Below are 57,671 nucleotides of genomic sequence, written 5' to 3' on the forward strand. Positions count from 1 at the left end.
GTACCGACCTTGCGACGTGGATGGAGCCGACGGCACTGCTCATCCAGGAAGCCGTCGGCAAGATCGGGATCAAGACGGAAATCGAGAAAATCCCCGGCGCGAGCTGGCGAACGGCCGCGCTTGTCGAAAAGAAGCTGCCGTTCCACCTTGAAAACTTCGGCGGCTGGCTCGATACGCCGGACTATTACTACTACTGGGCCTATCTGAAGGGGAATCTCTTCAATTCCTCGAACTATCATAATGACGAGGTGGCGAAGCTGACGGAGGAAACCCTGCCGATGGCGCAGGATGATCCGCAGTATCTCCCCAAGATCAAACGCATGTTCGAGATCGCCTTCGAGGATCTGCCCCGCATTCCGCTTTACCAGCCGGCGCTCAATGTCGCCATCAACGGTGCGGACGGCTATGAATTCTGGTTCCACCGCCAGCTCGATATCCGCAGCCTGGGCGGATCGGAGAGCTGATATGAGCGGGCGAGTCGCGGCCATATCTTTGCGCATTGCGCAGGCCATCCCTGTCATCATCGGCGTGATCGTGATCAGCTTTCTGCTGACCCGCGCCCTGCCGGGGGATCCTGCCGTCCAGTTTGCCGGGGCGGCCGCGACGCCCGAATCCATTGAACAGGTCCGCCGATCCCTCGGGCTCGACAAGCCGCTTCCCGAGCAGTTCATTATCTATGTCGGAAATTTGCTGCAAGGGGATCTCGGTCAGTCGGTGGCGACCGGCAGGCCTGTGATCGAGGAGCTCACCGCCCGTCTGCCGGCGTCGCTTGAACTCACGCTGACCGCGTTGCTGCTTTCCTGCCTTGTTGCCATTCCGCTCGGCATCCTTGCCGCGACGCGGCCGGGAAGCTGGGTGGATCAGCTGTGCCGCCTGCTGGTGACGGCCGGCGTCTCGCTGCCGACCTTCTTCACCGGACTTGTGCTGATCTATGTCTTCTATTACCTGCTCGGCATCGCCCCCTCGCCCCTCGGACGGCTCGATTTCATCTATCTGGAGCCACCCCATGTCACAGGGTTTTTCCTGATCGATTCGCTGCTGGCCGGCGATCTCGCAACCTTCATGGGGGCGCTCCGTCAACTGATCCTGCCCGCCGTCACCCTCGCGCTCTTTACCCTTGCGCCCATCGCCCGCATGACCCGCGCCGCCATGCTCTCGGCACTTGGTGCCGATTATATCCGCACGGCGCGCGCTGCCGGTCTCGATCGGCGCAAGATCCTCTATGGCTATGCCTTTCGCAACGCCCTTCTGCCGGTCGTCACGACGCTTGGCATGGTATTCTCCTTCGTGCTCGGCGCCAATGTGCTGGTCGAGAAGGTGTTCGCCTGGCCGGGGATCGGCTCCTACGCGGTGGAAGCGCTGGTCACCTCTGACTATGCCGCCGTGCAGGGCTTCGTCCTTGCCATGGCGCTGCTGTTCGTCGTCCTCAACCTTCTCATCGATCTCGCATATTCGATCATCGATCCCCGCTTCGGAGCAGATGCCAGATGACAGAGCTTACCTCAGTGACGCCCGCCGCCGCACCCGTTCCCCGTTCCGCGCTGCCGGCGCATATGCTCTATGTGTGCCGGGAAAATCCGGTGACCGCGATGGCCTTCGTGATGTTCGCCTTCTTTCTGCTCTCCGCGCTGATCGGCCCCTATGTGGTGCCGTATGATCCGCTTGCGACCAGCTCGGCGAAGGCCCTGCATCCGCCAAGCCTTGCGCATCCGTTCGGCACCGACAACCTCGGGCGTGACGTGTTCAGCCGGGTGATTGTCGCAACGCGGCTCGACCTGGTGATTTCGATTGTCGCTGTTGCCATTTCCTTCGTGATCGGCTCCGTCCTCGGCGCGATCTCCGGCTACCGCGGCGGATGGGTTGACGGCGCGTTGAACCGTATTCTCGACACCATCATGGCGTTTCCCCTCTTTGTGCTCGCCATGGGGATCGTTGCGGCGCTCGGCAATTCGGTCGCCAATATTATTCTTGCAACGGCCGTTATCAATATCCCCTTCTACGCGCGGCTGGTCCGCGCCGAGGTGAGTATCCGGCGCGACGCCGGCTTCACCCTCGCCGCCCGGCTCGCAGGCAACTCCGACTTTCGCGTCCTGGCCTTTCATATCTTCCCCAACTCCCTGCCGCCGATGATGGTTCAGGTTTCCCTCAATCTCGGCTGGGCCATCCTCAATGCGGCGGGCCTCAGCTTCATCGGGCTCGGCGTCAGGCCGCCGACGCCGGAGTGGGGCATCATGGTCGCCGAAGGCGCGAACTACATTATTTCCGGTGAATGGTGGATGGCTCTCTTTCCCGGCCTCTGGCTGCTGCTCGCGGTCTTTACGTTCAACCTTCTCGGCGATGGCCTGCGCGATATCGTCGATCCGCGGCGGAGGACATAGACATGCTCTCGATCAGCGACCTCAATGTCTCCTTCCGAACGCGGCGGGGCGATGTCAACGCCGTCAATGGCATCAGCTTCCAGCTTGCCAAGGGTGAACGGCTCGGCATCGTCGGCGAAAGCGGATCGGGAAAATCCGTCACCTCCTATGCGCTGATGCGTATCCTCGATGCGGGAGGGCGGATCGTCGCCGGCGAAGCAACCTACAGCGGGATCGATCTCCGCCGCGCCAGCGAAGCCGCCATGAAAGATATCCGCGGCCGGGAAATCTCGATGATTTTCCAGAACCCGCGCGCCGCTCTCAACCCGATCCGCAAGATCGGCCACCAGATCGAGGACGTCCTGCGCCAGCACAGCCAGGCGGTCGCATCGGACGCAAAGGAGAAGGCCATTGCCGCGCTTGAGGCGGTCCGCATCAATGACGCCGCGCGGCGCTATGAGGCGTATCCCTTCGAGCTATCCGGCGGCATGTGCCAGCGCGTTGTCATTGCAATCGCGCTTGCCTGCAACCCGCAGCTGCTGATCGCCGACGAGCCGACGACGGGCCTTGACATCACGACGCAGAAGGCGGTCATGGATCTTGTCGATGAGCTGGTCCGCGCGCGCGGAATGTCGTCCATCCTGATCACACACGACCTCGGACTTGCCGCCGGCTACTGCGACCGCATCGTGGTGATGAAGGACGGCCTGATTGTCGAAGAGGGTGATCCGGCGACGCTTTTTGCCGATCCGCAGCGTCCCTATACCCGCCGCCTTGTCGATGCGACCCCGCGCCGGGGAGTCAGCATCCGCTCTCTGCTTCCCAAGACGCATCGAACCCCCGAACCGCCGCGCGACATCGGCGAGGAAATATTGCTCGATGTCATCAATCTGAAGAAAAGCTACATGGGAAAATCCGGGCCGGTGCATGCCGTCAAAGGCATCAATTTCACCATTCGCCGGGGGGAGAGCGTTGGGCTCGTCGGGGAATCGGGCTGCGGCAAATCGACAACCTCCTCCATGATCGTACGGCTGCTCGATGCCAGCGCCGGCCAGATCCTATACCGGGGAGAGGATCTGGCAGCCGTTCCGGCGCGGCAGTTTGCCCGCAACCCGCTGCGGTCGAAAATCCAGATGGTTTTTCAGGACGCGACCGACAGCCTCAACCCGCGCCATACGGCCCGCCAGTCCATTGCCGAGCCGCTGCTGCGTCTCTCAAATCTTCGCGGCGAGAAATTAGGCGCGCGCGTTGAGGAGCTGGCTGCCCTCACCGGCCTCCCCGTTCATTTGCTGGACCGGTTTCCCCATCAGCTGTCGGGCGGGCAAAAGGCCCGCGTCGGCATCGCCCGCGCCATCGCCCCCGATCCCGACTTGCTGATCCTCGATGAACCAACGGCCGCCCTCGATGTGTCGATCCAGGCGCTCGTCCTCAATCTGCTCTCTGATCTCCGCGCCAGGCTCGGCATGAGTTATCTCTTCGTCAGCCATGATCTCAACGTCGTCCGCCTCCTGTGCGATCGGGTTGTCGTTATGAAAGACGGCGCGATTGTGGAGGCCGGACCGGCCGGCGAGGTGATGGATACGCCCTCGCATCCCTATACCCGTGAACTTCTCGCCGCGGCCCCAGAGGCGCCGTGCCGCCTCAACCCCTGATTTCGAGTAACGACAATAAAGATGGACGCCATGATTACCACCATGCCCTTTCAGATCGAAAAGCTGCGCCATGCCTATCGCAAGGGGCTGCGGCCGGAAACCGTCATCGGGGAAGCCTTCCGACGGCTTGAGGAAACCGGGGATGGGGGCATCTTCATCCACACCGACCGCGACGCCGCGCTCGCCGCCGCGGCTGCGCTTGGCGCTTATGACGGGCGGCCGCTCTGGGGCATTCCCTTCGCGGTAAAGGACAATATCGACGTTGCCGGCATGCCGACGACCGCGGCCTGCCCCGACTTTTCCTATCTCCCCGATCAGGATGCGCTGACGGTCGCGCGTCTCAAGGCGGCCGGCGCCATTTGCCTTGGCAAAACCAATCTCGACCAGTTTGCGACCGGGCTCGTGGGCTTGCGCACGCCTTATCCCGCGCCGAAAAATGCGCTCGATCCGTTGATTGTTCCGGGCGGATCCTCGTCCGGCTCGGCGGTTGCCGTGGCCCGCGATATCGTCGCCTTCTCGCTCGGCACCGATACCGCAGGATCGGGCAGGGTTCCCGCCGCCCTCAACAACATCGTCGGTCTCAAACCCACCCTTGGCGCGCTCTCCTGCAGCGGCGTCATTCCGGCCTGCCGCTCACTTGACACCGTTTCCGTCTTCGCCCGCTCCGTTGACGATGCGTGGATTGTCTATAGCGAGGCGGCAGCGTTCGATCCGGAGGATGTCTATTCCCGCCCGTTGCCCACCCCGCGCCTCTGGGGCGTTCCGCCCGTTCTGCGGATTGGCGTTCCCGATGCGGCCAGTCTCGAGACTTTCGGCGATGCGCTTCAGAAGGAAAGCTTCCGCAAAACGCTCGCAATGCTGAAATTGAACGGCGCCGTTATTGCCGAGATCGATTTTACGCCCTTCTTCGACGTCGCCGGGCTTCTCTATGGCGGCGCATGGGTGGCGGAACGCATCGCGGCGGTTGGCGATCGCTTGGCAACAGCTCCGCAGACCATGCATCCGACGGTGCGGGCCGTTTTGGAGCCGGGCTTCGCCGTGACGGCCGCTGACGCCTTTCGCGATACCTACCGCCTTCGCGCGCTCGATCGGCGCTGCCGGGAGGTGATGGCCGATCTCGACCTTCTCTGCGTTCCCAGCATCCCGACCTTTATAAGCGTTGCGGAAGTCGAAGCCGAGCCCGTTGCCGCCAATTCAAAACTCGGCACCTATACAAATTTCGTCAACCTGCTGGATTTATGCGCCATCGCCGTACCGACCGACCGCCGCGCGGATGCGCGCCCCGGCAGCGTAACGCTGATCGCGGAAAGAGGGCGCGATGCCCTCTGTGCGGCGGTCGCGGGACGGATCGAACGCGACGCCGGGAAAGCCCCGCGCCTTCTGCCCGCTCCCGATGTGCAGGAGGATGAAATCGCCCTTGCCGTCTGCGGCGCGCATATGTCCGGACTGCCGCTCAACGGTGAACTGACGCGGCGCGATGCCCGATTTCTCCGCCGGTGCCGAACCGCGCCGCGCTACAGCTTTCACGCCCTTGCCGGCAGCGCGCCGAAGCGACCGGGTCTCGTGCTTGAAAAAGAGGGCGGTACGGCCGTTGCCGTGGAAGTATGGGCGCTGCCCCGGAAATATGTTGGCGACTTTCTGGACGGGATTCCCGCCCCCCTCGCGATCGGCACGGTGCTGCTCGATGACGGTACTGTGGTCAAGGGCTTCGTCTGCGAGGCCGGCGCGCTTGACGGCGCGGAGGATATCAGTGAGTTGGGCGACTGGCGCAACTATCTCGGCCGGCATATGTCCCGCGGCGCCTGAAGGCCGGGACTGTCCCTGCCATAAAGCTGCCTGCGCCTTCTGGCTGCCGTCTTCTGATATAGAGGGAAATGGTGCCGCTGGCCTGACTCGAACAGGCGACCTACGCATTACGAATGCGGTGCTCTACCAACTGAGCTACAGCGGCGGATCCTGAATTGCGGCACACATATAATCTGCCCGGAAAAGAGAAGCAAGTGTTTCCTCGCCTCCCGCTGTATTATTCCGGCAGACGGCAGGATGGAGCGGAGCGCGAGGCCGTCACGGCGCCGCCGTGATTTCCCGGACAACCTCCACCTCGAGCGCATCGGGATGGTGCATGCCGCGATCGACGGTACGCCACTCAAAACTGTTGAAGCTGCCGCAGGCCGGGCAGTGGCTCTGCCATTCATCCTCCTGACGGCCGCAGGAATTGCAGATCCAGAGCGGATCGGGCGGCGCGACGGAACTTTTCAGGATCCATTCGCGCGCGGCAAGCGCATCGGCGTTTGCCTCCTCCTCGAGTTCTGCAAGGAGACGCAGAATGCCCGCGGTCGGATGGTCGCCGCCTGCTTTCAGCAGATGCTCCCGCGCGACGCTCCAGTCATGCGAGGCCAGCGCCGCCCGTGCCAGCATCAGATGCGTCTCAATGTGATCGGGGTTATTGGGCGCCACCATTTCCTCCGCGCGGCGCCGCCAGTCATCGGCCTGCTCGCCGCTCCCCGTCGCCCGGATCGCCTCCGCGAGATCCTGATGCGGCGCATTTTTCCAGGCCTCTCCGATAAGTTTGCGGAGTTTGCGCGAATTGCCCTGCTCGGCGAACGTCAAGGTGACCGCGAGCACCGCTGCCGGCACAAAGGCCGGATCCAGCGCATGTGCCTGCTCGGCAAGCGGAAGCGCTGCCGCGTCGCCCTTTTCCCGCTGCACGGCGCGCGCGCGCTCATAGGTGATGACCGCTTTTGCGCGCCGCACCGCATCGCTTTTCGCCGCCTTGCCACGTGACATGCGGTTGAGGATCTGATCGGCCGCGTCCCAGTCCCGCTCTTTCAGCGCGAGCTCATAGAGATGCTTCTGCACCCATTCAGTGCCGGGGCGGAGTTCCTCCGCCCGCTCGGCGAGGCTGCGCGCTTTGGCGATGTCGCCGTCGCGGATAGCGCGGTTGATCAGGCCGCGAAGGCCGAGAAATTCGGTATCGCGGCGCTGCATCATGCGATCGTAATAGATGTTCGCGGCCCGGTCATCGGCATTCAGCTCCGCAGCTTGCGCGGCGAGCAGAAGTGTCATCGGCTCGCCCTTGAGATGCTTCTCGGCGGCAACCGCCTGACGGCGCGCTTCATCGGCATCCCCTGCGGCGATCGCCACCATGCCGCTTGAGATTGCCTCCAACCCCTTGTTGCGGCGGCGCTCGGAGAAGACATTGCCGATCCGGCCCGGGCTGTGCTTGAGCCAGACCCAGAAGCGGTAAAGCAGCGCGACCAGCACCGCAAAGACAAGCGCCAGCACGGCCACCACGATGACAGACGTCTCCACCACCCAGCCGCCCCAGGCGAGCCGGACATCCCCCGGATGATCGGACAGCCAGACGGCGCCGAGCGCAATCAGGACGATCAGGGCGAAGATGAAAAGAATGCGGGTCATGTCGCCCCCTCTACTCTGCCGCAGGCGCTGCGGCCGGGGCCGCGGGCGGAGCAGGTGCAGGGGTCGCCGCTGCGCTCGCGGTCACCGTATGAAGAAGGCCGGTAATCGCGTTTTCCACGGCGAGGCGTGATTTTGCTTTATCAAGCCACGGACCAGCGATCTCCGCCGCGGGGCCTTCAAGGCTCTCCACCTCGGCAACCGCACCGGCGAGATCATTATCGGCGAGCTTCTGCTCGGCGCGGGCGACCACGGCATCAATATCGCCGCTGTCCTTGTCATCGACACGGCGGAATTTCACTGCCGAGGCAAGCCGGTGCAGCGCCTTGCCGTACCATGTCTCGCCGGAGGGGAGGCGCGCCGTCTGGGTGACATCGGTGGCGATGCGGCCGAAATCTTCGCGAAGCGTCGCAACTGTCGGCGCACCGGTCGCCGCGATCGGTTGCAGCGGCCCGATCAGATCGGCGAAGCGGTCTTCGGCGACGGCCGACAGCTGCTGCAGGGAGGTCTCAAACGGATCGCTGCCGCGCGTCTCCCGCTGCAACTGCCCAACCGCGAGCAGCATCAGCGTGCGGCGGCTTTCCTCGGCCCGGTTCGCCTTGGCATCAATTTCGGATTTGAGCGCGGCTTCCAGCGTCGCGATCTGGCTGGCCTGCGCCGCAACCGTGTCGCGCTCCCGGGCAAGGCTGTTCTGCAAATCGCCAAGCTCGGTCTTCACATCGAGAAAGCTCGTTTTCAGATCAACGATCTCACTCTGCACTTCGGGGCTTGGGACGGGCGGGGCGATCTCGGCAGCCTCAAGTTTCGCCAGGCTTTCCTGCTGGGCGGAAAGCTGCTCGCTCGCAGCCGCAAGCGTCTGCTGCTGCTCTTCAAGCCGCGCCGCAAGAGCGGCAAGCTCACCCTTCATCGTTTCACCCAGAGCGGCGACATTTTCAGCCGGCGCGCCGCCGTCCGGCGTCACGCGCGCAGGAAGCGCCTTCACCTCTTCCTCAAGCGCTGTCAGCCGCTCGGCAAGGGCGGTGTAATCGCCCTTCATTTCATCGCGAAGCGCCGAAAGCGCACCGCTCATGTCACTGGCCGCACCCGTATCGCCAGCCGGCGCGCGGGCGAAGCGACCATCGATAATCGCCGCCGCCCGCTCCGGCAGATAGGGCGCCGCAATTGGATAAAGGATTGGCCAGAAGGCGAGGCCAAGGCAGAAAACAATGAGGAGCGCGGCCGCGATGAGCCATCCGCGCGATGAGCGCGATTTCAAATGCCGCTCCGTCGAGGTGCGGCTCGCGCTCCGGTCCGGTCGCTCATCGGGCGTTGCTTTCAACATCTCCCCGGGTGTAACCCCCGGCGTCTTGTCCGCTGCGCGCTCCGGCGACGCGCCTGTCGCCTTTTCAGTTTTATCCGTACCGGCAGCAGGAACTGCGGTCCCGCCCTCCTCCGTCTTGCCAGATTTCTTGTCGGACATGCTACGCTCCCTTGACGTGTCGGGGTTGTCATCCTTCTGCTCAGCTTGGCCGAGAGGCGGCAGCAACGCAAGCAGCTTTTCCTGATCGGGTTCCGCGGCGATTTTCACCTCGCGGAACGGTAATGTGGCGATTTTCTCGGCGATAGCGGCGCTGAGGCAATAGGCCGTCATCGGCTTCATATGCAGCGCGAGGCCGGCCGCGGTGACGATACCGGTGAAGATGGCAGCGGTGCGCGGGGAATAGAGAAGAACGGCGTCGATCTTGCCCGCCCTGATCTCGCGGGTAATTTTCGCGTCCATAGAGGTGACCGGCAGCGCCTCATAGAGCACGGCGCGCTCGACGGTAAAGCCATTTTCGCTCAGCATCCCGACGAGATCGCCGGCAACATCCGCGCCCGAGATATGGATGAGTTTTCCGGCGCCCGGAGCCGCATCCCGCACCACCACATCGTGAAGCGAATGCACATCGCCGCCCGCCGCCGTGACCGATTTGAAGCCCTCGCCCTGAAGCGCTTCCGCCGTGCCGCGCCCGACAGCGAAACATTTGAGATCGCGATCCACCGCCGTCCGGCCGATCGCGCGGGCACCATTCGCGCTGGTCACGAGAAGCGCCTGCACGCCGCCCGTCTCAATCTCGCGCGGCGGCAGATGTTCGATATACATCATCGGCGCAAGGCGAGGCTCATGCCCCATCGCGGACAGAATGCCCGCGAGACGGGTCGCGTCAGGCTCGGGTCTCGTGATCAGTATTTTCATCAGCGCCCAGTTTACAGGCCAAATGACAAATTGGCACCCCTTGCGCGCGCCTTTAATTCTTCACCGAGGCTGTTGCCAAGTCGGACCGCGTCCTCGGCATCGGCGCGCCCGCTCGTATCGAGGCGGATCGAGCCGTCTTCGGCGAGCAGGCTGGCGCGGCAATAGAGGCGACCATCCGCCTCCAGTTCCGCATAGCCCGCAATCGGCGTGCGGCAGGAACCGTCGAGCGTCGCGAGCATCGCCCGCTCGCAGGTGATGCGGGCAAGGCTCGGCGAATCATTGATGGGCGCCAGCAGGGCGGCAATCTCCTCATCATCGAGGCGCCGCTCAATCCCGATGGCGCCTTGCGCGACGGCAGGCAGCATGTCGTCGACCGAGAGCAGCTGGCTGATCACCGCCTCCTTGCCAAGACGGCGGAGCCCCGCGAGCGCGAGCAGCGTCGCATCGGCCTGCCCCTCATTGAGTTTGCGAAGCCGCGTATCAACGCTGCCGCGGAAGATATCGACGCGAAGATCGGGCCGGCGGTTCAGGATCTGCGCCTGACGGCGGAGGCTGGAGGTGCCGACAAGCGCGCCCGCCGGCAGATCCGCAAGGCCGCGCCCATCGGCGGTGATAAAGGCATCGCGCGCATCTTCGCGCGGCAGGATGCAGTCGATAATAAGGCCGGGCGGCAGCGTCGTCTCCATATCCTTCATCGAATGCACGGCGAAGTCGATGGCGCCGGCCATCAGCGCCTCTTCCAGCTCCTTTACGAACAGCCCCTTGCCGCCGGCTTCGCGGAGCGCGCGGTCCTGGATGGAATCCCCCGTTGTCTTGATGACGACGACTTCAAGCTGCGCCGGATCAAGTACGCCCGGATGAGCCGCGAGCAGCCGCCGCCGCGTCTCATCGGCCTGCGCGAGCGCGAGCGGACTGCCCCGGGTGCCAATTTTGTATGTTTTGACAAAGGTCATGTTGCGGGATATTTCCTGAGATGTTAGTGCCTTGTACGATCTGCCGTGCCTTGTACATAGAAAACAAATGCCAAACAAACAAGTCATAGTCCTCGGGCTGGAAAGCAGCTGCGATGAAACTGCCGCCGCCGTGGTGACGGGGGAGAAGCAGATTCTTGCCAATGTCGTCCGCTCGCAAATTAAGGAACATACGCCCTTTGGCGGTGTGGTTCCGGAGATTGCGGCGCGCGCCCATGTCACGGAAATGGACCGGCTGATCGATCGGGCAATGCGCGAGGCGGGGATCGGCTATGGCGATCTATCCGCTGTGGCGGCAACGGCGGGTCCCGGCCTGATCGGCGGGGTGCTGGTCGGGCTGATGACGGCGAAGGCGATTGCCTCGGTGGCGGGCGTGCCGCTGATCGGCGTCAATCATCTGGAAGGCCATGCGCTGACGGCGCGCCTGACGGGCGATGTTGAGTTTCCCTATCTCCTCCTCCTCGTCTCTGGCGGGCATTCGCAGCTCCTTATCGTCGAGGGCGTCGGGCGCTATCGCCGGCTTGGCACGACCATCGACGATGCGGTGGGCGAGGCGTTCGACAAGACGGCTAAGATGCTCGGTCTCGGCTTTCCGGGCGGCCCGGCGGTTGAGAAAGCGGCAAAGTCCGGCGATCCGACGCGCTTTTCCTTCCCGCGGCCGATGAAGGGGCGGGCGGGCTGCGATTTCTCCTTCTCCGGCCTGAAGACCGCGGTGCGGCAGGCGCGCGAGAAGCTCGGCGATGGCGCGACGGATCAGGATATCGCCGATCTCGCCGCCGGATTTCAGGCCGCGGCTATTGAGAGCCTGATGGACCGGGTGACGCAGGCGCTCGATATTTTTCAAAACGAATATGGGGCGGGCGGCACGCTCGTCGTCGCGGGCGGCGTTGCCGCCAATCAGCAGCTGAAAGCATCATTGGAGGAACTCGCGGCCGGGGCGGGCATCCGTCTTGTCGTGCCGCCACCGAAGCTTTGCACAGATAACGGCGCGATGATCGCCTGGGCGGGGGTTGAGCGGCTGCGGGCCGGATTTACCGACCCCCTCGATCTCGCCGCGCGGGCGCGCTGGCCGCTCGATCCTGACGCCGAACCCGCCCCCTTCGCCGGATATAAAGCATGAGAAACGGAACAAACTAATGACCGAAGACGAACAGAAGCAGGCTGCCGCCGCAAAGGCCGTTGAATATATCGAAGAGGGCATGGTGCTCGGCCTCGGCACCGGCTCCTGCGCCGCCAAGATGGTCGACCTGCTCGGCAAGCGCGTGGCGGAAGGCCTTCGCGTCACCGGCGTTCCGACATCGGAGGCAACCGCCGCGCAGGCCCGCTCCCTCAATATCCCGATCGTCGGCCTTGATGAGGTAAGCGTCATCGATCTCACCATCGATGGGACCGATGAGGTCGACCCCGAAGGGCGGCTGATCAAAGGCGGCGGCGGGGCGCATCTTCGGGAAAAAATCGTCGCCTCCCTCTCGGACCGGATGATCGTCATTGCCGAAGCAAAAAAGAAAGTTCGCCAGCTCGGTGCCTTCAAGCTGCCGGTCGAGGTGGTCCGCTTTGCGGCAGGCGCGCTTAAGCCGAAGCTGGAAGCGCTCGGCTCCGTCCCGACGCTCCGCCTCGCGAAAGACGGCACGCCCTTCCTCACTGATGAAGGCAACTACATCTACGACTGCGCCTTCGGAAAGATCGACGATCCCGAAGAACTCGCCCTAACGTTAAGCACCATGCCGGGCGTGGTCGAACACGGGCTTTTTATCGGCTATGCCGATCTTATCCTGATCGGCACCGATGACGGCGTCGAGGTGATCGAGATCTGACGCGGATCGGCATCCCTGCCCGCGCGCCATTTCTGATCTTCTGATTGACGGCGGAACATGTTAAGCAAATTCTTGACGGGGCAGGAAGGGGGCAGGGCAGAGGGATGACAAAGGTAAGTGTAATTGGCGCCGGCGCCTGGGGGACGGCGCTTGCGATCGTCGCAGAGAAAGGCGGCAATGAAGTGCGCCTCTGGACACGGCAGCCCGCCCACGCCGAGGCGATCACGCGCGAGCGCTCTAATTCAAAATACCTTCCCGGCATTTCCCTGTCGCCCGCAATCCGCGCCACCAGCGATCTTGCCGAGGCGGCGGAGGCGGACGTCCTCCTCCTCGTCGCGCCCGCGCAGCATGTGCGCACCACCCTCACCGCGCTTCACCCTTATCTCGACCGGCGCGTCCCGCTCGTCATGTGCGCCAAGGGGGTCGAGCAGGGAAGCGGCCGCCTGATGAGTGAGGTGATGACCGAGGTCGCCCCGAATAACCCCATCGCCATTCTGTCGGGCCCGAATTTCGCGCGCGAGATCGCCATGGGGCTGCCCGCCGCGGCAACGCTTGCCGCCGCAGAGCGCGAGGTCGGCGCGGCGCTTGTCAGCACCCTCGGCCTCCCCGCCTTCCGCCCCTATTACACCGACGATATCATCGGCGCGCAGATCGGCGGCGCGGTCAAAAATGTGCTCGCCATCGCCTGCGGCATCGTCTCGGGCGGCAAGCTCGGCGAGAATGCCCGCGCCGCGCTGATCACCCGCGGCATGGCGGAGATCCTCAGGCTCGGCGAGAAACTCGGTGCCCGCGCCGAGACATTGATGGGGCTTTCCGGCCTTGGTGATCTCGTCCTCACCTGCTCCTCGCCTGCGTCACGAAATTTTTCGCTCGGCGCGGCTTTGGGGCAGGGAGACATCCTTGGCGAGATTTTACAGCAGCGGAGCACGGTCTCGGAAGGCGTCTATACCGCCTCCGCGCTCTGCCGCCTTGCCGACAAGTTCAATATCGAAATGCCGATTTGCGTCGCCGTCAACGAAATCCTGAACGGCGGCGTTGCGGTCTCGAGCGCGGTTGAGGAACTGCTCGCCCGCCCGTTCCGCGATGAACGCCTCGCCGGCTTCTAACAGACTGAAACAAGGAGAGAAAATATGCTGTTCATTGCCTACTGCGCCGATAAGGCCGGACATCTTCATGTGCGTCAGGAGACGCGCCCCGCGCATCTCGCCTTTCTCGCCGAGAAGGGTGATGATCTGAAGCTCGCCGGACCCACGCTGGATGAGAGCGGGGACGCGCCGAACGGCAGCCTGCTGATCTTTGAAGCAAGCGATATCGATGCCGCAAAATCATGGGTTGCAAAGGACCCGTATGCCGCCGTCGGCCTCTTCGAGAGCGTCGTTGTGAAGCCCTGGCGGCATGCCATTGGAAAGGGCCTATAGCTGCGCGAGGCATGTTGCCTTTCGCCAATGACTATGATGTATTGGCGGCACCGGATCATAATAATAACAACAGAGGTTATCCAACATGCTGTTTACCGAAGAGCATAATGCCCTGAAAAATACCGTTCTGAAAATCATGGATGAACATATCAATCCATATGTTCAGGAATGGGAGAAAGCGGAAATTTTCCCGGCGCACAAGATCATGAAAATCATGGGCGACGCCGGCCTGCTCGGCATCTCCAAGCCGGAGAAATATGGCGGTCAGGGCCTCGATTTCACCTATGAAATGGTGCTCGCGGAAACGCTGGGCGGCTGTCGCGCCAATGGCGTCTCGACATCGATCGGCGTGCAGACCTCGATGTGCACCCCGGCGCTGACCAAGCACGGCAGCGAAGAGCTGAAGCAGGAGTTTCTCGTGCCCACCATCGCCGGTGATCTCGTCGGCTGCATCGGCGTCAGCGAGGAGGCCGCAGGCTCAGACGTCGCCAGCACCCGTACGCACGCCCGCCGCGACGGCGATGACTATATCATCAACGGCGAGAAGATGTGGATCACCAACGGCGTTCAGGGCGACTGGATCTGCCTGCTTTGTAATACCTCGCAGGACGGCGGGCCGCACCGCAACAAGTCGCTGATCATCGTGCCGCTGAAATCGAAGGGCGTCTCGGTCGCCCGCAAGCTCGACAAGATGGCCCTCAAATGCTCTGACACGGCGCAGCTCTTCTTTGACGACGTGCGGGTTCCCGCCCGCAATCTGATCGGCGAGGAGAACAAGGGCTTCATCTATCAGATGGAGCAGTTCCAGATCGAGCGTCTCTATATCTCCGCCCGCGCGCTTCGCGGCTGTGAGCTCGCGATCGAGGAGACCATCAACTACACCAGCATGCGCAAAGTCTTCGGCGAGACCCTGCTCGACAAGCAGGTCGTCTATCACAAGATGGCCGAGCTGCAGAGCCTTGTTGAAGCGGCAAGGTCGCTGCTTTACCGCGCCGCGGCGGAATATGCGGCGGGCAATGACGTGACCAAGCTCGCCTCGATGACGAAATATGTTGTCGGCGCGCTTTGCAACAAAATCCCCAATGAATGTTTGCAATACTGGGGCGGACAGGGTTTTATGAACGAGAACTGGATTTCACGCGGCTACCGCGATCTGCGCCTGACCTCGGTCGGCGGCGGGGCCAACGAAATCATGCTCGAAATCATCGCCAAGCAGATGGGCATTTTCCCGGGCCGGCGGAAGAACTAGAAGCGACTGATGAAATACTGGCTTATCAAATCGGAACCGGGCACCTGGTCCTGGCAGGATCAGGTCGATGCGGGAGAGAAGGGCACCCATTGGGACGGGGTGCGCAACTATCAGGCATCGAACAATATGAAAGAGATGAAGATCGGCGATCTTTGCTTTTTCTATCACTCGGTTTCCGAAAAGCAGATTGTCGGTATTGTCGAAGTCATCAAGGAATATTACCCCGATCCCAGCGATGCGAAGGGCCGCTTTGGCATGGTTGATGTCAAAGCGGTCAAAGCCCTGCCGAAGCCGGTGACGCTGGCCGATATCAAGGCCGATCCGCGCCTCGAGAACTTTGCGCTCGTCCGCCAGAGCCGCCTTTCGGTGGTGCCGGTGGACGAGGCGACATGGCATCTGATCAGCCGGATGGGCGGCCTATAAGCCTCCCCGCCGGCTATGGGGTCGCGCATCCACCAACGGCATTTCTTTATCAAAGCGGTTGTTGAGGCCTTTCAGATGACGTAAGGTTTGCCGACAATCCCGTCTCGATCTGAATAGCCTCATGCCCCCACTCAACATTTTGCCGAGCAAGACATCCAATCTGCGGGCCTATCTGCTACTCGTCCTGACGATGGCGTGCTGGGGCATGAATGCGGTCCTTGGCCGCGTCGCGGTGGGCGAGGTCTCACCAATGACGCTGGTCTTCCTCCGCTGGGCGGTCGCCGTTCTGATCCTGCTCTTTTTCACCTGGCGGCATCTCATCCGCGACTGGCCGGTAATCCGCAGGCATCTGCTTTATTTCCTGATCATGGGTGGCCTCGGCTATTCGGCCTTCAATCTTCTGTTCTATGTTGCTGCCCATTCGACGTCGGCAATCAATATCGGCATCATCCAGGGCGGCATTCCGGTATTTGTTCTCATCGGCGCCTTCGTCATGTTTCGAACGCGGGTAACGCCGCTGCAGATGGTCGGCGTCGTCATTACCATCATCGGCGTCGCGATCGTTGCGGGCGGCGGATCGTTTGAGCGGCTCGCCAGCCTCGAGATCAACAAGGGCGATGCGCTGCTGCTGCTCGCCGCGGCTTTTTACGCAGGATATACGGTCGGGCTGCGCTTTCGTCCCGAGCTCTCGCCGATCACTTTCTTCATGGTGGTCTCCATCGCGGCCATGCTGACCTCGGCGCCCTTTGCACTGCTCGAGATCGCTATGGGTGACTTCCTTGCGCCGACGCTGACGGGCTGGACCGTTATTCTGCTCGCGGCGCTGCTCGCCTCGATCCTGTCGCAGATCACCTATATCATCGGTGTCAGCATCATCGGGCCGGGCCGGGCGGGCGTCTTCGTCAATCTGGTGCCGATCTTTGCCGCGATTTTCGCGGTCACCTATCTCGGCGAGCCCTTTGAGATGTTCCACGCCATTGCGCTTGTCTGCGTCCTCACCGGCATCTGGATTTCCGAGCGCGGCAAACCGCCGGCTTGAGCCTAGAAGTCGCTGACGATCCCCTTGCGCTCCCAATCACCGTAGCGTGTGGGTTCAAGCCCGCTCGGACCGCCGATTTCCTTCAGCTTTGCTTTTTTGTCCGCTGCGGCTTTTTCGGCCTCCTCTTTCGGGCTTAATTGCTCGGGTTTCTTGTCGGTCATCTGAACAGTTCCTTAAAAGGGGAGATAAGAGACGCCGCCAGTATTTCCGATATCCCTATGGACCGCAAGGCGATTATCCGCTAGAAGCCGAACATGCAGGCAAGCCCCCCCAATTCACGCGCCGCGGCCGTTCATCTCCTCACCCGGGTGTTGCAGAAACATCAGGCGCTTGAAGATGTGCTCGATAGCGCGCTGCGCGGGCTGGAGGGGCGCGACCGGGCGCTGGCGCGCGCCATCGTCTCCACGACGCTCCGCCAGCTCGGCGTGATCGATGCGCTGATCGACAAGATGCTGGAACGGCCCCTGCCCGAAAAAATCACCGATATCCGCAATATCCTGCGGATCGGCCTCGCGCAGCTTCTGTTTCTCGAAATTCCGCCCCACGCCGCGGTCCACGACACCGTCGCGCTCGTCCCGCCGCGGAGCAAATACAAGGGGCTGGTGAATGCCCTCCTCCGCCGTGCCGACCGGCAGGGGAAGAAGCTTCTGGCCGCGCTCGACAGCGAGATGCTCAACACGCCGGCTTGGCTCTGGCAGGCCTGGACGGAAGCTTTTGGCGCGGAGACCACACGGCAGATCGCGGCGGCACACCAGAGCGAAGCGGCGCTCGATATCTCGGTTCATGGTGAGCCGGACAAATGGGCTGTGCAACTCGACGCCCGACTTCTGCCGACCGGAACGCTTCGCCGCAAAAGCAGCGGCAATATCACGGAGCTGCCGGGTTTCGCAGACGGCGCGTGGTGGGTGCAGGACGCCGCAGCCGCGCTGCCGGCAAAGCTGCTCGGTGACGTCAAGGGTAAACGCGTCCTCGATATGTGCGCGGCGCCCGGCGGCAAGACGGCGCAGCTCGCAAGCAGGGGCGCGCAGGTTATCGCAATCGACCGCTCGAAAGCGCGGCTGAAACGCCTTTCCGAGAATATGGCGCGGCTGAAGCTCGATGTGGAGACAGTGACCGCCGAGGCGGAAACATACAGCCCGCCCGATGCGCCGGACGCCATCCTTCTTGACGCTCCCTGCTCCAGCACCGGCACGCTGCGTCGCCACCCCGATGTCGCCTATCTCAAATCGCCGGCGGATGTCGAGAAGCTCTCCGCGCTGCAGGCGCGGCTTCTCGATCATGCGACGATGATATTGAAACCCGGCGGCCTGCTGGTCTATAGCGTCTGCTCCCTGCAGCCCGAAGAGGGGGAAGCGCAGGTCGCCGCCTTTCTCCGCCGTCATACGAATTTCGCGCGCCTTGCCGTGACGCCCGCCGATATCGGCGGCGCCGCAGAGCTTATCAATGCGGACGGCGACCTCCGCTGCCTGCCCTGTCATATGGATGGAATGGACGGCTTTTTTGCCGCGCGTCTTCGCAAATTATCTTAAGGGTTGCTTGAGCCCCTCCGGCTGGCATGTTAAAGAAATGCGGGACCCACGCGTTCTCTCCATTATTGTTGCGATTTAGGAAATTTCATGCAGAAGCCGGTCAGAATATCCCCCTCTATCCTTGCCGCCGATTTTGCGAAGCTGGGCGAGGAGGTCAGCGAGGTGACCCGCGCCGGCGCCGATTTCATCCATATCGACGTGATGGACGGGCACTTCGTGCCGAATATCAGCTTTGGCCCGGCCGTCATGAAATCCGTGCGCGGCTATTCCGACCGGCCCTTCGACGTTCACCTGATGATCGCGCCCGTCGATCCCTATATCGCTGAGTTCGTCGAGGCGGGGGCCGATATCATTACCGTGCATCAGGAGGCGGGCCCGCATCTGCATCGCACGCTGCAACTTATCAAATCCTTTGGCGTAAAGGCGGGAGTTTCGCTGAACCCGTCAACACCCGCCTCGACCCTCGAGCATGTGATGGACGAGGTCGATCTCATTCTGGTGATGAGCGTCAATCCGGGCTTTGGCGGGCAGAAATTTATCCCCTCGCAGCTCGAAAAAATACGCCGGCTTCGCGAGATGATCGACGCGTCCGGCCGCGATATCGACCTTGAGGTGGACGGCGGCATCAACGCCGAGACGGCGCCGCTCGTCATCGAGGCGGGGGCGGATATGCTGGTCGCGGGAAGCGCCGTCTTTAACGGCGGCGCGGATCGCTATGCCGCCAACATCAGCGCGATACTGGGGCGGAAATGAATAAAGCCGCGATAGCCCCTGCAAAAGACGGCTTCCCATCGCGGCGACTGCTCTCCGATCTCCTCTATGCGAGCCGGCCCTATCAGGCGCTTTTGAAAAGCCGCGTGCCGAAGCGGCTCAACCTCGCGCCCGGCGACGTGTTTCCCGGCAATGCCGAGCGCGCCGATCATATCTTTCAGGGTCACTTCGATTTCGCCGGCGTCCCGCATGAGCAGGACGACCAGAATCCGTGGCGAATTGAAGGCATGCCGCTTGCGTGGTATCGCGAGTTGCATGAGTTTTCCTGGTTGCGCCATTTCGTCGCCAACGGCTCGGACGCCGCGAAGAACCACTGCCGCGCCCTGATCCTTGCCTGGATTGAGGAATTTGACGGCTACCACCCCTATTTCTGGGATGAAGACGTTCTGGCCCGTCGCGTCATCGCCTGGCTTTGCCACAGCCGTTTCGTGCTGGAGCAGGAGGAAACGGAGCGTTTCAACTTCCCGTTCCTGAGGTCGCTTCGCCGCCAGTATATCCACCTCATCCGGCTCGCGCGCGGCAAGGCGAAAGCCCCGGATCGCATCGCCACCTGGCAGGCGCTTCTCTATGGCGCGCTCGCTTTTCCCGATATGACGAAGGGCGTCGCGAGATATCTCGGCCAGTTGGAGGCGGAACTCAACCGTATCGTGCTCGCCGACGGTTGCCATATCAACGGCAACCCGGAGCGGCACCTGACACTGCTCGGCGATCTTCTCGGCATCCGCAACACGCTGATGGCGGCGAACGAGATGGTGCCTGTCGCCATCAATAACACCATCGACCGGCTGGCACCCGCGATCCGCTTCTTTCAGCATGGCGACGGGCAGCTCGCGCTGTTCAACGGCGGTCAGACGTTGCCCGAGGGATATTGCGACCATATCCTCAGCCTGTCGGACGCGACCGGGCGCGCACCGCAACGCTTTCCGCAGGGCGGGTTCGAGCGGCTGAAGGCGGGACGGGCACTGCTGATACTGGAAAGCGGCGAAGGCGCGCGGCATCACGGCGCGCATCGGCATGCGGGGCTGCTGAGTTTTGAGTTCAGCTACGGGCGGGAGCGGCTGATCGTCAATTGCGGCAGCGTCCGTGACCCCGACTCGGCTTGGGCGCGGGCTCTCAGCGCCACCGCCGCCCATTCGACGCTCGGCTTCGATAATATCAACGCTGTCTTCCCAGATGACGGCGCGGGCACGCGCGTCGTGCGCAACGAGGATGACGGCAATATCTGGCTCGATCTGGAAAGCCACGGCTATCGCGACAGCGTCGGCATCCTGCACCGGCGGCGGATCTATCTCGATGCGAGCGGGCTCGCCCTTCGCGGGGAGGATCAGATTATTCCCGAGCGAATGCCTGAACCGGTGCGCTCGCATTTCTCCTTGCGCTTTCACCTGCACCCGGATCTCAGCATTTCAAAAAGCGCGAGCGGGCGGAACATCCTGATCCGCACGGCGAGCGGCACGGGCTGGAAGTTCCTGACCAGCGCACCGCGCCTTGCGCTTGAGGAAAGCGTTTACTGCAGCGTGCCCGGAGAGCGGCGCCATAACCAGCAGATCGTCATCAGCGGTCAGTTGATCGATCAGGAGCCGATCCTGATCAAATGGGCGCTGAGCCGCCTGTCCGATTAACGACGCCCAGCGGCTCTAGAGCTGCCAGCGCCGGATACGCGGTGAAAATTCGGTGTTCCGCCAGATGCCCTTGACGTCGGCAAGCAGCCCCTCCCCGCCCATGATCTCCTCGATCGCCGCCGGCGACAGGTCACGATAGACGGAATGGGCGACCGCGCCGACAATGGCGTCATAGCCGCTGAGATCGGAGAGATTTTCGATCAGGTCGATATCGAGGAACTGCTGCGCCTCCTCCTTGTCGGCGAGCGGGTCATGCACATCCACCTGATGGCCAAGCTCGCGCAGGACACGGATGATATCGACCACCTTGGTGTTGCGTAGATCGGGGACATTCTCCTTGAACGTCACGCCGAGGACGAGGATCCGGCTGTTTCCCTTGATGTTGGAATGGACGCTCTCGGCAATGAAGCGCCCCATATTCTCGTTGATCCGCCGCCCCGTCAGGATGAGATCGGCGAAATGCCCGACTTCGTTGGCGCGATGGGCGAGATAGAAGGGATCAACGCCGATGCAATGGCCTCCGACGAGCCCCGGCGTGAAGTTGAGGAAGTTCCATTTCGTGCCCGCCGTCTCGAGAACGTCATAAGCGGAAATGCCAAGCTTCTGGAAAATCATTGTCGCCTCATTGACGAAGGCGATGTTGATGTCGCGCTGCGCATTCTCGATGACCTTCGCGGCCTCGGCCGTCTTGATGTTGCGGGCGCGGAAGGTGCCGCCCGTGGTCGCAGCGCCATACATGTCAGCGAGGATATCCGTCACCTCCTCCGTCTGGCCGGAGACGACCTTGATGATCTTGTCGACCGTATGCACCTTGTCGCCGGGATTGATGCGCTCCGGCGAGTAGCCGAGATAAAAATCCTGCCCCGCCGTCATGCCGGACGTCGCCTCGAGGATCGGGCCGCAGACGTCTTCGGTGACACCGGGATAAACCGTGCTTTCGACAACGACGATCGCGCCTTTTTTGAGGGCCGGGCCGATCATCTCGCAGGCGCCTTTCAGCGGGCCGAGGTCGGGCTTGTGATCTTCATCGACCGGGGTCGGCACCGTGACGATGTGAATATCCGCGTGGCTCGTCTCTTCGACATCCGTGGTGAACCGCACGCTGCTCGCCCGCAGGGTCGGCGCGTCGATCTCCATGGTGCGGTCATGCCCCTGACGCAGCTCTTTCACCCGGTTCTCGTTCACGTCGAGGCCGATCACATCGAAACTTCTCGCGAGCGCGACCGCCAGCGGCAGGCCAACATAACCGAGGCCGACGATGGAGATCTTTGTCTTGCTGCTGATCTTGTCACCGCCTTTAAGCGCTGCAGGAGCCGTGTTCACCATAAGATAAAATGTCCTGTAAAAATAATGCCTGTTGTTTGGTAGCGTCGGGATATTAGTTTGTCCAAGTTTTTTTTTCGTTAAAAGGTTCCCCGAACCGGCCCTGCATGTTATAGGGCCACTACTCCCATAAATCACCTGTTCAGAGGATGGTCCGCCCATGTCCCGCACAGATTTGCAATCCGTCTCCCGCGCTCTCATTTCCGTTTCCGACAAGGCCGGCCTCGTCGATTTCGGCAAGGCGCTCGCCGCGCTCGGTATCGAGATTCTCTCCACCGGCGGCAGCGCAAAGATGCTCGCCGAGGCGGGCGTCAAGGTGACCGAGGTCGCCGACTACACCGGCTTTCCCGAGATGATGGATGGGCGGGTGAAGACTCTGCATCCGAAAGTGCATGGCGGCCTGCTGGCGCTTCGCGACAATCCGGATCATGCGAAGGCGATGGCCGATCACGGCATCGGCGGCATCGATCTTGTGGTAGTCAATCTCTATCCCTTCGAGGAGACGGTGGCGAAGGGCGCCGATTTCCACAGCTGCATCGAGAATATCGATATCGGCGGCCCGGCGATGATCCGCTCCGCCGCCAAGAACTACGGCTTCGTCGCCGTGATTACGGACACCAGCGATTACGAGCGCGTGCTGACGGAGCTGAAAGAGACGGGCGGCAAGACCTCGATCGAGCTTCGCAAAAGCCTCGCCGCCAAGGCCTATGCCCGCACCGGCGCCTATGATGCGGCGATTTCCAGCTGGTACGCCGCACAGCTCGGGCAGGATTACCCCGACCGGCTGGTGCTCGCCGGCACGCGCCAGCAGATCCTGCGCTATGGCGAGAACCCGCACCAGACGGCGGCTTTCTACGCCAATGACGAGAAGCGCATCGGCGTCGCGACGGCAACGCAAATCCAGGGCAAGGAACTCTCCTACAACAATTTCAACGACACCGACGCCGCGTTCGAGCTGGTCGCCGAGTTCGACCCCAAAGTGGCCGGCCCGGCCTGCGCCATCATCAAGCACGCTAACCCGTGCGGTGTCGCGACGGCGCCGACGCTTGCAGAGGCCTACCGGCGCGCCTTTGCCTGCGACACCACCTCGGCCTTCGGCGGGATCATCGCCCTCAACCAGAAGCTCGATGCCGAGACGGCGGAGGAGATCGTAAAAATCTTCACCGAGGTCATCATCGCCCCCGATGCCGATGAGGCGGCGCGGGCGATCATTGCCGCGAAGAAGAACCTGCGCCTGCTGCTGACCGGCGGGCTGCCCGATCCGCGCGCGCCCGGCCGGCTCGTGAAGTCGCTGGCGAGCGGCTATCTCATCCAGGATCGCGACAATGCGCTGACGGCCACGCCGGAGTTGCAAGTGGTGACGAAGCGCGCGCCGAGCGAGCAGGAGATGAAGGATCTCCGCTTCGCCTTCACCGTCGCCAAGCATGTGAAATCGAACGCTATCGTCTATGTCCGGGACGGCGCCACGGTCGGCGTCGGCGCGGGCCAGATGAGCCGCGTCGATTCGTCGAAGATTGCCGCCGCGAAGTCGCTCGAAGCCGCGCAGAATGCGGGCGAGAGTGTCGCCTGGGCGAAAGGCTCCGTGGTTGCCTCCGACGCCTTCTTCCCCTTTGCCGACGGCCTCCTTGCCGCCGCCGAGGCCGGGGCGACGGCGGTTATCCAGCCGGGCGGCTCGATGCGCGATAATGAAGTGATTGCCGCCGCCGATGAGGCCGGGCTTGCCATGGTCTTCACCGGCATGCGACACTTCCGCCATTGATCTTTCAAGGGGGGAGGACTGCCGATGATCGTCACAACCACCGGATCCGTTGATGGTCGCCAGATCGCATCCTATCTCGGCATCGTCGGCGGGGAGGCGGTCATGGGCTCCAACTTCGTGCGCGACTTCTTCGCGAGTGTCCGCGATACGCTGGGCGGGCGGTCGGGCTCCTATCAGAAGGAGCTCCGTAAGGCCCGCGCCCTCGCCATCGCGGATATGAAGGAGGAGGCCGAGGACATGGGCGCCGATGCGGTGATCGGCATCGCCCTCGATGTCGAGGTGATCGGCGACAGCATGCTGATGGTCACGGTATCGGGCACCGCCGTCAAGTTCGCCTGATAGCTCAGGCCCCGCGCGCGGGCTCGCGCACCAGCGTCATCAGCGCCGCCCCGACGACCAGAAGAACGAAGATCACGATCATCGCCGGGCGCTGCTGCCCGGTGAGGCTGGTGACGATGCCGATCATAAGTGGCGCGACGAAGGCCGTTGCCTTGCCCGACAGCGCAAACAGGCCGAAGAATTCGCCCGCCTTCTCGGGCGGCGACATGCGCGCGATCAGCGTCCGGCTTGCGGCCTGCGCCGGGCCGAAGAAAAGCCCCATGATAAAGGCGAACAGCATGAACACCTGCTCGGCCGGGCTTGCGAAAAGCGCGCCGCCCTCCACCGGCATCGCGGCGGGCAGGCCGAACAATACCGTGCCATTGCTGATGGAGAGGACGCCGATGGAAGCAAGGGCGAGGCCGAGAACGGAGATGACGATCGTCGGTTTCGAGCCGAGCCGGTCATCGAGATAGCCGCCGGCGAAAGAGCCGCCGATGGCGAAGAAATTGATCAGGATGCCGAAGATGCCAAGCTCGGTCGTGCCCCAGCTGAAAAGCCCCGCCGCATAGATCCCGGAAAAGCCGATCAGCGCGAGGATGCCGTCGCTGTAGAACATCCGCGCAATCAGGAACCAGACGATGTTGCGATAGTCGCCGATCGTGCGAAGCGTGGTGAGAAGCGTCGAAATGCCCTGGCGGACCGCCTCGCCTTTCGCAAGTCCGCGTGATTTTCGGTCCGGCGTGAACAGCATCATCGGCAGGATGAAGATCAGCAGCCAGATTGCGGCCATCGGGCCCGTGATGCGGTCCGGCTCATGCATCGCTTTGCTGAGACCGAACAGCGGCTCCTCGGGCAGGGAAAAGCCGAACAGGACGATAAAAAGCGCAATCAGCCCGCCGATATAGCCAAGCCCCCAGCCGAAACCGCTGAGCCGCCCCATGCGCGCGTGCGGCACAAGGCTTGGCAGCATGGCGTTATTGAAGACGATCGCAAACTCGACGCCGACCGTACCGACGACAATGCCGGCAAGGATCCAGATCAGGCCGCGCTCCTGCCCGGGCACCGCCCACCAGAGCGAAAATGCCCCAACCGCGCAGAGCAGGCTGAAGGCAAAAACCCATGGCTTTCGCGCCCCGCCGGCGTCGGCGATGGAGCCGAGGAAGGGGCTGAGGCAGGCGATCAGCACGCCCGCCACGGCCTGCGTGTAGCCCCAATAGGCCTGCCCCTCCGCAGGGCTTGCGGCCACAAAGGAGGTAAAGTAGGGCGCAAAGATAAAGGTGGTGACGACGGTGAAATACGGCTGGTTCGCCCAGTCGAACAGCGCCCATGAGAATTTTCCGAGCCTGCCCGCTTCCTGCGGCGTCTCATCCGTCCCAGATGTCATATTGATCCCCCTCAGCGCCTCGTTCGCCGCCCTCACGCTACGTTAAAGAAAGGCGAGAGACAATCGGCTCGTTAAATTATCTCAAACGAGGCCATGCAGCCGGGCAAACGGATCGAGGCGTGCGTCCTCCTGCCAGTGATACTCGGCGGCGGCCGCGATCTTGCGGGCGACCTCAGTCCCATGCAGGCGCGCAATTACGGCGAGCGACATATCCATCCCCGCCGAAACCCCGGACGAGGTGAAAATATTCCCATCCTCGACCCAGCGCGCTTCAGGCACCCAGTCGACCGAGGGGCCGATCTTTCGCACCCAGTCGAAGGCCATTTTGTTGCTGGTCGCCCGCCGGCCATCGAGCAGGCCTGCGCGCGCAAGGAGCGCGCTGCCGGTGCAGACACTCATCAGGATCTCGCTCCTCCCTCCGGCCCGCACGAGCCAGTCGCCGAGCCGCGCATTCTCGATCTCGCGGCGCGTCCCCATCCCACCCGGAACGAGCAGGAGATCATAGCCCGCAGCCTCAAATCCCGCCTCCGCAAGGACGGAGGGGCCGCCGTTGCTTCGCACGAGGCCGGGCTCCTCGGCGAGGATCACGTTCTCGAACTGATCCTTCAACATCCCGAACATTTCGAGCGGCCCAAAGAGATCGAGCAATTCGAAACCAGGAAAGACGAGAGCGCCGAGCTTCTTCACAAGACGTCCCCTCTCACGTACCGAAGGAGCGGAATTGCTGATTGGCGAAGGCGAGTTTCGGGATATCCAGCGAGCCGGCCGCATTCAGGTCCTGCATGAGATCAGTGAGCCGCTTTATTGTCCGGCTGTGATTTTCGGCCCAGAAATCGAACGCCGCCCGCCCGCTATGCTCCCCCGCCGCCGCGAAAACGGCGCTCGTGATCGCGCGTTGCTGGCCATAAAGATCCTCAATAATGGCCGTCACCGCGAGCCGGTCCCAGTCGCTGTCGGGCTCGATCGCCTCGGCCGCGGTCCGCAGCCAGTCGAGATGGAGCGCGGCACCGATGATGAAATAAACCTCGCCGACCTCCGTAATGGACCGGCCGGAGGTTTTGCCCGCCTGCACGACGTCGAGGGCAGCGCGAAGCGGGCCGAGCGCCGCAACGTGCCGCGCAAGATCCTGCGGCACCCTCTCGCTGACAAGCTGTTCAGTACGGCTTTGCAGACGCGTTCTCCCCTCTTCGCTGAGCAGCCCTTCCAGCCCCTGTTCAAATTTGCTGATATCGCCCGAAAGCAGCCTGATTTCCCCGGTGATGTCGCCGAAATGGCTGAGATGGCGCAGGCACCAGAGCGTTGCCCGTCGCGCCAGCCGCTGCGTAAAATCAAGCATGCGGCACTGCACGCGGGTATCCACTTTGTTATCCAGCGCCTCGATCCCGGCCCAGATCTGCTCGAGATCGAAAACAGCCGTCACCAGCGCAAAGGCGCGCGCGACATCTTCAGGGCCACAGCCCGCTTCCGCACTCATACGCATCACAAAGGTCGGGCCAGCGCGGTTGACGAGCTGATTGACGATGATCGTCGTCACAATCTCGCGCCGCAGTCTGTGCGAGGCAATGAAGGAGGCATATGTTTTGCGAAGCTGTGGCGGAAAATAATCGGTCAGCCAGAGGTTATAGTAGGGATCATCGGGCAGCCGGGTTTCGAGAATATCGGCATAGAGCGTCATCTTGGCGTAGGCCATCAGTACCGCCATCTCGGGCCGGGTAAAACCGATCCCAGCGGCGCGGCGGCGGGCGATCTCCTCATCATCGGGGAGATTTTCAACTGCCCGGTCAAGCCGCCCCTGCTTTTCGAGCCCGCACATAAAGCGGACATTCTCGGCGAAGTTATCAACGCCCTGCCACTCCGCCATGCTGAGCGCCTGCGTTTGCAGATAGTTGTCGATCAGCACATGTGCGGCGACGTCATCGGTCATTTCCTCAAGCAGCCGGTCGCGCTGCTTTTCCGTCATCTCCCCGTCACTCAGAACGGCGCGGAGCAGGATCTTGATATTCACCTCATGGTCCGAGCAGTCGACGCCTGCCGAATTGTCGATGGCGTCGGTATTCAGCCGCCCGCCCTTCAGCGCATACTCAATGCGGCCGAGCTGCGTGACGCCAAGATTGCCGCCCTCGCCGATCATCCGCGCACGCACGTCCTTGCCGTTGATGCGAATGGCATCATTGGCGCGATCGCCAACATCCGAATTGCTTTGATGCGAGGCCTTGATATAGGTGCCGATGCCGCCGAACCAGAGAAGATCGACGCGGCTTCGCAAAATTGCGCTGATCAGCTCACTCGGCGTGATGTGATCGCCCTCAACATCAAGAAGTGCGCGAATCTCAGGCGTCAGTGCGACCGATTTCGCCTTGCGATCAAAGACGCCGCCGCCCTTGGAGAGGAGCTTTTGATCAAAATCCTCCCAGGATGAGCGGGGCAGCGCAAAAAGCCGCTGGCGCTCCTTGAACGTTTTCGCCGCGTCCGGTGCGGGGTCGATGAAGATATTGCGATGGTCAAAGGCCGCAACGAGACGGATCTTTTCTGACAGCAGCATGCCGTTGCCGAACACATCTCCCGACATATCGCCGATGCCGGCGACGGTAAATTCTTCGGTCTGGGTGTTGATCCCAAGTTCGCGAAAGTGCCGTTTCACCGATTCCCACGCGCCGCGGGCGGTAATGCCCATCTTCTTGTGGTCATAGCCGCTCGCCCCGCCCGAGGCGAAGGCATCGCCAAGCCAGAAGCCGTAAGATATTGCAACTTCGTTGGCGATGTCGGAGAAGGTGGCGGTGCCCTTGTCGGCAGCGACCACGAGATAGGGATCATCGCTGTCGTGGCGCACCACCTTCTCGGGCGGCACCACGTCGCTGCCGACATAATTGTCAGTGATGTCGAGCAGGCCGGAGATGAAAACCCGGTAACAGCTCACGCCCTCAGCGAGATAGGCGTCGCGATTGGCCGGGCTCGGCAGATTCTTTGGGAAAAAGCCGCCCTTCGAGCCGACCGGCACGATCACGGTGTTTTTCACCATCTGCGCCTTCATCAGGCCGAGAACTTCGGTGCGGTAATCCTCCCGCCGATCGGACCAGCGAAGCCCTCCGCGTGCGACCTTGCCGCCCCGCAAATGCACCCCTTCCACCCGCGGGCTGTAGACGAAAATCTCGACGAACGGGCGGGGCAGCGGCAACTCGTCAATTTTGCGGCTGTCGAATTTGAAGGAATAATAGGGCCTGCCCTTCTCATCGCGCCGATGCTGAAAGAAATTGGTCCTGAGCGTGTTGAGAATGAGATTGAGGAAGCGGCGCAGGATGCGGTCTTCATCGAGGCTGGTCACCGCATCAAGCAGCGGCCATATCCCCTCAACGATGACGGCCGCCGCTTCGTCGCGATCCTGCCCGGATGCCGGATCGAAGCGGATGTGGAAAAGCTCGATGATACGGCGAACGATTTCGGCGTTGCTGCCGAGAACATTCATCATATAGGACTGGCTGTAGGTAATGCCGGCCTGGCGCAGGAACCGCGCATAGGCGCGCAGGATGGTGATATTCTCCCAGTCGAGACCGGCGCGGAGGACCAGACGGTTAAAGCCGTCATTTTCCATGTCGCCCGTCCAGACGCGGCGGAAGGTTTCTTCAAACTTCGTCTTCAACGCATGCAGATCAAGCGCAAATCCGCCGGGTTCGATCAGCTCGAAATCATGCAGCCAGACATTGGTCCCGAGTTTTTCGTGCGTCACGAGATAGGGATTTTCGGCGAGCACCTTGAGGCCCATATTTTCAAGCATCGGGAGGCAGTCGGAGAGCGGGATCGACAGTTCGGGGCTGTAGATCTTGAAGCGGACCATGCTGTCCGGATCTTCCACCCAGCGATAGAGATTGAGACCGAGTTCGCCGCTTTCGCGCGCCGCCTCGATCTTCTCGATATCGTAAAGCGCAAGGTCGGCGTTGAAACGCTCCCGGTAGGCGGCGGGAAACGCCTTGCCGTAGCGGGCGCGGAGGCGAAGGCCCTTCTCCTCGCCCCAGCGTTCAAGAAGCGCATCGTCGAGATCATCGGACCAGCTTCGCGAGGCGGCAATCAGCCGCCGTTCCAGCTCGGCCTCGTCGACGACGGGCTTGTGCTTCGATTTCAGGGCAATAATGTAATGAATCCGCGCGAGCAGATCATCGCCAACCAGCGCGTAATGCGAGGACAGGCTACCGTTATGCGCGTCGGCCAGCACCGTGCCGAACTTCTGACGGATATCGGTATTGAACTTCTCCCGCGGGATATAGACGATGGCGGAAACGAATCGCTCAAACCGGTCACGGCGGAGAAGCGCCCCGATGCGCGGGCGTTCCTGCAACGACAGAATCTTGCTGGCATTGACAAGGAGATCATCGACCGAGATCTGGAACAGCTCATCGCGCGGATAATTCTCCAGGATATGGGTGAATGCCTTCTCATCGTGGCTGTTCTTTGGAAAGCCCGCCCGCTCCAGCGTCTGGCTGACCTTGCGGCGGAGATAGGGAATGTCGCGCGGAATGCGGTTGTAGGCGGCCGAGGTAAACAGGCCGGTAAAGCGGCACTCCCCGATCACCTCTCCTTTTTTGTTGAATTTCTTGACGCCGATATAGTCAAGATGAACGGCGCGGTGAACGGTCGAGCGGACATTCGCTTTCGTCACGATGACAAGCTCGCGCCGGCGCAGGAAGTCCTTGACCTCGGGCGACATTTCCATGTTGCCCGTCATAATCCGGCGCGACGGGTCGCGGAGAATGCCGAGCCCCGCCTCTTCCACCAGGTTCCAGCGGTCGCCTTTTCCGGCGCCGTCCGCGACATGCTCGAACTCGCGATAGCCGAGAAAGGTAAAATGATTGTCCGACATCCACTGCAGCAGCGCGAGCGCCTCCTCAATCTCGTCGCGATCGAGCGGCGGCGGATTCTTTCTCAGATCATTCTGGATCGCCTCGACGCGCGCGAGGATAGGCTTCCAGTCGGCCACGGCAATCCGCACATCGGCCAGCACGCTGTTGAGATTCTTTTCGATATCGCGAAGCACGGCAGGGTCCGACTGCTCGTCAATCTCCACATGCATGACGCTCTCGCGAATCGCCGACGATTTTCCGCTTGGCTCCTTCTCCAGAATCCGGGTCCGGTTGCCATCCTTGTCCCGCTCGACATACATAACCGGGTGAATGACCTGATGCACGGTGAGGCCGCGCGTGTTCAGCGCCGCCGTCACACTGTCGACCAGAAACGGCATGTCGTCATTGACAATTTCGATGACGGAATGCGTCGTCTTCCAGCCATGCTCTTCAAGGTCAGGGGTAAAGACGCGGAGCTTCGTCGTTCCTGGAATGCGCGTTGCGGCGAATTTATAGAGTGACAGGGCGGCGCCGTAGAGATTTTCCGGCAGGACGCTCAGCACATCTTCGGGCGCCGGCCGTTCATAGAACTGGCGGACAAAGCGGGACGCGTTCTTTACTTCACTATCAAGCCTGCTTTCAACTATCGAGAGAACATTGTCGATCTGCTCGGATTTCAGATCCTGCGCTTTCACGGTCATCTTCCGCCTCCCACCTTTCAGACTGCTGATCCGTCCCCAGAATAGACATGGATGATTAAATTATCATCATCGACATACGGTGCACATAAAACTTAATATTTATCAACATGTTATTTACATCACAAGAAAAGCATATAAAGGTCGCAAAAGGAAGTAAAGCGGTTAAGCGGCAGAGGGGAGGAATACCCCTTTTTATTAACCGATCGAGCGAGCAAAGCGCGGCAGGCCGCCCTGATATAAGCGAATTGCGGAAGGCAGCATAACGAACGTTTGCTTCGATGCGGCGGCGAGCCGCGGCTTTATTTGCCGGCTGCAGCGCGCGCCTCGCCGGTGCAGTTGCGTCCCTCCCGCGCGACTTTATAGAGATGCGTCGCATAAGAGTCGAAATGATCGGAGAAGCCCCCCTCGCTCACCGTTACCAATCGCTGCTCATCGAGCACCTCCGTCGGGCCGTCCGTCACGGGCAGGGAAAGGCGGATGCGCGCGGGGACGGGGAAACGGCTGATCGATCCTGCAAAGATGTAAATATGGCAATCGTCTTGCCGGGCGATGGCGACAACGCTGCCGGGCGTCGCGGCATCGGTCTCAATCGCCACCGCGCCATCAAGATCGGGGCTGTTCAGCACCGGCGCGAGCGACTGCAGCCGCGCGTTGATCGCCGCGATGTCACGGCTGAGCGCCTCATTTTGCAGTAACGATGCCTCGATAAAATACGGGCGGAACTGATGCACGAAATATATGATGCCGCGCGCGCCGTGAATAATGCTGAGCCAGACTAGGCGGCGAACATCGTCACCGCTAGGCGCAAGGTCGGGGTTGGAGACGCCGCTCGCCTCGATCACGCTCCAGACCGGTTTCGCGCCGCCCGACCAGCGGATCAGGCGATCAACCCCGCGCGCGACATAGTCAAGCCTGCCCCGCACGCTCCTGTCGCTATGGGTGAAGGGGTAGATATCGAAAGAAAGGATGTCCCCGCCGCCGACATAGGTTTTGTAGTCTTCCGGATGGTTCGTGCGCGTCCCCCGGCCGTGCCACACGTCCCAGGCGACGCCCTGCCCGAGGTTGAGAAGAACAGGCCGGTCCGGATCGCGTGCCTTCATCTCCTGATAAAGCCGCACCACCTCTTGCGGCGGGACGGGCGGGCCGAAGCCGCCCCCGTCCTTCTGCTGCGCGTTGTCGGGCTCATCGGGCATGATCCAGCCGGCGATAATATCGGAATAGGTACTTTGGCGCGCCAGATCATTCTGCGGCGCAAAGACCGCCATTCCCGCGGCCATGAGATCCCGCAGCTGCCGCTCTGTCGGCCCGTCCCAGAGCCCGGCGTAGAAATTGATGCCAATCGCCTTGTAGGCGGGCGCATTTGCGGGATCCTGAAGCCAGACGCCGACAGGAAAGACATCAGCCCGCGCGAGAAAGCCTGAGGGTGCCGCGCCGCCCGGCTCCGCCGCCGGCGAATGGGCAAGGGAAAGGGTGAAAAGACATGCCGCCGCAACAAGGGAGAGACGCCGAAACCTCATAGGATTTCCTTGCGGTCTCCTTCAAGCACAAGGCAGCTGAGGACATTGGAATAGAAGGCGCCCGTATCGATGCCGATGCGGTTCTCCTTGAATTCCGGCTCCGGAATAATGCTGTGGCCGTGCACGATGACCTTCTCATAGAGCCCCTCGTGCGACAGGAAGCTGTTGCGGATCCAGAGCATATCATGTTCGCGCTGCTCATCGACCGGATTCGCCGGATCGACGCCGGCATGGACGAAGAAATAATCGCCGAGGGTGAAGCTGCTTTGCAGTGTGCCGAAAAACTGTAAATGGGAATCGGGCAGCTTTCGGCGGAAGCTGCGAATTATCCTGTCGATTGATTTCTCGTCGAGCGTCGCAAGATCGACGTCGACGCCATAGCTCTTGAGCGTCGTGTCGCCGCCGTAATGCAGCCAGCGCTTGCCCTTCAGCGGGTCCTGGAGAAAGGTCATCATCGCCGCTTCATGATTTCCCTTGAGCATGATGATACTGCTGTCGGCGCGGGAGAGATCGATCATCATGTCCACGACATCCTTGCTCGTCGGCCCGCGATCGACGTAATCGCCAAGAAAAATTATATGGCTCTGGCGATCGTTATGGCGCGCCCGGTCTGCGGCGATCCGCTCAAGAAGCGGTGCCAGAAGATCGGCGCGGCCGTGAATGTCGCCCACCACATAGGCGCGGTGTCCCGCCGGCAGAGCCGCCTCTTTCAGGGATATCCGCGGACGCTCCGGCACGTCTGCGGATTTTTCAATTGCGGGGGCGGGCCGCCTTGAAATCAGCCTGTTCAATCGAGCCAGAGGCATCCAGAAGATCTTTCGGTTCGGACCGGCCTGTGACTTGTTATCGGTATCGACCGGCAATGGACGCAGTTTACTGATTTTCACCCCCATACTCTATCAACAACACCGTGAACACTCATAGATAAAAAAAGTGGCAGCCCCGTGACCGCCACTTTTTAGATGGGTACTGAAATGCTACTTTGAAGCAGCTGGGTACAAATTGCTGCTTCGACTAAAAATTCACTGCGAAAAATTTCGTGAGCATCAAAATTCATTCATTCCCAATTCGAATTGTCTTCACCGCGCTGTCGGCCGAGCCAGAAAATTGCTCCGACAGCGCCGGCGAAAAGAAGAGCTGCGGGCGAGAGAACGTCAAAACCGGTGGGGGCCGCCTGGCCGCGCGCCATCGGCTGCAGCCCGGAAATATCGGTCGATGCGACGGTCTCGATTTCGGTGGCCGTTGCAATGCCGGCGACAACCGAAATCGTCATAAGCGCGAGTAGAGCCGCTGTAACAAATTTCCCGAACAACACGTTTGTGTATCCCCTACTGGTTCCCTTAATTGCCCTCAAGGCATGACAACCACATAGCCCTGATTGACGACAGAATTATGTCCGGGGCGCGTTTTATGCATCCCTCATATGGGGGATAAACGGAAAAAAAAGCGGATTAGTCGAAAATTTATCGAAATAACGCCCCAAAATTTCGTCGCGGCCGACATTTTTTTCATCATGTTGCGCGACACGGCATCGCGGATTTGGGGCCCTCTCGATCCGCTCCCCCCAAATGATTGATCATGCGATCACCAGAACAGGCAGATAAAAACAGCGATGCTCGCACTTTATCAAGTTAATCATCTAAGATTCATTGAGAATTAAGAACATCTTGCGCAAATCAAAAAAAATTTTGATTTAATCTTCTCGTTTTTAAATTGAGCTCGAAGCAATACGTATAGATATTTTAATAAAGATGTAACAATTAATTACTTACCTTTAAATAAATTTGCTGATTTTTTCGAAAGAGTGAATATCTTAATAAAGGATTAACGGGAAAAAGTGGCCATACAAATTTGCCAGACGCCACATTCTGGCCTCATTCATAGACATACTGGCAAAATCGTCAGGTTTATCGAGCGTTTTGTTTACGTAAAATTTTTTGTTTTTTCCGTATGTCGCGTGGCATCGATAAATCTGAACGATTTACTAACCTGATAAGTAAGTAATTACGTAAATTGAGCTTTAATTTTATGTTAACACATTTGTTGTCTATTGATTGTACTTTAGAATTAGCAGGTATCAGGTCAATAAAGTGCCGTCATTTTTTAGACTTTATTAATTTTGAACCCTTGCGGTAAGAGTGAGCAATATTAAAATGGCAAACACCACAATAACAGTGTCAAATAGTGCACAATTATCAGCTGCACTTAAAAGCGCCACTGGCGGCGAGACAATTGTTCTTTCGTCCGGAAACTACGGCGACTTTAATATCAGTAATGCAAAATTCAGTTCTGAAGTCACCATTGTTTCTGCCAATCCCGACAAGATGGCAGTCTTTGATACAATTACTGTCCAGAACTCCTCCAACATTATCTTCGATAGTGTTGAAGTCGACTTTAAGCCGACTGTTAATACCTATTCACACGACAGTTCAGTCATGGTTAGTCGTTCGTCTGACATTATTATCAGAAACTCCCATATAGAAGGTGAGGTCGCAACTCAGAACGGCGTCGGCAGTGTAGCCGGATATCCTGTCGGTCGCGGTATAACGATTCAGTATTCAACCGACGTAACTCTCGAAGCGAACGATGTTTCGTATTTCCATAAGGGTATCGTGCTTCACGAAACGAACGGAACAGACATTGTCAACAACTCGATCGAGCATCTTCGTGGTTCTCATATCGTTGGTACAGATGTCCATAATGTTGAAGTTGACAGCAACTATTTCGGCGCTGTAACACCGCACAATTACGGCGGAACGGGCGATCACGGCGACTATATCCATTTCTGGATTAATAATGGTCAATCCAAAGACAGCGCGAATATAACGATTACCGATAACTATTTTACGCAGGCGTCTGGCGATCCAATGATGGGTATTTACATCGAGGATCACTGGGACACGGCCGCTAAATTCAAAAATATCGTTATCGATAATAACGTAATGCATCTCGCCCACCGCCAGGCTATTCTGATTGAAGGAGCCGATGGTGTTCAGGTGACGAACAATACGATGCTGCCAAGCTCCACCGTCCCGAACCAGACCCCAGGCATCAATTTCAACCTGGCGACAAAGAATGTCGTTGTCACCGACAATATTATTTCGGCACCGATTGCCCAATATTCAAAAGACATTGGCATTCTGGAATCTTCGAACAATATTTTTGTCCAGGGCACGAATTCAAGCGCAGATAATTATATCGGCAAATTGTTCAACGATGGGCTTTCATATATTCCCAGTCTTGACGATCTCTCGACAAAAACTAATCTCGGCGCTGGCGCGAATTTGAAAGACGTCGGACCAGGTTCGTCACATGTAAAAGAACCGACCCCGAGCACTCCGAAACCAGTCGAGAATGACGATGACAATGGCGTGCCTCCGGTCGTAGAAACGCCGAGCTCTGGCGTTGATAATGACAAGCCTGGCAAAAATCCGCCGGCCGAGTCCTCCGAAGTCAGCGATCCTGTCGATACGGACGTACTTCTCCAGGCAACTATGGATGGGGCCGCTAAAAATGCCGCGAACTCGTCATCAACTGTATCAACGAAAGGCGATGTTCGTTTTGTAGAAGTTGATGGCCGGAATGCGGTCGACCTGAACGGCGGAGCAATCAGGTTTGACGCGAATGACAAGTTTTTGAATAACGAAGCATATACCGTCAGCTTTGACTTCAAGAAAGAAGCCGCCTCGGATTCTGGTTACGCGATTTATTTTTCGTCCAGCTTTGTCGTGAAAATCCACGCTGAAACCATTTCAGCTATGGTGGCTACATCAAACGGCACGAAATGGGTGACGCTTAACGACATCGATATCAACGATACAAACTGGCACCAAGTCGTCCTCACTTTCTCTTCGGAGAGCGGCACCGCCATGTTCCATGTTGATGGTGAGGAAGTAGCGACCATCGATGGCTTCGACGGAGCAATCCAGAAAGGAAATCAATGGCATGATTTCTTTGTTGGCGGCGAATTCGGAGATTCTTTCACAGGGCTAATCGACAACGTCAGCTTCGAGCAAGGCGCCATCACCTCTAAACAGGTTGCCGAAGCGTACGAAGCTTCATTTGGATTATCCGATGTTTCCGAAGATGGCACCACGGAAGTAGTTGACCAGACCCCTGAGAAACCCGAACAAGTTGAAAAGCCGGCAGAAACCGAGACGGGCGACAACGAAAGCCATGCGGGTAGCGGAAGCGGCGGTACCAGCGGTAACGACAACACTGATATCCCTGATCTTAGACCGGAACTGGAAATCGCCGCGCTTAACCAGGCGGCGTCCGAATTCGGGTCCGGTGTTCATAATCTCGGCCGGGGTGATGAGTATTTCGGTCAGGATGATTTTACAGCAAGCATCACGTTCGCGCTCGATAGCCTTGATGATGGTCGTCAGCGACTGCTGTGGAACCACATGAATTATGGGATTCAGATAGACAATGATGATCTGGTCATATATTTCGCAGAAGATGGTCAGCAGCTTAAGGTATATACGTTTAAAGACGCTATCAAGGATACCGACTGGCACGATGTCCAGCTCGTCCTGAACGATAGCTCAGACACTTTCTCCGTATACCTCGACGGCCAGCAGCTGAAGGTTCAGGACGGCGTCACCGGCGGCGTTTCCGAGCCGAAATGGTGGGATGTCACCGTTGGCGGGACCGAGTTCCAGAATGCGAACGAGTTCAAGGGTCAGATCGCGGACTTCTCAATCCTCGATCACGCGGTCGAAATCGACTCTGATATGTCGGTCTTCGAGCGGACGGCCTACATCGACTCCTTTGATGACATGCATCACGCCAACCTCGACCTGATTGGTGTTGCACTGCATGAGGATCAGCTCAACTTCGCATAACATCGGCGAAGGCTTGAATCAGAAACGGCGGCTCCCAACAGAGCCGCCGTTTTTTGTTGCAAAATGATGACAAGCCGCGGTACGCCTGCGGCACCCCCCTTTGATCAGCAGACCGTGCTGCCCCGCCAGTCCCGTTCCGATCGGATTTCCTGCCGATAGGCGAGGCCAAGGGCGATTACCGACAAAAGCCCGAGCGTCTTGATGCTCGGGTGCGCCATGAATTCACGCATGAGAACTTTCACCGCTTCGCGGCGCTCCCCGGAGGTGGCGAGAATTTTCGCGCAGTAGCGGATAGCGGCACGCTCAGCATCTTCAAGCACAGCGCGGCTCCTTGCCGAAATATTGGCAAGCGCCGGCGCGGCGAGCACATAATCGATGCTCTCCGCCCGGCTCTGCCAGAGCGCGACGCGATCCTCGGACATACTATGGGCGCGAAGACGCCAGATCCCGCATCTGTCATCGATATAGGCAAGCGTGAAATTGAGCAGCAGCTCCAGCATATAGTTGAAATCCCCAGTCAGCCTGACGCGGGGGTCGAACACCAGGCCGTCTTTCAGGATCTGTTCAATGGCTGTACGGCGTACCAGACCGAAATTGATCAGCGGCGTCGAGGAATCATAGAGATAGGCCTTGAGAATCTCTTCTGGCCGATAAAGGCGGACGTGCGGTGGGTTTGGGATGCTGCGATCCTCGACCAGCGCGAACTGCTCCTCAAAGGCGCGGTGAAAATTGCCAAAGCAGAGCGCCGCCTCGGGTGTTTCGGCAAGAACGCCGCTCGCCCGCTCCATGAATTCCGGAAAATAGAGATCATCGCCATCCAGAAACGCGACAAGGCTGCCCGTTGAGGCATTGAAGCCCGTGTTACGGGCGGAGCTGACGCCCTTGTTCCGCTCATGACGGATGAAAATCACCTGTTCCATGCGCGGGCCGAGCGCCGCCACCGTATCGTCGGGACTGCAGTCATCGACAATGATGATTTCGTCCGGTCGGCGGGTCTGGTTCAGGACGGAATCAACGGTCGCGCAAATCGTATTCGCCGATTTATATGCCGGAATAATGACCGAGATCGTTTCATTGTCGTTACGCATTTAATACTCCGCACCACCATATTTTATTTTCTTCTTCTGCAATCCCGCCGTTATGAGCAACAGAAGCACAAAGGTTTTCAGCGACGGCGCCTTCTTTAACTCCTGCCAGAGAGAGAGCCGCGCCGCGCCGCGCTCCCCGCCGTTGTCGAGAAGGCGCGCATACTGACGAACGGCCGAGGCCCGCATCCGCTCAAGATACGCGACATGATGGCCTGTCAGGAAATTCGGCCCCGCGTTGGCGACCAGAGAGGCTGTCGCTGCGGCGCGTGAACGCCACATTTTAATCTGATTGCGCGACAGGCTTTCAGGGCGGAGAAAGTAAATGCCGAGCGGCGCCTTTAAGTAAAGCGCATCGTTCTTCGCGAGCAGACGAACGAAGAGGTGAAAATCCTCATTCGACTCAAGCTCCGCCGAATAAAGCCGACCCGCAACGACGAGATCATCGAGCGCCGCCTTGCGAAACAGCGTGAAGGACGGAATGAACGCGCCGGTATTGTTGAGATAAAAGGTGAGCCCCTCTCCCGTTCGAAGCCGCGTTGCCGCCTCTCCCGATTCCTTGTGCGCCTCCAGGATCGGCGCGGCATCGCCGTCAAAGCATTTGTAGAAGCCGGTGAAGCAGGCCCCGGCCGCAGGGTGCGTGCGAAGCGCGTCAGCCGTCCTCTCAAGAAACTCGGGACAAAGAATATCATCCGCATCGAGAAACAGGAGATACTCCCCCCGCGCTTCGCGAAAGCCGGTATTGCGCGCATTCTGAACGCCGCGATTGACCTCATGGCGCAGAACGCGCACCCCGGAATATCGCCCCGCCAGCAGCGTCTCGACCGGGTTGGCGCTGTGATCGTCAACGATGATGATTTCATCGGCGCGCCGCGTCTGGGCCATGAGCGAGTTCAGCGTGACGGGGAGTGTCGCATCGCAGTTGAAACTCGGTATGACAACGGAAATGGTGGGATGGGGCTGTTGCGTCATGGCACTTTCGGGAGGATAAACCAGGCTCGGCATTACGCGCCGACAAGACGCGGCGGAGCCGCCTCCACTGGTGCGACAGGCAGCAGCGCGTGCAGCACGGCTTCGAAATCGGTCCGCCAGCGATCCCAGTTCAGCTCGCGACTGTACTTCTCCCGACTGTTACTGGCCATTTGGCGGAGCGCGCTCTTATCCTGCCAGAGGGCGGATATCGCCTCCGCATACTCCGCGCCGCCGGCGGTTGGCGGCAGCAGGAGGCCGGTTTTTCCATCCTCCACAACCGAGGGAACGCCGCCCGTCGCGGGCGCAATGACGGGCGTTGCAAACGCCGCCGCCTCGGCAAAGACCAGCCCATAGGCCTCCGCCCGCGTCGGAAGCACGAAGAGAGAGGCTTCGGAGAACAGGCGGTTGTAAAGATCGAACTGCGCCGGATCGCTTTTGCGGATATGCCTGTAGACCGTGACCCCGTCCGGCGGTTCGCCCTTGAACGGATCGCAGCCGACAATATCAAGATGCACTTCCATCCCCTGCTGCTGCAGTTTCTGAAAGGCCGCGAGGATGATATCGCCGCCCTTGCGGCCCCATTCCTTGCCCATAAAGAGGATATTGCAACGGCCACTGAATTTCCGCTCAAGATACGCGTCATCCACCGCAGGCAGCGCGCCGACATTGGCGCCAAGGCGGATAAGCCGCAGCTTTTCCGGCGCGGCCGCATAGTCATCACGCGCCGACGAAAGCGCCCAGTGAGAGGGAAAAATTGCATAGCGGGACATATCTATGACGCGCTTTTCGATGCCATTCGCCTGCCGCCAGAGCCACCCCGGCACCCGGCTGACATCCGGATAATAGTTGGTCATGACGAGATATGTCGCATCGGAAATATGCAGAACCGGGACGTCGGTCCGGATGCTCGCAAGCTCCGGCGAAGCGGCAATCCCGACAATAACATCGGGTCCAATATCCTCTATTTCCTGTTGTAGTTTCCTGCCGATCGACCGACTGTAGAGATCTGTCGTCGAGAGATCGACACTCAGCCCGAGCGGCTTGAAGATCCCCTGGCAGACACGCGCAAACAATAATCGCCAGTCATGTTGTCCGGCGGTGACAATCGAAACGTCGTCTGACAGCTTCCTGATCTCGCGCGTGATAAAGTACGGCGTTCCCGACCATGCGGAAACATTCGCTGGATCATGGCGTGAGACGATCACGATTTTCATTAATTTGCGCTTTCAGCTCCGATATTGAGTGGTCTCAAGCTACAAAATTTTGGTTTAGAAAAAGTAAAAACCAACAACTCGCAATGTCATTCACTAATATTCATCGAAATTTCGCGGCGTTCATAAAAGACGCTTGAACCACGATCTCGCGATTACCGGGAAGCACGCTCACGCAACGCTTGTATTAGTCGATCCGCGTGCACTGCTATCATGCATTTTCCATGACGCCAGTTCAATATGAAAACACGGGAATTCAGCTGTCAGCTTTCGCGCAGCGCACGATTGAAACTGAGAATGATCGGATTGATGAAATAATCAAGCGCCGTTCTCTCGCCGGTCACGATCATCACATCCGCCTGCATGCCGGGACGAAGCTGCTCTTTTTTGATTTCCGAGGCTTCGAGATTTTGAATCTGGATGCGGGCCAGGTAGTAGAAATTACCGGTGCGCTCATCCTCGAGGCTGTCAGCGGAGACGCTGAGAACCGACCCTTCCGCCGGCAGGGAGAACCGCTGGCTGAAAGCGGGGAAGCGGATCTGCGCCGGCGCCCCGATGTAGACCGAATCGATATCTTTGGTGTTGACCTGCGCTTCGACGATCAGCTGGACATTGTCGGGAACGATATCCATTACCGTCTCGCCCGGCTTGATCACGCCGCCGGTGGTGTGGATCTGCAGATTGACAATATAACCGTCGTTGGGCGCGCGGATTTCCGTCCGCGACAGCACGTCCTCAGAGACGCGGCGCTGCTCTTCAAGGTCAAAGATCTGCCCCTGCACATCTTTCAGCTCGGCGACAACTTCGTCCATCAGCTTGTTGGACAGCTCGCGGATCTGCAACTCAACCTCACCGATCGCCTGGCGGGTCTGGGCTATTCTCGAGATGCTCTGACTCTGGTTTCCGTTCAGCTCGGCGAGATTGCGCTGCAGGGCGCGCAGCCGTGACAGCGGCGCCAGCTTTTTCTCCACCAGCGAGCCGACATCGCGGATTTCCTCATTGATCAGAGCGATCTGCCGCTTGCCCGATTCGACCTGGCCTTCAAGGCCCCTGATCTCCTCTTCCAGCTGCACCGCCTTCTGCACCAGAATGGTTATCTGGCTGAGGTGCGAGGTGCGGCGGGATTCAAAGATATTCTGCTGGCCGCGGATTGCCTCCTGAATGGTCTTGTCGTCCTTCTGCTCCAGCAGCCACTGCGGATATTCGATTTTTTCAAGCCCGTCCCGCTCGGCAATCAGTCGCGCCCGCTGGGCAAGCGCGATCGCGTAGCGGCTGCGGACAATCTCGGTAGAAGCCCGCGACTGGACCTCATCCAGCACGATAAGCACATCGCCCTTGTTCACGAAATCGCCGTCGCGGACCCGAATTTCCGACACGATGCCGCCTTCCAGATGCTGGATCGACTTGCGGCTGCCTTCAACGCTGACGACGCCCTGCGCAATCGCGGCGCTGCCAAGCGGCGCAAAGGCGGCCCAGCCGACGAACGCTCCGAAGAACAGGAAGATAACTACCAGACCGAAGATGATCGGCGCACGCACGTTCATCATTGCTTGATTTCCTCGATATATTTAAGTGCCCCGGCCTGATCGCCCTTGACGAACAGGGCGTAGATTTTCGAAATATCCGCGTCGCTCAAAGGGTGCGTCGTCAGGGACTGAATTTTCGCCTTGATCTTCTCGCTCGGACCCATGGTGAGCACAGCCGGGCGCCGCTTGATGGTTCCGCCTCCATTCACGCCGCCCATGACGGAATGGCCGTTGCTGCCCTTTGTTGCGACCGGCCGGATGGTTACCCTCTCCGGCGGCGTCGCCTTGCGGGGCGTCACTTCCTTGATCTCCGTCACCTCATCTTGCGGCACCGTGCGGACGATGGTCTGCGAGCGGTCGGGCGTATCGTCCTTTTTCCGGACCTGGATCGCCTGATTGGGCCCCGGCAGCGCTTTCTGAATGCCCTGCAGCTTCATCATCACCTCATCGCGCGGGCCGAATTCCTGCATGATGCCGTCTTTGAGGACAAGGATCTTGTCAACATGACGGAGGATATTGGGCCGGTGCGCGATGACGATGATCGTCATGCCTTCGGCTCTGAGGGTATCCATCGCCTGCATGAGGGCCGATTCCCCGATGCTGTCGAGGTTGGCATTCGGCTCGTCCAGCACCAGGAGGCTCGGATTGCCGTAGAGCGCGCGGGCAAGCGCGATGCGCTGACGCTGACCGCCGGAAAGCGCCGCGCCGCCTTCGCCGATTTCGGTCTCATAGCCCTTCTCGAGGCGAAGCACCATATCGTGAATGCCGGCCTTGCGGGCGGCCGCAATCACCTCCGCCGGATCGCCGTCACCCATGCGGGCGATATTCTCGCGGATCGTGCCGGAGAAGAGCTCAATATCCTGCGGCAGATAGCCGATATACTGACCGCGATCGTCCGCGCTCCACTCGGCGACATCCATCTCATCGAGACGGGCATGGCCAAAGCGCGGCTTGAGATTGCCGACCAGCAGCCGGACAAGCGTTGTTTTCCCCGCCGCGGTCGGGCCGATAATGCCGAGCACCTCGCCGGGATTGAGGCCAAAGTTGATATTGCGCAGGATCGGCTCTTTTGAATTGGGATGCGTATAGCTGAGGCCCTCCACCGAGACGGCGCCCTTGGGACGCGGCAGCGGCATCAGGTCCGTGCCTGTCGGCGGGCTCGCCTCGATCTGCGCTTTCAGGCGGCTGTAGGCGGCGCGGGCGGAGAGGAACCCTTTCCACGAACCGATCGCCTGTTCGACCGGCGCGAGCGCCCGGCCCATGATGATCGAGCCCGCGATCATGGCGCCCGGGCTCATTTCGGCGCGAATGACCAGCCACGCACCGGCGCCGGTGACGCCAATCTGCAGCATGATGCGGATGAATTTCGAGGCGGCCGAGATAATGCCGCCGCGATCGCTCGCCTGCGCCTGCAGGGCGAGGGATTCCGCGTTGCGGGCATTCCAGCGCTTGATGAGCTGCGGCATCATCCCCATCGCCTCGATGACATCGGCATTGCGCGACGCCGTCTCGGCCTGCTTCATGGCGATCATCTGCTGCCCGCCGGATTCGCCAAGAAGATTTCGCGTCACCCGCTCGTTGATAATGCCAAGTCCGAACAGGACAATGGCGCCGAGCAGCGCAATCCATCCGAGAATTGGATGCAGGAGAAACATGATGCCAAGAAAAATCGGCGCAAAGGGCGCATCGAGGATCGGAAACACGCCGGGCCCGGTCAGGAAAGAGCGGAAGGTGCCGAGATCGCGCAGGGCCTGAATGCTCGCCTCCCGCCCTGTCGCCAGGGTTGAGAGAATGCTCGCCGTCAGGGCCGCGCCGCCGACCTGTCCATCCATCCAGCGGCTCATCCGCACAAGAATAAACGTACGCACGCCTTCCAGCAGCGCCATCGTCAGCAGCGCAAGCGCCGCGATCAGCATCAGAAGAACCAGGGTATCTGTATTTCGGCTGGTAATAACCCGGTCAAACACCTGCATCATGAAGAGCGGCGCTGTCAGCATCAACAAATTGATGGCCAGCCCGAACACGGCCAGAATGATGAAGACCCGGGAACACTTATCTAAAGTTTCCTTCAGAAGCGGGTTTTTTTGATTGCTCACGCTTCCCCTCATTAACCATAGCCATCGATGTGGCGGATCATATTGATTGAAGGCGCCTTTGCCAATGCTCGATAGGCGCCAATCATATAAAAAAACATTGAATGAATTTTTAATATTTTTGGATGATAAAACGTTCAGGCAGCCGGAAATGTGAGGCTGTCCTCCGAACGCCGAAGCAAACTATTGTTGCATTATGGCCATTTTTGGGGGAATAGTTGAAGAAAATATGGCATTACCTTTGTGAAGATCGGTTTTGCCATGTTACAAGCCGATTGTCGGGTTTAACCATTTCTGATAGTTTTTGTCAGAATATTTCGAGAAAATTAGGGGGAGGCACATACGTGTTTACACTTCTGAAGATAAAGTCCGCCGCCGCCCGGACCGTAGTGATTTCACTGGCGCTGTTTCTTTCTGCCTGTGCCGCTCAAAACCAGGCTTCCTCGGTCGCGCCCGCATCACTCGCCGAAGCGCCTCAGTATCTGATTGGTCCGCAGGATGAACTCAACGTGTTCGTCTGGCAGAATCCGGATCTCTCCGTAACGGTCCCGGTTCGCCCTGATGGACGCATTTCGGCGCCGCTGGTCGATGACATGATGGCCGCCGGCAAGACGTCGCAGCAGCTCGCCCGCGATATCGAGAAAGTTCTGGCGAAATATGTTCGCGACCCGCTCGTCACCGTGACGGTTCAGACGTTCAACGGCCCGTATGACCAGCAGATCCGCATCGTCGGTCAGGCGGCAGAGCCCAAAGCCATCCCCTACCGCAGCGATATGACGGTTCTGGATGCGATCATCGCCGTTGGCGGGATGACCGAATTTGCCGCGGGCAACCGCGCGGTTATCGTTCGCAAGGAAGGTGGCGAAGAGAAGTCTTATAGAGTCCGTCTCGACGATCTGATCGTAGGCGGCGATGTTTCTGCAAACGTTCCGCTCCTGCCGGGTGACATCCTGATTATTCCGCAAAGCTGGTTCTAGTAGCGTTGCGGCAATTTTGATTGCCGTATGGTATAGAGGGTGGAAACAATAGAAGGTAGTCGCATTGTGTTAGATGCAAACCAGCTCGTTTTCGGAAGGAATTCACGCTCTTCGCTGGCAATCGGGTGTGCCGTTGCCAGCGGGGTCCTGATCATGGCCGGAAATCTTCAGGCCGCAGAATGGATTTTCAATCCATATATCGGCATCAGTGAAACCTACACGGACAACGCGTTTGGGACGGCAACCAACGAAAAAGACGATGCCATCACCACTCTTAACGCCGGATTTGAAGTTGAGGGGATCGGACGGCGCGTTCAACTGCGGGCCGCCTATGATGTCGGGTACAACATCTACGCCCGCTTCTCGGAGCTGAACGGCTTCGACCACAATCTGCTGGCGTCGGGGAATGCGGAACTTGTCGCCGACAACCTGTTCCTTGAAACCGACGTCGCCCTGACGGAGGAGCGCTACTCCAGCGACGGCACGACCGCCTATTCCGATCATTCAGGCTCCGGGGACAATACGCGCGTGCTGAACACCCGCATCAGCCCCTACTACCAGCATGACTTCGGCGGGTATGTGACGGGTATCGTGCGCTACACCCACAGCATGGTGCATTTCACCAACACCAATTCCAATATTCCCGGCAGTGAGCCGAATGATTCGACGAACAATCGGATTGATCTCTCGCTACAGAGCGGCCGCGAGTTTGCCCGTGCCAAATGGACGGTCGAGGCCTTCGCCTTCGACAATCAGGTGGACAATGGCGACGATCTGAAACGGGCGACCATGAAAGCGGACGGCCAGTTGCCGATTAACCGCTATGTGGCGCTGCTCGCCTCGGGTGGCTGGGACGAGTTTGACGGCGACAATATCGACAACGACAGCATCAGCGGTGCGTTTTATGGCGGCGGCGTTCGCCTCACGCCCGGGCCTAGGACCGATCTCAGCGTGCAGGTCGGGCACCGCTTCGGCAAGGGCATCGTCGATGCCGACTTCACCTATCTGATTTCCAGTGAAGCGCGGCTGACGGCGGGTTACCATGTCGATGTCGCGGGCTCTGGCTCGGCTTTCGCAGATGCCCGTGTCCTTGACCAGAACGGCGATCTCGTCAACCCGAACACCTTCATCGGCGGTTATTCCGATTCGATCTCCAAGACCAAGACCTTCTCTCTCGGCCTCAGCGGCGAGAAGGGCCGGAACACCTATGGCGCGGCGGCAAGCTATATCATCCGCGATATCCTCTCCACGGGTCTCGATGAAGAGGTCGTCTCCTTCGATGCAAGCTATTCGCGGCAGCTCTCCCGCCGGACGGAATGGGTGCTCGGCGGCGGTTATTCGGAAATTATCGACGCGCAGGTGAGCGGTAACCGGGAAAAGGCCTATTATGGGCAGACGGGCGTGAACTATCACATCACCCCGACCTTCCTAGGAAGCCTCGCCTACGGCCATTACAACCGTGACAGCGAAAACGGGATCGACAGCCTTCGCGAAAATACGGTAACGATTTCTCTCAGGAAATCCTTCTAAGCCGGCCGAACAGCTATCGCTCAATGGCCGCCTGACAATGACGCCGCCCGGATGCCGGGCGGCGTCCGTCCCTACCGGTTTGCCCGCAGCTTCTTGAAAATCTGCCGCGCGAGTTCCTTGTCGCGGATAATGAGCTCGGAATCGCCGTCATCATCATTTTCATCGGCATGGGCGCCAGACGCGGGTGCCTGGCTTGCCCGTCGCGCATCCTCAAGACCTTTCGGGGCGGAGGCTCCGAAAATACCATGCGTCTCCTTGTCCCGGACGACCTCATCGACGATCTGCGCGTCGATCTCCGGCGCCATGCGCGCAAAACCGTAAACAAGACAGGTGTCGGCAAGAATATTGATAAGACGGGGAATACCGCGGCTCGCCGCGAAAAGCCGGCGGCAGGCATCCATGGTAAACAGCGGCAGGTCGCGTCCGGCAATGTGAAGCCGGTGCTTGATATAGGCGTCGATATCCTCGGCCGAAAGCGGCGAGAGATGGAAATCGGACGCGATGCGCTGGGCAAACTGGATCAACTCGGGCGCGCGCAGCAATTCCTTCAGCTGCGGCTGGCCGACGAGAATGAGCTGCAGGAGCTGGTCGTTATCGGCATTGATGTTGGAGAGGAGGCGAAGCTGCTCCAGCAGTTTCGGGCCAAGATTTTGTGCCTCGTCCACAATCAGGATCGTGCGTCGGCCTTCCGCATATTCGTGGATCAGGAACTGCTGCAGCTGGTCATGCAGCCCGACATGGGATTTTCCCTCATACGGCTGGCCGAATGCCATCAGCACCCATTGCAGCAGGTCGCCATCCTGGATATTGGAGACGAGGCCGATCGTGAAATCCTCGTCCAGCCGGTCAAGCAGATGGCGGATAAGCGTTGTCTTGCCACATCCTATCTCGCCCGTGATAACGGTAATCCCGGCACGGTTCATAACCCCGTATTCGAGCATCGAATAGGCGAGTGAATGGCTGTGCCCCCAGTAGAGATAATGGGGATCGGGCAGGATTGAAAATGGCTTCTGGGTAAGTCCGTAGAATTCTCTATACATATGCCTGCTTTCGGCGCTAAATCCCAATTATACTCAGATAATAAATATTATAATGATATCAACTAATTCGTTTTGGTATCCGCTTTCAATTCATCGAGCGCCTGTCGGGCTTCGAGGGTCCGGGTAAAGTTCTGGGCCTCGCCAAGGGCAAGCGCCTGTTCAAGCTCCTTAATGGCGCGGTCGCGATTGTTCTCCGCCTTCAGGGACATGCCGTAATGGTAACGCAATAGAGCCGCCTGAGGGCCGTGCTCCACCGCCCGGCGCAGCAGCGGCGTTGCCATCTCATATTCGCCGAGCCGGTAATGGATCCAGCCGAGGGTATCGAGGAAATACGGCACCTTCGAGTTGCGGAAGCGCTTTGCAAGCGTATAGGCCCAGCGCAGCTCCTCTTCATTGTCGGAGGTCTCGGCAATCAGGCTGGCGAGATTGTTCGCGACAATTTCAGAGTTCGGGCGCGCCTCAAGCAGCTTTTCATAAATCGCAATGGCGCCGGATGTGTTGCCCTGCATCTCGAAGATCCCGGCCCGCGTGATGTTGAGAAGGAACCCGTCCGGCACTTCTTTCAGGCCGTCATCCAGTATCGCTTCCGCCTCTTTGACGCGACCCGTCTCCATATAGTGGCGCGCCAGCATGGCATAGCCCGACTGGTCCTTCGGATCGCCGGCGATGGCTTCCAGGATCAGCTTCTCGCCAACCTCGGGCCGGTTCTCCTGAAGCTCGATACGGGCGAGCAGGGTCCGGGCGAGATAATTGGTCTGGCTTTTCTCAAGAACATTGTTGAGGAACTCTCGCGCCTTCTCCACCTCGCCGTTCATAAGATAGGATTCGACCAGCGCCTTCATGGCCGGCCCCGCATCGGGGGTGAGTTCATAGGCTTTTTCGAGCGCCGAACGGCTCGCAGTCCTGTTCTGCATCCCGGCAAGGGCCGCGCCGCTGATCTGGTAGGCATCCGAATCCGCCTCATCGAGGGCGCGAATGCGCCCCGCAAGCTCTTCCGCCGCAACCCAGTCGTTTTTCTTCAGCTTGATCTCGGCGAGCAGCTTCAGGACCTCGGCATTTTCCGGGTTCGCGTCCGACAGCCGCTCAAGAATACGCTCCGCCCGCTGCAGTTCGCCGTGACGGATAAAGAACTGCGCATAGACGATGCCGACCTTCGGCTGCTGGTTGCTGAAGCGGTAGGCCGCCGCATAGCGATCCTCGGCAAGCTCCAGGCTGCCGCTGATCTCATGCGCCTTGCCGAGCAGAAGCGACGCCCGGACGGACTGGGGTTGCTGACGCATCGAGGAGCGGAGGTTGGAGATGGCCGAATCGATCATCCCCTGATCGATCTGGACGGCGCCGATAACAATCAGCGCATCGGTGCTCGTTGGATCCATTTCGAGGACGTCGTAGGCGAGTTTAAGCGCCTCGTCGAACTCGCCGCGCTCAAAATGAAGCTGCGCCAGGCGGTTACGCGCAACAATCTCATCCTCCGCCGTCGCGGAGCGGTCGATGATCGAGCCAAGGATGACCATTGCCCGCTCATCATCGCCGCTCGATTCCGCAAGCGTCGCAAGCGCAAAGCGGTATTCGACGGTCTCCGGATAAACCTCAATCAGGCGTTCAAGTTCCGCAGCGGCCGCTTCATCGCCCTTGACCGCCTTGACGAAGCGGACCACATCGAGGTTGGTCTCGGTGTTTGTCGGATCCCCCGCCGCGATACTTCGGATTTCGTCTTCGGCCTCTTTCTTGCGGTCATACTTCAGGTAGAAGCTGACGAGACTTTTCCGAAACGCGAGATCCGTGGGGTTATTCGCGATCAACTCCCGGAACACCCTGATTACCTCGTCATTCTGGCCGAGTTGTTCAAGCGCGCGGATTTTCACGACCAGAAGCTGCGCGTTGTCCTTGTTGTGAACGAGGCTCTCATCAATGATCTTGAGGGCGGCATCCGGGGCGCCCGTTGAGATCTTCTCGGCTGTGATGATGAGAACGGCATCGATGTTCGCAGGATCAACCTGAAGCGCCTCTTCCGCGGCGGCGATGGCGCCTTCCTTGTCGCCGAGACGGAACATCACCGCCGATTGCAGCGCCAGCGCATCGGCTGTGCCGGGCGCGAGGTTATTGACCGTATCGCTCACCTCCAGCGCCTTTTCGAGCTGACCGGAAAGCAGCAAGATCTTGGCGTAGCGGATCTGCGCCTGCAGATGGCGTGGGTCAAGCTCGATGGCTTTCACGATATCGCCGGCATATTTGCGCCAGTTGCCTTCGCTCTCTTCCACGAGCGCCATGCCATACCAGCCGTCGGCGAAACTTTCCTTGAGCTGAAGGGCGTTGCGAAACTCGATGCCGGCCTTGACGAAGTTGCCCTCTTCGATGAACGCCATGCCCGCTTCGAAATGCGCCTGAGCCTTTTCCTCCGGCGTATCGCAGGCCGCAAGGGTAAAGAGAATGATGGCAAGCGCGATCGCGCTGCCAACAGCCGATTTTACCGCTCTGCAAGATTTCCCAAGGTTCATCAATACCACTTTCTGCCGCATTCCCTAACGTTCACGCCCTGCCATATATATAACGGTTTTTTGCCGCCCCGGCGATAAATCAACGGGTTTCGAAGGCTTATCACCAAAAATGATCGCGTGCAAAAGCCCGTACGCGCTCCGGCATCACGAAGGCGCTCCTCAGCCTATCGCCGATTTCTCAAAATATGCTTAATCTGCCAAACGTGGAAGTCACAGATACGCCCAACTCATGCCCGCCCCTCGAAGATAAATCCGCGAATGGCCTCGATCAGACGAGGCTCGCCGAACGGGCTTGCCCCCTCCCCCATGGCGGGCGGCGGATTTTTGATCAGCTGATCGAGCACAGGCCCGAGTTCCGCCTCATCCATTGCGACATAAATGCCGTCGCGGCGCGCGAACTGCTCGGCGGTGGCGATCTGGTGATCATTGCGCGTCTCGCGCAAGTCCCCCTTGCGCGGCATGATCAGCAGCGGCTTCTTCATGGTCAGTGCGGTGATGATGGTCCCCATCCCGGCGTGGGCGACGATCAGATCGGCACGATCGAAGTTCGTCTTGAAGGCATCCGGGTCGAGAAAGCGCTCGTAGGCGAAGTTTTTCGGCGCATAGCCATCCTCGCCGAGATCGGCAACCTGCGCGAAAATATCCCGGTATCCTGTGGCGCCCGCCCACTCATCGAGCGCACGAAGCAGGCGATCAAACCGGAGTTCATGGCCGACGGTTACGAAAATCATACGACCGATCCCTTGAACGCCGGGCCGCGCGCCCCGTCCGTTGCCGCCAGATGCTCCCATTGCGTCAGCCAGAGATCAGCGCAGCCGCCCGCCTTCTGCCCGGAAAGGGAAAGCGTGCCGGCATTGGCGATACTGTCCACCCAGATGGTGCGCGCGCCCATCAGCTTGCCGAGGCGAAGGGCGAAAAATCCCGCCGCCGCGCCGGTCGAGATAATGACATCCGGCCGCTCCCGGACGAGAATCATGACAATGCCGAGAAGCTGGCGCAGCAGGCGGAACTTCTGCCAGCGGTTAGCGTCAACGACGCGGTAAAAGCGCGGCGTCGGCTGATGCCGCTTTTCAGCATCCGCAATCAGCTCGTCGCGGTAGCCTTCCTTCGTCGTGACATAGACGGCATCGCAGCCCTCCCACGCAACGCGCAGGCGCTGCAGCTGCACCCAATGGCCGCCGGCCGAAGATATTGCGAGAATTTTAGGAGTTCTTGCCATGCAAACCGTTTCTAATGTTGTTGTGAAACCTCAGGCATCCTGCATGAGCTGACCAAAGGTGCGCACCTTGAAATTCTCTGTCTTGGCGAGTTCGAGCAACTGGCGTGTCACGTCGAGCACAAAATTGTTGCGCTCCTTGTCGGTCTTGCGCTCGAAATCATGCAGCAGAACGACGCCGCCGCCCGCCGCCCGCACGTTATCAACGAGCGTCTCTAGAGGAAGGGTGTTCTCCCATGTATCGGACGAATCGATGGTCCACCATGCCATCCGCCGCCCCTTGAGCCACGTCTGGATCAGGGTTCCGAGCGTGATCTTGCCGTTCGGCGGGCGGAAATAGGTAATCGGCACGTTGCGCCGATCAAGGCTTTTCACCCCTGCCTCAATATCGCCGGCGACCCTCCACGGCAGGTCCTTCCAGGCATTGAGATGGGCATAGGAATGGCTTCCGACCTCATGCCCCTTGGCGATAAGCTCAGGGATCATGTGCGAATTGTTATCGACCTGCACGCCAAGCGTAAAGAAGGTCGCAGGCGCATTATATTCCTCGAGCACACCGAGAAGCGCCGCGGTGAAGTTCGCGCTCGGCCCGTCATCATAGGTCAGGACAATGCTGTTCGTCCGGGCGCACCGCTCCTGCAGCTTGCGGACATTCCGAAGCCGGTAGACATAGGGAACGACGATCCAGAGCGCAAGCGCGACGCAGACCGCAAATCCGAGATTGGTAACAACTGTAAGCATTTCAGATCCCTGAAGGGTGAACCCGGGAGGGGTTCTGCTGATTATAGGTAACAGATTCTCGATATTTAGTTAATTCAAATGAATTTCCAGACTGTCCGCGGTAATAATGTCGGAAAATTCATTATTTCAACAAGATTTTAATGAAATCAAGGAATAGTCATAAAGTTTTTCCAGACTCTATGGCGCCTGTCACTGCATATGGATGGCCCGGTAAAATGTCTTTGCAATTCTGCCTTTGCGCATATGCTATCTGAAAAGAGTTCCTTTATCATGAGTTCAAACTTGCAGCACGAAATCGCAGCGGTGCCCTCGCCTAAGGTTTCCATCATCGTCATCAGCTACAACACGCGGGAAATGACGCTGAAATGCTTGGAGACCGTCTATGCCGAAACACGCGAGACGCCGTTCGAGCTGATCGTCATCGACAATAACTCGTCGGATGGCTCGGCCGAGGCATTGCAGCGCGAGTATGGTGAGCGGGCAATTGTACACTGCCTCGATGAAAATCTTGGCTTCGCCGCCGCCAACAATGTCGCCGCGCAGGAAGCAACGGGCGAGTTTCTCCTCCTTCTCAATCCGGATACGGAGGTGCTGGACGGCGCCATCGACCGGCTGATGGCCTTCGCGGCGACGTATCCGGAGGCCGGTATCTGGGGCGGGCGCACCCTCTTTGGCGATATGACCCTCAATCCCACCTCCTGCTGGTCACGCATGAGCCTCTGGAGCCTGACCAGCCAGGCGCTCGGTCTCTCGTCGATATTCCGAAAGTCCAGTCTCTTCAATCCCGAGGCGATGGGCGGCTGGAACCGCGAGGGGATTCGCGAGGTCGATGTCGTGACCGGCTGCTTCTTTCTGATCCGGCGGGATTTCTGGAACCGTCTCGGCGGCTTCGACAAGGCCTTCTTTATGTATGCGGAGGAGGCCGACCTCTGCGCGCGGGCTGCGAAAGCCGGGGCGCGGCCGATGGTGACGTCGGAGGCAACCATCATCCATCACGGCGGCGCCTCGGAAACCGTGCAGTCGGATAAGCTCGTGCGGCTGATCAAGGCGAAGATGACGCTGATTCACAAGCATTTTCCGCGTGCGTCGCGCGGTCTTGCCATGTGGCTGATGAAACTCTGGCCGCTGTCGCGCTATCTCGCCCATCGCGTTCTTGCCGCGCTCGGCCGCGCCGCATCGAAAGAATCGGCGGCGGTCTGGAAAAGCGTCTGGGACCGGCGGGCCATCTGGACGGACGTCAAGGATCTCTGATCCCACATTTTACAGGATATTTGCCGTCATATCGACCTTCCGCTAAGATCAACGGCAGGCGGCGAAGCAGGGAGGGGAGAATGCGCGTGCGATATCTGGCCGGTCTGATTGTGACCCTCGGGCTCATGGCGAGCTCGCCCGTCCTCGCCCGCGATTTCTTCATCGATTATGCGAAGGGCAGCGATGCCAACGACGGCCAGAGCCGCGAGAGCGCCTGGAAGCACGCGCCGGGCGATCCCAACGCCACGCAAAAGGCGGGACGCTACACGCCAACGGCGGGCGATGTGTTCTTTTTCCGCGGCGGTGTCGAATATCTTGGCAGCATCAACGTGCCGGCGGGCGGTAGCGACGGCAACCCCGTCGTCTATAAAGGCAACGGCTGGGGCGAGGAGCGGGCGCGGCTGAGCGGCGCGGCAAGCCTCGACGTGACATTTACCCCGTGCAGCTCGGCCGAGGACTGCTACGGCAATGAGAACTGGAAAAAACTTTTCAAGACGCAGCTTCCGGAAAAAGTCAATCCGCTGACGCCGATGTATCTTGCCGGCGAGCGGGTGTGGCTCGCGCGCGATCCGAACCAGCCCGACCCCTTCTGGTTCGATGACTACTACCATTATCACGATGTGGGCGGCGGCGGCACCGAGATGACCCATGATTCGGTCATCCTCGGCCAGTATTTCGATCACACGCCCGACATCAACTGGGAGAATGCCATCATCGCCGTCTGGATGAAACCCAACCTCGTCCTGCTGACCGAGGTGACGGGCGTCGACCGCGTTCGGGGCGCAATCAAATTCGACCCGCCGGGCAACGATCCCTATACGGATCGGGAGTCCTATTTCGCGCTTTTCAATCGCCCATCGGATATTGATACGCCCGGGGAATATTTCATCGACAACAAGCGCCGGACGCTGCTGATCTGGCCGCAGCATCCGGATGCGGTAAAGAGCAACGACCTGCGTATCAATAAGCTCGCCGCCGGCTTTATCCTGAACGGGCAGGACAATGTGGTGGTCGAGGGCTTTCACATCAGCCATTATTTCGGCGATTACGAAGGATGGCAAAGTGGCACCGCAATTATCAACTCCGGAAAGCCAATCCGTAATGTCACAATCCGCGATAACTATATCACGCATTTACGGAGCGTCGAAGGAGTAGGTGCCATCCAAATAGATAAATCCGAAAACACCCTCATCGAAAATAATAGAATTGTTAACAATCAGAAGAGCTCCGGCATTCGCTTTAATACGGCAAAGAATGGTATCATACGTGATAATGTTATCAGCAAGATTGGACGCACCGGTATCCGCTTGATCGAGACGGAAAATATGCAGATCTCAGGCAATTACCTTTCGGATATTCTTGGAGTTCACGGTAACGGCATCTCTATTTACTTAAAAAACAGCAACATTTTAATCGCCGACAACGTTATCGAGAATGTCCCCTTCGCCTTTACATACCACGGCACCGGCAACGTCGATGAAGCGACTAACATGTGGCTTCTCAATAATGTGCTCATGGGCTGGGTACGGAGTTGGGGCAGCGCATTCGACAATGCATACTTTCTACACAACTTAATCTTTGCGTCCGGAGATCAAGGGAAAGCCATACAAATTCCGAATTCGGAACCTAATACAACTATTGTAAACAACGTAATTGACGGGTTAGTTGCTAAACAACCGTTTAATGGCTGGACCCTGTCTCACAATGTGTATTCTTCTCTCGCGTGGACCCAATCAGGGAAATATGGATGGAAGCTTGAAGCAGGCGGCGATATAAGGGAGAAGATTGGTTCATTCATGGAAAACTCAGCCGCCACCGCTGTCAACAACATTTTACGTGACTTGCCCGAAGGCAAAGGCATTTACGAACTATTACCGACGAGAATCTTTAAGGAATATGATTTCCAATATTGGAAATCTGCCCGACGGATCGGACCTCATATATCATACACTCTAAAAGAATAAACTTCATACTTAATGGGGGTTGAAGCGCCTAACTTTAACTAGATTTCTGAAAGGATTTGGAAAGCTATCCTTTTTGATAGTCTCCCTTCTCAGGACTGAGAAATAATTGCTAGATCTGTTTTGAATGAATCATCAGGGGTCCGTCTTGTATAAACAGTTCCTTTGTGCGCGTGACTTGCCGTCAAGGCCCGAGGGCTTCCACCGTTGGACATTTCGTGACTGGAATATCTGGACATCTCCAGAACTCCCAGTTTCGAAAGTTACCGATAAAAGTGGGAACGACATCGGTCTTCTTCTCGGCTGGGTTATATACAACGGGATATTCATAAATTCACACTCAGAGATTCGGATTGAAGCGATACCGACCCGCGAAAACAACCCATTTCACGCCATGTGCGGAAGGTTTGTAGTATTTTGTCATTTCAATGAAAAGCCATCTCTATTGACTGACGCCGGCGCGCTGTTTCCAGTTGTATATGACAAATATCAAGAAGTTATCGCATCGTCATCCATGCTGATACCGGGGACGACTTTACTTAATCGGGATCCCCGCGTCATTGAAACACTGGACATCTCCAAGGAACGCGGGTGGTATCCTTTTGGCCTTACGGCGCATGCGAATATTAGAAGGCTACTTCCTAACCATGCTCTTGACCTGTCAAATTTCGCAAGTACTCGGGTGTGGCCGTTAGAACACGAGACCGAATATCGTCAAAAAAATACTCTAGAGGATTCAATTCTTCTTGAAAAGATCTGCAGTAGTTTAGCTAATCGAGTAAAGACTCTCGCCGAAACAAGTCCGACCATCATGCATTTAACAGGCGGCTGGGACACAAGAATGATGCTTTCAGCGGCACGTCACTGCGCTGACCAGATAATGCTGCGAACATTTCGCACCGAGGGTAGCGGCGGCCAACTAGATCAGCTTTTGGCAAAGGAGCTTGTAAAGAAATTTAACCTCGTCCACGCCTTTGTTGATCTACTGCCGATATCTGACACCGAGAGAAATGCTTGGCAATTTAGAACAGGTTATTGCCTCAATGACCATGTTATTGATTTGGCAACGACGGAAAAAAGCATATCCAACGGCGAAGAGTTTTCGCTCTCTGGTGCCGCCGGGGAAGTCGCCCGAGCATTTTATTGGGGTCCGCATGATTTAGGAAAACCACAGCCCGGGGCAGACGCCCTCCTGCAGAGATTGGGGTTAAAGCATGCCGATATTTTTCTGAAAGAAGCGGAAATTTGGCTAGAAAATTTGCCCGTAGGGGGGGCTTCCTGGACATATGACCTAGCATACATCGAATTGAGGCTGGGATGTTGGGCCGGCGTGGCAATGACAGGACATGATATGCCATACCCCTCCATCTCGCCATTTAATAGTGTAGATACTTTTCAGAAGATGATGTCTTTTTCAGACGCTTATCGTGCGAATGGTGCCTTATGTGAAGATATTACTAAAAAACTGTGGCCTGAACTGCTGAGTATCCCTGTAAATCGTGCCCCGGGACTTAGAAAACTACGTTTTATCCGCCAGGAGCTATCCTCCGCCATGCCCTTAAGGGTCAAGGAGAAAATAAAGAAACTTCTAAAGAAGTAGATACTTCGACCCAAACTATATTAACTCATCGTCTCCAGTACTTATTTGGATCGATATGCTCAACCCCACTAATATAAAAGTCTACCATAATTTTTGCTCTGAATAGGCGGCACCACGTCAAAACCAGGATAGCTTTTAGACGTTCGGATAGATGATTGAGCTTCTTATCGGTAAGCGCTTTTAATGCATGCGGTACAAATGAGAATGCTGTTATCAGACACAGTATCGGCCATTTTATTTTAAAGTTCGACCGCTTCTTCCACATATTGAACGTCATCGCTGACTGTCGCTTCCATTTTGCCTTTAACTCATCCAAAGATTTTCGAGCCGGATGCCTAACAATACAGTCATGTCCAAAGAGGAATGTCGCGCCCTTATTCAAAGCTCTTTTACACCAATCAGTATCTTCGGCAACATCGGCATAGAAGGGTCCAACTTCGCGGAAAAAACTAAGGGATGTCCATAAGTTGCCAGTCGCAGCCTCTTTTTTTAAAGCATTGTTTCGCTGATTGGTCGAGTAAACCATATCGAACGCTTCCACGGCATTAGGGCTTTCGGCTTCGGGGTACAAAATAATTTCGCCTGCCATTACGCTGCGCTCGCCTGCGCGCCGTAAATGGCGTAAACCGTTTTCCACAAAATCTGGTTCAAGCAGGCAATCACAATCAGTAAAAGCAAGAAACCTCCCCCGCGCTACCTCTACGCCCGCATTGCGCGCAGGGCCTGCCCCCCGGCGTGTCTCTTGGATAAGACGAATGTTTATATCGTAGCCGTTCAGCGCTTCGATCGATTGGTCAGAATCATTGTCG

General features: G+C 58.9%; 45 protein-coding genes and 1 tRNA gene (2 of these 46 running past the window's edge). 23 read left to right on the plus strand and 23 right to left on the minus strand.

Annotation, left to right across the window (positions count from 1 at the left end; genetic code table 11):
* The 5 genes in view from V7Z56_RS06430 to atzF are tightly spaced (at most 21 nt apart) and all read left to right on the plus strand, a layout consistent with a single transcriptional unit that may run on beyond the window.
* On the plus strand, positions 1-464 hold the final stretch of the coding sequence (locus V7Z56_RS06430; RefSeq protein ID WP_334128544.1) for an ABC transporter substrate-binding protein. 1,144 nt of this gene lie to the left of the window's left edge; 464 of the gene's 1,608 nt are visible here — the last part of the coding sequence; its start codon lies beyond the left edge, outside the window; its stop codon occupies positions 462-464.
* A 1-nt stretch (position 465) separates the two neighbouring features.
* Positions 466-1,491: an ABC transporter permease gene (locus V7Z56_RS06435; protein WP_334128545.1), complete on the plus strand. Its 1,026-nt coding sequence runs from the start codon at positions 466-468 to the stop codon at positions 1,489-1,491.
* Positions 1,488-2,378 carry an ABC transporter permease gene (locus tag V7Z56_RS06440; protein ID WP_334128546.1) on the plus strand — a complete coding sequence of 297 codons (891 nt, stop codon included), beginning with the start codon at positions 1,488-1,490 and terminating at the stop codon, positions 2,376-2,378. Before V7Z56_RS06435 ends, V7Z56_RS06440 begins: the two co-directional genes overlap by 4 nt.
* Positions 2,379-2,380: 2 nt before the next feature.
* The gene (locus V7Z56_RS06445; protein WP_334128547.1) at positions 2,381-4,009 is read left to right on the plus strand and encodes an ABC transporter ATP-binding protein; all 1,629 of its coding nucleotides are present in this window, start codon (positions 2,381-2,383) and stop codon (positions 4,007-4,009) included.
* Between the two features lie 21 nt (positions 4,010-4,030).
* The gene (atzF, locus tag V7Z56_RS06450) at positions 4,031-5,815 is read left to right on the plus strand and encodes an allophanate hydrolase (RefSeq protein WP_334128548.1); all 1,785 of its coding nucleotides are present in this window, start codon (positions 4,031-4,033) and stop codon (positions 5,813-5,815) included.
* A 69-nt stretch (positions 5,816-5,884) separates the two neighbouring features.
* Here the strand turns inward: atzF and V7Z56_RS06455 are convergent.
* From V7Z56_RS06455 to hemC, 4 genes are all read right to left on the minus strand, one after another.
* A tRNA-Thr gene (locus tag V7Z56_RS06455) sits at positions 5,885-5,960 on the minus strand.
* A gap of 113 nt (positions 5,961-6,073) precedes the next feature.
* Positions 6,074-7,429, minus strand: coding sequence for a heme biosynthesis protein HemY (locus tag V7Z56_RS06460; RefSeq protein WP_334128549.1), 1,356 nt, complete (start codon positions 7,427-7,429; stop codon positions 6,074-6,076).
* A 10-nt stretch (positions 7,430-7,439) separates the two neighbouring features.
* On the minus strand, positions 7,440-9,641 hold the full coding sequence (locus V7Z56_RS06465; protein ID WP_334128550.1) for a uroporphyrinogen-III synthase: 2,202 nt from the start codon (positions 9,639-9,641) through the stop codon (positions 7,440-7,442).
* An 11-nt stretch (positions 9,642-9,652) separates the two neighbouring features.
* The gene (gene hemC, locus V7Z56_RS06470) at positions 9,653-10,594 is read right to left on the minus strand and encodes a hydroxymethylbilane synthase (protein WP_334128551.1); all 942 of its coding nucleotides are present in this window, start codon (positions 10,592-10,594) and stop codon (positions 9,653-9,655) included.
* A gap of 67 nt (positions 10,595-10,661) precedes the next feature.
* Between hemC and tsaD the strand changes: the two genes are divergently transcribed.
* From tsaD to V7Z56_RS06505, 7 genes are all read left to right on the plus strand, one after another.
* Positions 10,662-11,732 (plus strand): tRNA (adenosine(37)-N6)-threonylcarbamoyltransferase complex transferase subunit TsaD, encoded by a 1,071-nt coding sequence (gene tsaD / locus V7Z56_RS06475; protein WP_334128552.1) that lies wholly within the window; start codon positions 10,662-10,664, stop codon positions 11,730-11,732.
* Positions 11,733-11,748: 16 nt separating this feature from the next.
* Complete coding sequence (gene rpiA / locus V7Z56_RS06480; protein ID WP_334128553.1) at positions 11,749-12,426, plus strand: ribose-5-phosphate isomerase RpiA; 678 nt, start codon at positions 11,749-11,751, stop codon at positions 12,424-12,426.
* A 104-nt stretch (positions 12,427-12,530) separates the two neighbouring features.
* Entirely contained in the window at positions 12,531-13,532 is a 1,002-nt protein-coding gene (locus V7Z56_RS06485) for an NAD(P)H-dependent glycerol-3-phosphate dehydrogenase (RefSeq protein WP_334128554.1), read from the plus strand.
* Between the two features lie 24 nt (positions 13,533-13,556).
* On the plus strand, positions 13,557-13,844 hold the full coding sequence (locus V7Z56_RS06490; RefSeq protein ID WP_334128555.1) for a YciI family protein: 288 nt from the start codon (positions 13,557-13,559) through the stop codon (positions 13,842-13,844).
* Positions 13,845-13,929: 85 nt separating this feature from the next.
* Positions 13,930-15,093, plus strand: a complete 1,164-nt coding sequence (locus tag V7Z56_RS06495; RefSeq protein WP_334128556.1) for an acyl-CoA dehydrogenase family protein — start codon at positions 13,930-13,932, stop codon at positions 15,091-15,093.
* 9 nt (positions 15,094-15,102) lie between these two features.
* Entirely contained in the window at positions 15,103-15,516 is a 414-nt protein-coding gene (locus tag V7Z56_RS06500) for an EVE domain-containing protein (RefSeq protein WP_334128557.1), read from the plus strand.
* Positions 15,517-15,637: 121 nt separating this feature from the next.
* The gene (locus V7Z56_RS06505; RefSeq protein ID WP_334128558.1) at positions 15,638-16,555 is read left to right on the plus strand and encodes a DMT family transporter; all 918 of its coding nucleotides are present in this window, start codon (positions 15,638-15,640) and stop codon (positions 16,553-16,555) included.
* Positions 16,556-16,557: 2 nt separating this feature from the next.
* Here V7Z56_RS06505 and V7Z56_RS06510 read toward each other — a convergent pair whose 3' ends face one another.
* Positions 16,558-16,716: a DUF1674 domain-containing protein gene (locus tag V7Z56_RS06510; protein WP_334128559.1), complete on the minus strand. Its 159-nt coding sequence runs from the start codon at positions 16,714-16,716 to the stop codon at positions 16,558-16,560.
* Between the two features lie 93 nt (positions 16,717-16,809).
* Here V7Z56_RS06510 and rsmB point away from each other — a divergent pair, with 93 nt between their 5' ends.
* The 3 genes from rsmB (at position 16,810) to V7Z56_RS06525 (ending at position 20,477) form a co-directional block, all read left to right on the plus strand.
* Positions 16,810-18,084, plus strand: a complete 1,275-nt coding sequence (gene rsmB / locus V7Z56_RS06515) for a 16S rRNA (cytosine(967)-C(5))-methyltransferase RsmB (RefSeq protein WP_334128560.1) — start codon at positions 16,810-16,812, stop codon at positions 18,082-18,084.
* 87 nt (positions 18,085-18,171) lie between these two features.
* The gene (rpe, locus tag V7Z56_RS06520) at positions 18,172-18,837 is read left to right on the plus strand and encodes a ribulose-phosphate 3-epimerase (RefSeq protein ID WP_334128561.1); all 666 of its coding nucleotides are present in this window, start codon (positions 18,172-18,174) and stop codon (positions 18,835-18,837) included.
* Positions 18,834-20,477, plus strand: coding sequence for a heparinase II/III family protein (locus V7Z56_RS06525; protein ID WP_334128562.1), 1,644 nt, complete (start codon positions 18,834-18,836; stop codon positions 20,475-20,477). Before rpe ends, V7Z56_RS06525 begins: the two co-directional genes overlap by 4 nt.
* Positions 20,478-20,492: 15 nt before the next feature.
* Here V7Z56_RS06525 and V7Z56_RS06530 read toward each other — a convergent pair whose 3' ends face one another.
* A complete protein-coding gene (locus V7Z56_RS06530) occupies positions 20,493-21,803 on the minus strand; it encodes a nucleotide sugar dehydrogenase (protein ID WP_334128563.1) in 1,311 nt (436 codons plus the stop codon).
* Between the two features lie 157 nt (positions 21,804-21,960).
* On the opposite strand from V7Z56_RS06530, the gene purH reads away from it, so the two are divergent.
* A complete protein-coding gene (gene purH, locus V7Z56_RS06535; protein WP_334128564.1) occupies positions 21,961-23,559 on the plus strand; it encodes a bifunctional phosphoribosylaminoimidazolecarboxamide formyltransferase/IMP cyclohydrolase in 1,599 nt (532 codons plus the stop codon).
* Positions 23,560-23,583: 24 nt separating this feature from the next.
* Positions 23,584-23,898 (plus strand): YbjQ family protein, encoded by a 315-nt coding sequence (locus V7Z56_RS06540; RefSeq protein WP_334128565.1) that lies wholly within the window; start codon positions 23,584-23,586, stop codon positions 23,896-23,898.
* Positions 23,899-23,902: 4 nt separating this feature from the next.
* Here V7Z56_RS06540 and V7Z56_RS06545 read toward each other — a convergent pair whose 3' ends face one another.
* The 6 genes from V7Z56_RS06545 to V7Z56_RS06570 form a co-directional block, all read right to left on the minus strand.
* The gene (locus tag V7Z56_RS06545) at positions 23,903-25,264 is read right to left on the minus strand and encodes an MFS transporter (RefSeq protein WP_334128566.1); all 1,362 of its coding nucleotides are present in this window, start codon (positions 25,262-25,264) and stop codon (positions 23,903-23,905) included.
* 81 nt (positions 25,265-25,345) lie between these two features.
* Positions 25,346-25,951, minus strand: a complete 606-nt coding sequence (locus V7Z56_RS06550) for a DJ-1/PfpI family protein (protein WP_334128567.1) — start codon at positions 25,949-25,951, stop codon at positions 25,346-25,348.
* 13 nt (positions 25,952-25,964) lie between these two features.
* Positions 25,965-30,797, minus strand: coding sequence for an NAD-glutamate dehydrogenase (locus V7Z56_RS06555; protein ID WP_334128568.1), 4,833 nt, complete (start codon positions 30,795-30,797; stop codon positions 25,965-25,967).
* 299 nt (positions 30,798-31,096) lie between these two features.
* The gene (locus tag V7Z56_RS06560; RefSeq protein WP_334128569.1) at positions 31,097-32,314 is read right to left on the minus strand and encodes a hypothetical protein; all 1,218 of its coding nucleotides are present in this window, start codon (positions 32,312-32,314) and stop codon (positions 31,097-31,099) included.
* Positions 32,311-33,051, minus strand: coding sequence for a metallophosphoesterase family protein (locus V7Z56_RS06565; RefSeq protein WP_334128570.1), 741 nt, complete (start codon positions 33,049-33,051; stop codon positions 32,311-32,313). The genes V7Z56_RS06560 and V7Z56_RS06565 overlap by 4 nt, the downstream gene beginning before the upstream one ends.
* A 320-nt stretch (positions 33,052-33,371) precedes the next feature.
* Positions 33,372-33,587, minus strand: coding sequence for a hypothetical protein (locus V7Z56_RS06570; protein WP_334128571.1), 216 nt, complete (start codon positions 33,585-33,587; stop codon positions 33,372-33,374).
* 880 nt (positions 33,588-34,467) lie between these two features.
* Between V7Z56_RS06570 and V7Z56_RS06575 the strand changes: the two genes are divergently transcribed.
* On the plus strand, positions 34,468-37,161 hold the full coding sequence (locus V7Z56_RS06575; RefSeq protein WP_334128572.1) for a LamG-like jellyroll fold domain-containing protein: 2,694 nt from the start codon (positions 34,468-34,470) through the stop codon (positions 37,159-37,161).
* 104 nt (positions 37,162-37,265) lie between these two features.
* Here V7Z56_RS06575 and V7Z56_RS06580 read toward each other — a convergent pair whose 3' ends face one another.
* The 5 genes from V7Z56_RS06580 to V7Z56_RS06600 all read right to left on the minus strand — a co-directional run bounded on the left by V7Z56_RS06580 (position 37,266) and on the right by V7Z56_RS06600 (position 44,051).
* Positions 37,266-38,249, minus strand: coding sequence for a glycosyltransferase family 2 protein (locus V7Z56_RS06580; protein ID WP_334128573.1), 984 nt, complete (start codon positions 38,247-38,249; stop codon positions 37,266-37,268).
* On the minus strand, positions 38,250-39,218 hold the full coding sequence (locus tag V7Z56_RS06585) for a glycosyltransferase family 2 protein (RefSeq protein ID WP_334128574.1): 969 nt from the start codon (positions 39,216-39,218) through the stop codon (positions 38,250-38,252). It abuts the gene before it with no gap.
* 32 nt (positions 39,219-39,250) lie between these two features.
* The gene (locus V7Z56_RS06590) at positions 39,251-40,432 is read right to left on the minus strand and encodes a glycosyltransferase family 4 protein (protein ID WP_334128575.1); all 1,182 of its coding nucleotides are present in this window, start codon (positions 40,430-40,432) and stop codon (positions 39,251-39,253) included.
* Between the two features lie 260 nt (positions 40,433-40,692).
* Positions 40,693-41,976, minus strand: a complete 1,284-nt coding sequence (locus V7Z56_RS06595; protein WP_334128576.1) for an HlyD family type I secretion periplasmic adaptor subunit — start codon at positions 41,974-41,976, stop codon at positions 40,693-40,695.
* Positions 41,973-44,051: a type I secretion system permease/ATPase gene (locus V7Z56_RS06600; protein ID WP_334128577.1), complete on the minus strand. Its 2,079-nt coding sequence runs from the start codon at positions 44,049-44,051 to the stop codon at positions 41,973-41,975. Before V7Z56_RS06600 ends, V7Z56_RS06595 begins: the two co-directional genes overlap by 4 nt.
* A 341-nt stretch (positions 44,052-44,392) precedes the next feature.
* Here V7Z56_RS06600 and V7Z56_RS06605 point away from each other — a divergent pair, with 341 nt between their 5' ends.
* Both V7Z56_RS06605 and V7Z56_RS06610 read left to right on the plus strand, forming a co-directional pair.
* Positions 44,393-45,025 carry an XrtA/PEP-CTERM system exopolysaccharide export protein gene (locus V7Z56_RS06605; protein WP_334128578.1) on the plus strand — a complete coding sequence of 211 codons (633 nt, stop codon included), beginning with the start codon at positions 44,393-44,395 and terminating at the stop codon, positions 45,023-45,025.
* Between the two features lie 153 nt (positions 45,026-45,178).
* Entirely contained in the window at positions 45,179-46,555 is a 1,377-nt protein-coding gene (locus tag V7Z56_RS06610; RefSeq protein WP_334128579.1) for a TIGR03016 family PEP-CTERM system-associated outer membrane protein, read from the plus strand.
* 71 nt (positions 46,556-46,626) lie between these two features.
* Here V7Z56_RS06610 and V7Z56_RS06615 read toward each other — a convergent pair whose 3' ends face one another.
* The 5 genes from V7Z56_RS06615 to V7Z56_RS06635 form a co-directional block, all read right to left on the minus strand.
* Positions 46,627-47,595, minus strand: a complete 969-nt coding sequence (locus V7Z56_RS06615) for an ExeA family protein (protein WP_334128580.1) — start codon at positions 47,593-47,595, stop codon at positions 46,627-46,629.
* 62 nt (positions 47,596-47,657) lie between these two features.
* The gene (locus V7Z56_RS06620) at positions 47,658-50,093 is read right to left on the minus strand and encodes a tetratricopeptide repeat protein (RefSeq protein ID WP_334128596.1); all 2,436 of its coding nucleotides are present in this window, start codon (positions 50,091-50,093) and stop codon (positions 47,658-47,660) included.
* Between the two features lie 227 nt (positions 50,094-50,320).
* Positions 50,321-50,824: a glycosyltransferase gene (locus tag V7Z56_RS06625; RefSeq protein ID WP_334128581.1), complete on the minus strand. Its 504-nt coding sequence runs from the start codon at positions 50,822-50,824 to the stop codon at positions 50,321-50,323.
* Positions 50,821-51,312 carry a hypothetical protein gene (locus V7Z56_RS06630; protein ID WP_334128582.1) on the minus strand — a complete coding sequence of 164 codons (492 nt, stop codon included), beginning with the start codon at positions 51,310-51,312 and terminating at the stop codon, positions 50,821-50,823. The genes V7Z56_RS06625 and V7Z56_RS06630 overlap by 4 nt, the downstream gene beginning before the upstream one ends.
* A gap of 30 nt (positions 51,313-51,342) precedes the next feature.
* Entirely contained in the window at positions 51,343-52,050 is a 708-nt protein-coding gene (locus V7Z56_RS06635) for a polysaccharide deacetylase family protein (protein WP_334128583.1), read from the minus strand.
* Between the two features lie 270 nt (positions 52,051-52,320).
* Between V7Z56_RS06635 and V7Z56_RS06640 the strand changes: the two genes are divergently transcribed.
* From V7Z56_RS06640 to V7Z56_RS06650, 3 genes are all read left to right on the plus strand, one after another.
* Positions 52,321-53,301 (plus strand): glycosyltransferase family 2 protein, encoded by a 981-nt coding sequence (locus tag V7Z56_RS06640; protein WP_334128584.1) that lies wholly within the window; start codon positions 52,321-52,323, stop codon positions 53,299-53,301.
* 80 nt (positions 53,302-53,381) lie between these two features.
* A complete protein-coding gene (locus V7Z56_RS06645) occupies positions 53,382-55,265 on the plus strand; it encodes a right-handed parallel beta-helix repeat-containing protein (RefSeq protein ID WP_334128585.1) in 1,884 nt (627 codons plus the stop codon).
* Positions 55,266-55,410: 145 nt separating this feature from the next.
* Positions 55,411-56,862: a hypothetical protein gene (locus V7Z56_RS06650; RefSeq protein ID WP_334128586.1), complete on the plus strand. Its 1,452-nt coding sequence runs from the start codon at positions 55,411-55,413 to the stop codon at positions 56,860-56,862.
* 25 nt (positions 56,863-56,887) lie between these two features.
* Here V7Z56_RS06650 and V7Z56_RS06655 read toward each other — a convergent pair whose 3' ends face one another.
* Positions 56,888-57,671, minus strand: partial view of a glycosyltransferase gene (locus V7Z56_RS06655; protein WP_334128587.1) — the 3' portion only. 122 nt of this gene lie beyond the right edge of the window; 784 of the gene's 906 nt are visible here — the last part of the coding sequence; the start codon falls outside the window, past its right edge; its stop codon occupies positions 56,888-56,890.

Origin of the sequence: Sneathiella sp. (assembly GCF_036844445.1) — a bacterium.
Taxonomy (GTDB): domain Bacteria; phylum Pseudomonadota; class Alphaproteobacteria; order Sneathiellales; family Sneathiellaceae; genus Sneathiella.

Excerpts from the sequence above, each read along its gene's own strand:
- V7Z56_RS06585 (WP_334128574.1), bottom strand. The coding sequence starts at position 39,218 with ATGACGCAACAGCCCCATCCCACCATTTCCGTTGTCATACCGAGTTTC.
- V7Z56_RS06435 (WP_334128545.1), top strand. The coding sequence starts at position 466 with ATGAGCGGGCGAGTCGCGGCCATATCTTTGCGCATTGCGCAGGCCATC.
- V7Z56_RS06510 (WP_334128559.1), bottom strand. The coding sequence starts at position 16,716 with ATGACCGACAAGAAACCCGAGCAATTAAGCCCGAAAGAGGAGGCCGAA.
- V7Z56_RS06615 (WP_334128580.1), bottom strand. The coding sequence starts at position 47,595 with ATGTATAGAGAATTCTACGGACTTACCCAGAAGCCATTTTCAATCCTG.
- V7Z56_RS06540 (WP_334128565.1), top strand. The coding sequence starts at position 23,584 with ATGATCGTCACAACCACCGGATCCGTTGATGGTCGCCAGATCGCATCC.
- hemC (WP_334128551.1), bottom strand. The coding sequence starts at position 10,594 with ATGACCTTTGTCAAAACATACAAAATTGGCACCCGGGGCAGTCCGCTC.
- V7Z56_RS06635 (WP_334128583.1), bottom strand. The coding sequence starts at position 52,050 with ATGCTTACAGTTGTTACCAATCTCGGATTTGCGGTCTGCGTCGCGCTT.
- rpe (WP_334128561.1), top strand. The coding sequence starts at position 18,172 with ATGCAGAAGCCGGTCAGAATATCCCCCTCTATCCTTGCCGCCGATTTT.
- rsmB (WP_334128560.1), top strand. The coding sequence starts at position 16,810 with ATGCAGGCAAGCCCCCCCAATTCACGCGCCGCGGCCGTTCATCTCCTC.
- V7Z56_RS06460 (WP_334128549.1), bottom strand. The coding sequence starts at position 7,429 with ATGACCCGCATTCTTTTCATCTTCGCCCTGATCGTCCTGATTGCGCTC.
- V7Z56_RS06560 (WP_334128569.1), bottom strand. The coding sequence starts at position 32,314 with ATGAGGTTTCGGCGTCTCTCCCTTGTTGCGGCGGCATGTCTTTTCACC.
- rpiA (WP_334128553.1), top strand. The coding sequence starts at position 11,749 with ATGACCGAAGACGAACAGAAGCAGGCTGCCGCCGCAAAGGCCGTTGAA.
- V7Z56_RS06555 (WP_334128568.1), bottom strand. The coding sequence starts at position 30,797 with ATGACCGTGAAAGCGCAGGATCTGAAATCCGAGCAGATCGACAATGTT.
- V7Z56_RS06640 (WP_334128584.1), top strand. The coding sequence starts at position 52,321 with ATGAGTTCAAACTTGCAGCACGAAATCGCAGCGGTGCCCTCGCCTAAG.
- V7Z56_RS06590 (WP_334128575.1), bottom strand. The coding sequence starts at position 40,432 with ATGAAAATCGTGATCGTCTCACGCCATGATCCAGCGAATGTTTCCGCA.
- V7Z56_RS06465 (WP_334128550.1), bottom strand. The coding sequence starts at position 9,641 with ATGAAAATACTGATCACGAGACCCGAGCCTGACGCGACCCGTCTCGCG.
- V7Z56_RS06490 (WP_334128555.1), top strand. The coding sequence starts at position 13,557 with ATGCTGTTCATTGCCTACTGCGCCGATAAGGCCGGACATCTTCATGTG.
- V7Z56_RS06545 (WP_334128566.1), bottom strand. The coding sequence starts at position 25,264 with ATGACATCTGGGACGGATGAGACGCCGCAGGAAGCGGGCAGGCTCGGA.
- V7Z56_RS06485 (WP_334128554.1), top strand. The coding sequence starts at position 12,531 with ATGACAAAGGTAAGTGTAATTGGCGCCGGCGCCTGGGGGACGGCGCTT.
- V7Z56_RS06580 (WP_334128573.1), bottom strand. The coding sequence starts at position 38,249 with ATGCGTAACGACAATGAAACGATCTCGGTCATTATTCCGGCATATAAA.
- V7Z56_RS06630 (WP_334128582.1), bottom strand. The coding sequence starts at position 51,312 with ATGGCAAGAACTCCTAAAATTCTCGCAATATCTTCGGCCGGCGGCCAT.
- V7Z56_RS06500 (WP_334128557.1), top strand. The coding sequence starts at position 15,103 with ATGAAATACTGGCTTATCAAATCGGAACCGGGCACCTGGTCCTGGCAG.
- V7Z56_RS06645 (WP_334128585.1), top strand. The coding sequence starts at position 53,382 with ATGCGCGTGCGATATCTGGCCGGTCTGATTGTGACCCTCGGGCTCATG.
- V7Z56_RS06610 (WP_334128579.1), top strand. The coding sequence starts at position 45,179 with ATGGCCGGAAATCTTCAGGCCGCAGAATGGATTTTCAATCCATATATC.
- V7Z56_RS06445 (WP_334128547.1), top strand. The coding sequence starts at position 2,381 with ATGCTCTCGATCAGCGACCTCAATGTCTCCTTCCGAACGCGGCGGGGC.
- V7Z56_RS06595 (WP_334128576.1), bottom strand. The coding sequence starts at position 41,976 with ATGATGAACGTGCGTGCGCCGATCATCTTCGGTCTGGTAGTTATCTTC.
- V7Z56_RS06575 (WP_334128572.1), top strand. The coding sequence starts at position 34,468 with ATGGCAAACACCACAATAACAGTGTCAAATAGTGCACAATTATCAGCT.
- V7Z56_RS06495 (WP_334128556.1), top strand. The coding sequence starts at position 13,930 with ATGCTGTTTACCGAAGAGCATAATGCCCTGAAAAATACCGTTCTGAAA.
- V7Z56_RS06525 (WP_334128562.1), top strand. The coding sequence starts at position 18,834 with ATGAATAAAGCCGCGATAGCCCCTGCAAAAGACGGCTTCCCATCGCGG.
- V7Z56_RS06570 (WP_334128571.1), bottom strand. The coding sequence starts at position 33,587 with ATGACGATTTCGGTTGTCGCCGGCATTGCAACGGCCACCGAAATCGAG.
- tsaD (WP_334128552.1), top strand. The coding sequence starts at position 10,662 with ATGCCAAACAAACAAGTCATAGTCCTCGGGCTGGAAAGCAGCTGCGAT.
- V7Z56_RS06620 (WP_334128596.1), bottom strand. The coding sequence starts at position 50,093 with ATGAACCTTGGGAAATCTTGCAGAGCGGTAAAATCGGCTGTTGGCAGC.
- purH (WP_334128564.1), top strand. The coding sequence starts at position 21,961 with ATGTCCCGCACAGATTTGCAATCCGTCTCCCGCGCTCTCATTTCCGTT.
- V7Z56_RS06505 (WP_334128558.1), top strand. The coding sequence starts at position 15,638 with ATGCCCCCACTCAACATTTTGCCGAGCAAGACATCCAATCTGCGGGCC.
- V7Z56_RS06440 (WP_334128546.1), top strand. The coding sequence starts at position 1,488 with ATGACAGAGCTTACCTCAGTGACGCCCGCCGCCGCACCCGTTCCCCGT.
- atzF (WP_334128548.1), top strand. The coding sequence starts at position 4,031 with ATGGACGCCATGATTACCACCATGCCCTTTCAGATCGAAAAGCTGCGC.
- V7Z56_RS06530 (WP_334128563.1), bottom strand. The coding sequence starts at position 21,803 with ATGGTGAACACGGCTCCTGCAGCGCTTAAAGGCGGTGACAAGATCAGC.
- V7Z56_RS06625 (WP_334128581.1), bottom strand. The coding sequence starts at position 50,824 with ATGATTTTCGTAACCGTCGGCCATGAACTCCGGTTTGATCGCCTGCTT.